Origin of the sequence: Arenibaculum sp. (assembly GCF_035998295.1) — a bacterium.
Taxonomy (GTDB): Bacteria; Pseudomonadota; Alphaproteobacteria; order Azospirillales; family Azospirillaceae; genus DASYHS01.
On record NZ_DASYHS010000070.1, the window covers coordinates 1 to 56,376 of the forward strand.

54 protein-coding genes and 1 tRNA gene (1 of these 55 only partly in view) are annotated in these 56,376 nt (G+C 69.6%); 19 read left to right on the plus strand and 36 right to left on the minus strand.

Translation table 11 applies throughout. From position 1 onward, the window contains the following. The 14 genes from groL to ccsA form a co-directional block, all read right to left on the minus strand. The coding region (gene groL, locus VGO20_RS07650; protein WP_327501722.1) for a chaperonin GroEL at positions 1 to 1,038 on the minus strand (1,038 nt) is incomplete at its 3' end. A 31-nt stretch (positions 1,039 to 1,069) separates the two neighbouring features. Then, the gene (locus VGO20_RS07655; RefSeq protein WP_327501723.1) at positions 1,070 to 1,357 is read right to left on the minus strand and encodes a co-chaperone GroES; all 288 of its coding nucleotides are present in this window, start codon (positions 1,355 to 1,357) and stop codon (positions 1,070 to 1,072) included. Between the two features lie 200 nt (positions 1,358 to 1,557). Then, positions 1,558 to 2,886 (minus strand): GTPase HflX, encoded by a 1,329-nt coding sequence (hflX, locus tag VGO20_RS07660; protein WP_327501724.1) that lies wholly within the window; start codon positions 2,884 to 2,886, stop codon positions 1,558 to 1,560. Between the two features lies 1 nt (position 2,887). Beyond that, on the minus strand, positions 2,888 to 3,136 hold the full coding sequence (gene hfq, locus VGO20_RS07665) for an RNA chaperone Hfq (protein WP_327501725.1): 249 nt from the start codon (positions 3,134 to 3,136) through the stop codon (positions 2,888 to 2,890). Positions 3,137 to 3,213: 77 nt separating this feature from the next. Then, positions 3,214 to 3,909, minus strand: a complete 696-nt coding sequence (locus VGO20_RS07670) for an HAD family hydrolase (protein WP_327501726.1) — start codon at positions 3,907 to 3,909, stop codon at positions 3,214 to 3,216. 47 nt (positions 3,910 to 3,956) lie between these two features. Continuing rightward, positions 3,957 to 4,823 carry a D-amino-acid transaminase gene (locus VGO20_RS07675; protein ID WP_327501727.1) on the minus strand — a complete coding sequence of 289 codons (867 nt, stop codon included), beginning with the start codon at positions 4,821 to 4,823 and terminating at the stop codon, positions 3,957 to 3,959. Between the two features lie 45 nt (positions 4,824 to 4,868). Beyond that, on the minus strand, positions 4,869 to 6,245 hold the full coding sequence (trkA, locus tag VGO20_RS07680; RefSeq protein WP_327501728.1) for a Trk system potassium transporter TrkA: 1,377 nt from the start codon (positions 6,243 to 6,245) through the stop codon (positions 4,869 to 4,871). A gap of 77 nt (positions 6,246 to 6,322) precedes the next feature. After that, the gene (gene ntrX, locus VGO20_RS07685) at positions 6,323 to 7,729 is read right to left on the minus strand and encodes a nitrogen assimilation response regulator NtrX (RefSeq protein ID WP_327501729.1); all 1,407 of its coding nucleotides are present in this window, start codon (positions 7,727 to 7,729) and stop codon (positions 6,323 to 6,325) included. Next, positions 7,719 to 10,022, minus strand: coding sequence for a sensor histidine kinase NtrY-like (locus VGO20_RS07690; protein ID WP_327501730.1), 2,304 nt, complete (start codon positions 10,020 to 10,022; stop codon positions 7,719 to 7,721). The genes ntrX and VGO20_RS07690 overlap by 11 nt, the downstream gene beginning before the upstream one ends. A 45-nt stretch (positions 10,023 to 10,067) precedes the next feature. After that, a complete protein-coding gene (gene ntrC / locus VGO20_RS07695) occupies positions 10,068 to 11,519 on the minus strand; it encodes a nitrogen regulation protein NR(I) (protein ID WP_327501731.1) in 1,452 nt (483 codons plus the stop codon). Further along, positions 11,519 to 12,649 (minus strand): two-component system sensor histidine kinase NtrB, encoded by a 1,131-nt coding sequence (locus tag VGO20_RS07700; RefSeq protein WP_327501732.1) that lies wholly within the window; start codon positions 12,647 to 12,649, stop codon positions 11,519 to 11,521. Before VGO20_RS07700 ends, ntrC begins: the two co-directional genes overlap by 1 nt. Position 12,650: 1 nt before the next feature. Next, complete coding sequence (gene dusB, locus VGO20_RS07705) at positions 12,651 to 13,637, minus strand: tRNA dihydrouridine synthase DusB (RefSeq protein ID WP_327501733.1); 987 nt, start codon at positions 13,635 to 13,637, stop codon at positions 12,651 to 12,653. A 113-nt stretch (positions 13,638 to 13,750) separates the two neighbouring features. Next, positions 13,751 to 14,170, minus strand: a complete 420-nt coding sequence (locus VGO20_RS07710; protein WP_327501734.1) for an OsmC family protein — start codon at positions 14,168 to 14,170, stop codon at positions 13,751 to 13,753. Positions 14,171 to 14,290: 120 nt separating this feature from the next. After that, entirely contained in the window at positions 14,291 to 15,106 is an 816-nt protein-coding gene (ccsA, locus tag VGO20_RS07715) for a cytochrome c biogenesis protein CcsA (RefSeq protein WP_327501735.1), read from the minus strand. Positions 15,107 to 15,240: 134 nt separating this feature from the next. On the opposite strand from ccsA, the gene VGO20_RS07720 reads away from it, so the two are divergent. Both VGO20_RS07720 and VGO20_RS07725 read left to right on the plus strand, forming a co-directional pair. After that, a complete protein-coding gene (locus tag VGO20_RS07720) occupies positions 15,241 to 16,401 on the plus strand; it encodes a bifunctional 2-C-methyl-D-erythritol 4-phosphate cytidylyltransferase/2-C-methyl-D-erythritol 2,4-cyclodiphosphate synthase (protein ID WP_327501736.1) in 1,161 nt (386 codons plus the stop codon). Between the two features lie 40 nt (positions 16,402 to 16,441). Further along, positions 16,442 to 16,927 (plus strand): CinA family protein, encoded by a 486-nt coding sequence (locus VGO20_RS07725; protein ID WP_414639784.1) that lies wholly within the window; start codon positions 16,442 to 16,444, stop codon positions 16,925 to 16,927. Positions 16,928 to 16,948: 21 nt separating this feature from the next. Here the strand turns inward: VGO20_RS07725 and VGO20_RS07730 are convergent, their stop codons facing one another. From VGO20_RS07730 to VGO20_RS07780, 11 genes are all read right to left on the minus strand, one after another. Next, positions 16,949 to 17,422, minus strand: a complete 474-nt coding sequence (locus tag VGO20_RS07730; protein ID WP_327501738.1) for a type II toxin-antitoxin system RatA family toxin — start codon at positions 17,420 to 17,422, stop codon at positions 16,949 to 16,951. A gap of 60 nt (positions 17,423 to 17,482) precedes the next feature. After that, a complete protein-coding gene (lipA, locus tag VGO20_RS07735) occupies positions 17,483 to 18,442 on the minus strand; it encodes a lipoyl synthase (protein WP_327501739.1) in 960 nt (319 codons plus the stop codon). Between the two features lie 138 nt (positions 18,443 to 18,580). Beyond that, positions 18,581 to 19,978, minus strand: a complete 1,398-nt coding sequence (gene lpdA / locus VGO20_RS07740) for a dihydrolipoyl dehydrogenase (RefSeq protein ID WP_327501740.1) — start codon at positions 19,976 to 19,978, stop codon at positions 18,581 to 18,583. A gap of 151 nt (positions 19,979 to 20,129) precedes the next feature. Next, on the minus strand, positions 20,130 to 21,506 hold the full coding sequence (locus VGO20_RS07745; RefSeq protein ID WP_327501741.1) for a pyruvate dehydrogenase complex dihydrolipoamide acetyltransferase: 1,377 nt from the start codon (positions 21,504 to 21,506) through the stop codon (positions 20,130 to 20,132). 49 nt (positions 21,507 to 21,555) lie between these two features. Further along, the gene (locus VGO20_RS07750) at positions 21,556 to 22,956 is read right to left on the minus strand and encodes a pyruvate dehydrogenase complex E1 component subunit beta (RefSeq protein WP_327501742.1); all 1,401 of its coding nucleotides are present in this window, start codon (positions 22,954 to 22,956) and stop codon (positions 21,556 to 21,558) included. Between the two features lie 81 nt (positions 22,957 to 23,037). Further along, entirely contained in the window at positions 23,038 to 24,051 is a 1,014-nt protein-coding gene (pdhA, locus tag VGO20_RS07755; protein WP_327501743.1) for a pyruvate dehydrogenase (acetyl-transferring) E1 component subunit alpha, read from the minus strand. 159 nt (positions 24,052 to 24,210) lie between these two features. Next, entirely contained in the window at positions 24,211 to 24,615 is a 405-nt protein-coding gene (locus VGO20_RS07760) for an FtsB family cell division protein (RefSeq protein WP_327501853.1), read from the minus strand. Between the two features lie 62 nt (positions 24,616 to 24,677). After that, complete coding sequence (gene tmk / locus VGO20_RS07765; protein ID WP_414639782.1) at positions 24,678 to 25,337, minus strand: dTMP kinase; 660 nt, start codon at positions 25,335 to 25,337, stop codon at positions 24,678 to 24,680. A gap of 2 nt (positions 25,338 to 25,339) precedes the next feature. After that, on the minus strand, positions 25,340 to 26,491 hold the full coding sequence (locus VGO20_RS07770; RefSeq protein WP_327501744.1) for a D-alanyl-D-alanine carboxypeptidase family protein: 1,152 nt from the start codon (positions 26,489 to 26,491) through the stop codon (positions 25,340 to 25,342). 86 nt (positions 26,492 to 26,577) lie between these two features. Continuing rightward, complete coding sequence (locus VGO20_RS07775; protein WP_327501745.1) at positions 26,578 to 27,507, minus strand: septal ring lytic transglycosylase RlpA family protein; 930 nt, start codon at positions 27,505 to 27,507, stop codon at positions 26,578 to 26,580. A 73-nt stretch (positions 27,508 to 27,580) separates the two neighbouring features. Beyond that, positions 27,581 to 28,597 (minus strand): lytic murein transglycosylase, encoded by a 1,017-nt coding sequence (locus VGO20_RS07780; RefSeq protein WP_327501746.1) that lies wholly within the window; start codon positions 28,595 to 28,597, stop codon positions 27,581 to 27,583. 589 nt (positions 28,598 to 29,186) lie between these two features. Here VGO20_RS07780 and VGO20_RS07785 point away from each other — a divergent pair. Both VGO20_RS07785 and VGO20_RS07790 read left to right on the plus strand, forming a co-directional pair. Next, positions 29,187 to 29,783 (plus strand): hypothetical protein, encoded by a 597-nt coding sequence (locus VGO20_RS07785; RefSeq protein ID WP_327501747.1) that lies wholly within the window; start codon positions 29,187 to 29,189, stop codon positions 29,781 to 29,783. An 11-nt stretch (positions 29,784 to 29,794) separates the two neighbouring features. Further along, the gene (locus VGO20_RS07790) at positions 29,795 to 30,178 is read left to right on the plus strand and encodes a hypothetical protein (protein WP_327501748.1); all 384 of its coding nucleotides are present in this window, start codon (positions 29,795 to 29,797) and stop codon (positions 30,176 to 30,178) included. Positions 30,179 to 30,196: 18 nt separating this feature from the next. On the opposite strand, the gene VGO20_RS07795 is transcribed toward VGO20_RS07790, so the two are convergent. From VGO20_RS07795 to VGO20_RS07815, 5 genes are all read right to left on the minus strand, one after another. After that, positions 30,197 to 32,854, minus strand: coding sequence for a valine--tRNA ligase (locus VGO20_RS07795; RefSeq protein WP_327501749.1), 2,658 nt, complete (start codon positions 32,852 to 32,854; stop codon positions 30,197 to 30,199). 92 nt (positions 32,855 to 32,946) lie between these two features. Beyond that, positions 32,947 to 33,543, minus strand: coding sequence for a DUF2497 domain-containing protein (locus VGO20_RS07800; RefSeq protein WP_327501750.1), 597 nt, complete (start codon positions 33,541 to 33,543; stop codon positions 32,947 to 32,949). A 153-nt stretch (positions 33,544 to 33,696) separates the two neighbouring features. Further along, positions 33,697 to 35,082: a TolC family outer membrane protein gene (locus VGO20_RS07805; RefSeq protein WP_327501751.1), complete on the minus strand. Its 1,386-nt coding sequence runs from the start codon at positions 35,080 to 35,082 to the stop codon at positions 33,697 to 33,699. After that, a complete protein-coding gene (locus VGO20_RS07810) occupies positions 35,082 to 35,384 on the minus strand; it encodes a rhodanese-like domain-containing protein (protein ID WP_327501752.1) in 303 nt (100 codons plus the stop codon). Before VGO20_RS07810 ends, VGO20_RS07805 begins: the two co-directional genes overlap by 1 nt. Before the next feature lie 86 nt (positions 35,385 to 35,470). Next, on the minus strand, positions 35,471 to 36,127 hold the full coding sequence (locus VGO20_RS07815) for a protein-L-isoaspartate O-methyltransferase family protein (RefSeq protein ID WP_327501753.1): 657 nt from the start codon (positions 36,125 to 36,127) through the stop codon (positions 35,471 to 35,473). 227 nt (positions 36,128 to 36,354) lie between these two features. On the opposite strand from VGO20_RS07815, the gene VGO20_RS07820 reads away from it, so the two are divergent. Together VGO20_RS07820 and VGO20_RS07825 are read left to right on the plus strand one after the other, a co-directional pair. Then, positions 36,355 to 36,428, plus strand: a tRNA-Cys gene (locus VGO20_RS07820). A gap of 161 nt (positions 36,429 to 36,589) precedes the next feature. Beyond that, positions 36,590 to 36,748 carry a hypothetical protein gene (locus VGO20_RS07825; RefSeq protein WP_327501754.1) on the plus strand — a complete coding sequence of 53 codons (159 nt, stop codon included), beginning with the start codon at positions 36,590 to 36,592 and terminating at the stop codon, positions 36,746 to 36,748. A 20-nt stretch (positions 36,749 to 36,768) separates the two neighbouring features. Here VGO20_RS07825 and VGO20_RS07830 read toward each other — a convergent pair whose 3' ends face one another. Then, positions 36,769 to 37,113 carry a hypothetical protein gene (locus VGO20_RS07830; RefSeq protein ID WP_327501755.1) on the minus strand — a complete coding sequence of 115 codons (345 nt, stop codon included), beginning with the start codon at positions 37,111 to 37,113 and terminating at the stop codon, positions 36,769 to 36,771. A gap of 65 nt (positions 37,114 to 37,178) precedes the next feature. Between VGO20_RS07830 and VGO20_RS07835 the strand changes: the two genes are divergently transcribed. The 6 genes from VGO20_RS07835 to VGO20_RS07860 all read left to right on the plus strand — a co-directional run bounded on the left by VGO20_RS07835 (position 37,179) and on the right by VGO20_RS07860 (position 41,663). Then, positions 37,179 to 37,613 carry a helix-turn-helix domain-containing protein gene (locus tag VGO20_RS07835; protein ID WP_327501756.1) on the plus strand — a complete coding sequence of 145 codons (435 nt, stop codon included), beginning with the start codon at positions 37,179 to 37,181 and terminating at the stop codon, positions 37,611 to 37,613. 68 nt (positions 37,614 to 37,681) lie between these two features. Beyond that, positions 37,682 to 38,314 (plus strand): NUDIX domain-containing protein, encoded by a 633-nt coding sequence (locus VGO20_RS07840; protein WP_327501757.1) that lies wholly within the window; start codon positions 37,682 to 37,684, stop codon positions 38,312 to 38,314. An 89-nt stretch (positions 38,315 to 38,403) separates the two neighbouring features. Then, positions 38,404 to 39,408, plus strand: coding sequence for a cysteine synthase A (locus tag VGO20_RS07845; protein WP_327501758.1), 1,005 nt, complete (start codon positions 38,404 to 38,406; stop codon positions 39,406 to 39,408). 19 nt (positions 39,409 to 39,427) lie between these two features. Next, a complete protein-coding gene (locus VGO20_RS07850) occupies positions 39,428 to 40,135 on the plus strand; it encodes an alanyl-tRNA editing protein (RefSeq protein ID WP_327501759.1) in 708 nt (235 codons plus the stop codon). Between the two features lie 17 nt (positions 40,136 to 40,152). After that, positions 40,153 to 41,043 carry a 3-mercaptopyruvate sulfurtransferase gene (gene sseA / locus VGO20_RS07855; protein ID WP_327501760.1) on the plus strand — a complete coding sequence of 297 codons (891 nt, stop codon included), beginning with the start codon at positions 40,153 to 40,155 and terminating at the stop codon, positions 41,041 to 41,043. Then, positions 41,040 to 41,663 (plus strand): GNAT family N-acetyltransferase, encoded by a 624-nt coding sequence (locus VGO20_RS07860; RefSeq protein ID WP_327501761.1) that lies wholly within the window; start codon positions 41,040 to 41,042, stop codon positions 41,661 to 41,663. Before sseA ends, VGO20_RS07860 begins: the two co-directional genes overlap by 4 nt. Positions 41,664 to 41,699: 36 nt before the next feature. Here the strand turns inward: VGO20_RS07860 and VGO20_RS07865 are convergent, their stop codons facing one another. From VGO20_RS07865 to VGO20_RS07880, 4 genes are all read right to left on the minus strand, one after another. Further along, complete coding sequence (locus tag VGO20_RS07865; protein ID WP_327501855.1) at positions 41,700 to 42,419, minus strand: amino acid ABC transporter ATP-binding protein; 720 nt, start codon at positions 42,417 to 42,419, stop codon at positions 41,700 to 41,702. 91 nt (positions 42,420 to 42,510) lie between these two features. Continuing rightward, positions 42,511 to 43,614 carry an amino acid ABC transporter permease gene (locus VGO20_RS07870; protein WP_327501762.1) on the minus strand — a complete coding sequence of 368 codons (1,104 nt, stop codon included), beginning with the start codon at positions 43,612 to 43,614 and terminating at the stop codon, positions 42,511 to 42,513. 1 nt (position 43,615) lies between these two features. Further along, positions 43,616 to 44,812, minus strand: coding sequence for an amino acid ABC transporter permease (locus VGO20_RS07875; RefSeq protein WP_414639783.1), 1,197 nt, complete (start codon positions 44,810 to 44,812; stop codon positions 43,616 to 43,618). A 115-nt stretch (positions 44,813 to 44,927) separates the two neighbouring features. Next, entirely contained in the window at positions 44,928 to 45,947 is a 1,020-nt protein-coding gene (locus tag VGO20_RS07880; protein ID WP_327501763.1) for an amino acid ABC transporter substrate-binding protein, read from the minus strand. A gap of 291 nt (positions 45,948 to 46,238) precedes the next feature. On the opposite strand from VGO20_RS07880, the gene metC reads away from it, so the two are divergent. The 4 genes from metC (at position 46,239) to VGO20_RS07900 (ending at position 49,287) form a co-directional block, all read left to right on the plus strand. Continuing rightward, a complete protein-coding gene (gene metC, locus VGO20_RS07885; protein WP_327501764.1) occupies positions 46,239 to 47,426 on the plus strand; it encodes a cystathionine beta-lyase in 1,188 nt (395 codons plus the stop codon). Beyond that, positions 47,423 to 47,821: a phosphoribosyl-AMP cyclohydrolase gene (gene hisI / locus VGO20_RS07890; RefSeq protein ID WP_327501765.1), complete on the plus strand. Its 399-nt coding sequence runs from the start codon at positions 47,423 to 47,425 to the stop codon at positions 47,819 to 47,821. The genes metC and hisI overlap by 4 nt, the downstream gene beginning before the upstream one ends. An 82-nt stretch (positions 47,822 to 47,903) precedes the next feature. Continuing rightward, complete coding sequence (locus tag VGO20_RS07895) at positions 47,904 to 48,140, plus strand: hypothetical protein (protein WP_327501766.1); 237 nt, start codon at positions 47,904 to 47,906, stop codon at positions 48,138 to 48,140. 613 nt (positions 48,141 to 48,753) lie between these two features. Further along, complete coding sequence (locus tag VGO20_RS07900) at positions 48,754 to 49,287, plus strand: hypothetical protein (RefSeq protein ID WP_327501767.1); 534 nt, start codon at positions 48,754 to 48,756, stop codon at positions 49,285 to 49,287. Positions 49,288 to 49,309: 22 nt separating this feature from the next. Here VGO20_RS07900 and VGO20_RS07905 read toward each other — a convergent pair whose 3' ends face one another. Continuing rightward, positions 49,310 to 50,620, minus strand: coding sequence for a S41 family peptidase (locus VGO20_RS07905; protein WP_327501768.1), 1,311 nt, complete (start codon positions 50,618 to 50,620; stop codon positions 49,310 to 49,312). A gap of 269 nt (positions 50,621 to 50,889) precedes the next feature. On the opposite strand from VGO20_RS07905, the gene VGO20_RS07910 reads away from it, so the two are divergent. The 3 genes in view from VGO20_RS07910 to VGO20_RS07920 are tightly spaced (at most 3 nt apart) and all read left to right on the plus strand, a layout consistent with a single transcriptional unit that may run on beyond the window. After that, complete coding sequence (locus VGO20_RS07910) at positions 50,890 to 52,341, plus strand: Wadjet anti-phage system protein JetA family protein (protein WP_327501769.1); 1,452 nt, start codon at positions 50,890 to 50,892, stop codon at positions 52,339 to 52,341. 3 nt (positions 52,342 to 52,344) lie between these two features. Further along, on the plus strand, positions 52,345 to 53,064 hold the full coding sequence (locus VGO20_RS07915; protein ID WP_327501770.1) for a DUF4194 domain-containing protein: 720 nt from the start codon (positions 52,345 to 52,347) through the stop codon (positions 53,062 to 53,064). A 2-nt stretch (positions 53,065 to 53,066) separates the two neighbouring features. Then, a protein-coding gene (locus VGO20_RS07920) for an SbcC/MukB-like Walker B domain-containing protein (protein ID WP_327501771.1) crosses the window boundary here: on the plus strand, positions 53,067 to 56,376 show its 5' portion. 200 nt of this gene lie beyond the right edge of the window; only the first 3,310 of its 3,510 coding nucleotides appear in the window; it begins with the start codon at positions 53,067 to 53,069; the stop codon falls past the right edge of the window.

Genomic DNA, 56,376 nt, shown 5'->3' on the forward strand with positions numbered 1-56,376 from the left:
GCAGCGGGCCTGGATGTCGTCCTTCGACCCGGCGCCGTCGACGATGGTCGTGTTCTCCTTGTTGATCACGACCTTCTTGGCGGTGCCGAGCATGTCGATCGTGACGTTCTCGAGCTTGATGCCGAGATCTTCGGAGATCACCTGGCCGCCGGTAAGGATCGCCATGTCCTCCAGCATCGCTTTGCGGCGGTCACCGAAGCCCGGCGCCTTGACGGCCGCGACCTTGAGGCCGCCGCGCAGCTTGTTGACCACCAGGGTGGCCAGCGCCTCGCCCTCGACGTCCTCGGCGACGATCAGCAGCGGACGGCCGGACTGGACGACCGTCTCGAGCACCGGCAGCATCGCCTGCAGGCCCGACAGCTTCTTCTCGTGCAGGAGGATGTACGGGCTCTCCAGCTCGCAGATCATCTTGTCGGGGTTGGTCACGAAGTACGGGCTGAGATAGCCGCGGTCGAACTGCATGCCCTCGACGACTTCGAGCTCGGTCTCGAGGCTCTTGGCCTCTTCGACCGTGATCACGCCCTCGTTGCCGACCCGCTCCATCGCCTTGGCGATCATGTCACCGATCTCGCGCTCGCCGTTGGCGGAGATGGTGCCGACCTGGGCCACTTCGGCGCCGGTCTCGACCTTGCGCGAGCGCTTCTTGACGTCCTCAATGACGGCTTCGACCGCCAGGTCGATGCCGCGCTTGAGGTCCATCGGGTTCATGCCGGCGGCGACCGCCTTCACGCCTTCACGGACGATGGCCTGGGCCAGCACGGTCGCGGTGGTGGTGCCGTCGCCGGCGATGTCGTTGGTCTTGCTCGCGACCTCGCGCACCATCTGCGCGCCCATGTTCTCGAACCTGTCGGAAAGTTCGATGTCCTTGGCGACGGTGACGCCGTCCTTGGTGATGCGCGGCGCGCCGAAGCTCTTCTCCAGGACCACGTTGCGACCCTTCGGGCCCAGCGTGACCTTCACCGCGTCGGCGAGGATGTCGACACCGCGCAGCATGCGGTTGCGGGCGTCGGTCGAAAACTTAACGTCTTTGGCAGCCATGGTGCAATTTTCTCCAGGCTCGGTGAATGGGTTATTCGATCACGCCCAAGAGGTCGGATTCGCGCATGATCAGAAGGGTCTGCCCTTCGACCTTCACTTCGGTGCCCGACCACTTGCCGTAGAGCACCTTGTCGCCGGTCTTCACGTCGAGCGGGGTGACCTTGCCGTCTTCCGCACGCGCGCCGGCGCCGGCGGCGATGATCTCGCCCTGCATCGGCTTTTCCTTCGCGGTGTCGGGGATGATGATGCCGCCGGCAGTCTTCGTCTCCTGCTCCAGCGGCTTCACGAGCACGCGATCGTGCAACGGCCGAAACTTCATGGTCTTTCTCCGAGCTCTCGCCGTGCCGGCGATGGCCGGCCGGACGGTGTCTGTTAGCAGTCGAGGCTGATGAGTGCCAACGGGGTATAGCCGCGCGTCGGCGGGTCGGTCAAGTGCCGCGACCGGGAATCTGGTGGGAAGGGGACGAACTCCAAGGGGAAACCGCGCGCCCTGGCGCGGTTTCTCCCATCGGAGCTACCTCAGTCGGGGTGGTATTCGTACCGGCGCTCGAAGCGGGCGAGGTCCGCCTGGTCGAGGGCGACGTGGATATGGGCGACCGCGTCTTCGTCGCGGCGCTCCAGCACCTCGCCGCGGTCGTAGAGCCAGGCGATGGCGGCGCCGTCCGTCAGCGGCACCGTCAGGTCGACGACGGCCCGCCCGTCGGTCATGAAGCGGTCGAGCCGGGTGAACAGCCGGTCGACACCCTCCCCGGTCACGGCGGACAGGGGAACGACGGCGTCCGAGCGGCCCGTCTGGTTCAGAAGGGTCTCCCGGGCCCCGGCGTCGAGGAGGTCGATCTTGTTCAGCACCTCGACCACGCGGGGATCGGCCCCGACGTCGATCCCCAGGTCGCCCAGCACCGCCTCGACGTCCGCCTTCTGGGCCTCGGTGTCGGGATGCGCGACGTCCCGCACGTGCAGGATCACGTCGGCCGCCTCCACCTCCTCCAGCGTGGCGCGGAAAGCCGCCACCAGATGGGTCGGCAGGTCGGAGATGAAGCCGACCGTGTCGGACAGGATCACCCGGCGCCCGGTCGGAAGCCCGATCGCGCGCATCGTCGGATCGAGGGTCGCGAACAGGAGGTCCTTCGCGAAGACCTCCGCGCCGGCCATGCGGTTGAACAGCGTCGACTTGCCGGCATTGGTGTAGCCGACCAGCGCCACCACCGGATAGGGCACGCGCTCCCGCGCCCTGCGGTGCAGGCCGCGGGTACGGCGGACGTCCTCCAGCTCCTTCTTCAGCTTGACGATCCGCTCCAGGATCAGCCGCCGGTCGAGCTCGAGCTGGCTTTCGCCGGGACCGCCCAGGAAGCCGAAGCCGCCGCGCTGACGCTCCAGATGGGTCCAGGAGCGGACCAGGCGCGAGCGCTGGTAGCTGAGCGCCGCCAGCTCGACCTGGAGCTGGCCTTCCCGCGTCCGGGCGCGCGCGCCGAAAATCTCCAGGATCAGGCCGGTGCGGTCGATCACCTTCGTCTTCAGGCCCCTCTCGAGGTTGCGCTGCTGGATCGGCGACAACGCATGGTCGACGACGACGAGCACGACCTCGCGCCCGTCCTCGCCGAACGCCTCGATCGTGCGCGCGAGCTGCTCGACCGCGCCGCTGCCGAGGAGCGTCGCCGGGGTCGGGCGCGTGACCTTCACCACCTGCGCATGGACGACGTCGAGGTCAATCGCCTCCGCGAGGCCGACCGCTTCCGCAAGGCGGGCCTCGGGGCTGCGATGGGCGTCCTGCCCCTCGCGCAGCAGCGGATGGATCACCACGGCACGGCCGGTGCCCACGGCTGACCGGCCATTGCCGTTACCCGTCATGTCAGTCGCCTTCACCTTCCTTCGGGGGTTCGAACAACTGGATGGGATGCGCCGGCATCACCGTCGATATGGCATGCTTGTAGACGAGCTGGCTGTGAGCATCTCGGCGAAGCAGTACCGAAAAATTGTCGAACCAAGTGATGATCCCCTGCAGCTTCACGCCGTTCACCAGGAAGACCGTCACGGGCGTCTTGTTCTTCCGGACGTGGTTTAGGAAAACGTCCTGAACATTCTGGCTTTTTTCTGACATTGGCAATTGCCCCGTTGGTTAGTGTTCTTGGGGCTCCAAACCGGGAGCCCGATTCCCGCCGCCGCCTCGCCCGGGAATTACTCTGTACCCGGGCCTGCGACGGCAGTCGGTGCCGAAGACTCCTGCAATATGGTATCGCCGAGCCTACGGACCAAGTTCGACAAGATAAAGCAGTTTTCGTATCGGTGCGCGGGAGGAAAATGCTCGAATACGTCGAGAGATTTACCGACAAGCACGGGAATGCAGCCGGCTGCATGGGCGCACCGCATGTCGACGTCCGCGTCGCCGACGAACCACACATCGGGCCCCGGCCCGATGCCGAGCGGCGCCAGCGCCATCTCGACGGGCTCGACCGACGGCTTGTCGGCGGCGGCGTCGGTCGCGCCGACCAAGCGGCCGAAATACCGGTCCCACCCAAGCGCCGCCGCTTCCGCGCGCAGGAAGCGCCCGGTCTTGTTGCTGACGACGCCGAGATAGATGCCCCTGGCAGAAAGGAGGTCCAGCAGGTCCCCGGCACCCGGCAGGGGCGCCAGCATATCGAGGTGGCGCGCCTCGAACTCGGCGTAGTAAACGTCCCGCGCCTCCTGCCAGCGCGCGCCGAACAGCTCCGGGAAGCTGTCGCGCAGCGACAGCCGGACGCTGCTCCGCGTCTCCTCCAGCGAGCGCGGCGGCAGCCCGGCCCAGGCCAGGGTGGCGTTGTAGGCGCCGTGGATGCAGGCCCAGCTGTCGACGAGGGTGTTGTCCCAGTCGAACAGGATGGCGCGCGGCAGCACCCGCGGGTCGACGGCGGACCGCGGGCATGCCTCTGTATCGAGCGTAATCACCGGACCGAAGGCCCCTGCTGCGCGTACTGGATGTAGGCCTGGCGGAGCTTGCGGCCGACCGGGCCGGGGCGGCCGTCGCCGACCGGCGTCCCGTCGATCCGCGTGACCGGCATCACGAAGGTGCTGGCGCTCGACACGAAGGCTTCCCGCGCCCGCTTCGCCTCGTCCACGGTGAAGCTGCGTTCCTCGAACGCTATGCCGTTCTCGGCCGCGAGCCGGATCAGCGACTGGCGCGTGATGCCGCTGAGGATGCGGTTGCTCGGCGCCCGGGTGACCAGCATGCCGTCGCCGGTGATGATCCAGGCGTTGGAGGAGCAGCCCTCGGTCACCGTGCCGTCGGGGTCGACCTGCCACGCCTCGAACGCACCGGCTTCGACCGCCCGCTGCTTGCCCAGCACCTGCGGCAGGAGTGCGACCGACTTGATGTCGCGCCGCGCCCAGCGGATGTCGGGGATCGTGATGACGCCCACCCCTTCGTCGAGCTGCTTCGGCGCCCCGAAACGGCTCACGCGCCGCGTCGTCAGCACGAGCGTGCCGGCAGGCGCCTTCGGGAAGGCGAAATCGCGCGGCGCCGCCCCGCGGGTGACCTGGAGATAGATCGTCCCGTTGCGCAGGCGGTTGCGCCGTATCAGCTCGCGCATGATCAGCCGCAGGACGGGCGGCTTCACCGGCCAGGCGATCGCGAGTTCCCTCAGCGAGCGGTCCAGCCGCGCGAGATGGCCCTGCTCGTCGGCGAGATGGCCGTCGATGATCGTTACGACCTCGTAGACGCCGTCGGCGAACTGGAAGCCGCGGTCCTCGACATGGACCGTGGCCTCCTCATGCGGGAGATAACGGCCGTTGACGTAGGCGTAGCGGGGCATGGGCCGGAAATCCGTACTTCGGTGCGGAGGAGGTAAGCCGTAAAATCAAAAGAATTCAAGCCTTACCGCGAACATTTTCTCGACCTTCTTCACTTGTCCCACCGCGGCGAGGATGATGACCCGGTCATGCGGTTTGATCACCGTCGAGGGGCGGGGAATGATGACCTCGGCCTCGCGCACGATGGCGCCCACGATCACGCCCGCCGGCAGCCTGATCTCGCGCAGCGGCGTGTTGATCAGGGTCGAGGTCTCGAGCGCCTCGGCCTCGATGATCTCGGCGAATCCTTCGCGCAGGCTGTGGACCGAGCGGATGCGGCCGCGCCGGACGTGCTGGAGAATCGAGGAGACGGTGATCGAGCGCGGGCTCACCACCGCGTCGATGCCCAGCGTCGTGACCAGCGGCGAGTAGGTCGTCTTGTTGATCAGCGTGATGGCGCGCTGGCAGCCGTAGCGCTTGGCCAGCAGCGAGGCGAGGATGTTGCCTTCGTCGTCGTTGGTGACGGCGACCACGGTCTCGGTCGCCCGGACGTTCGCCTCCTCCAGGATCTCGGGGTCCAGGCCGTCGCCGTGCAGCACCATGGTGCGGCTCAGGCGCTGGGCGATGTGCTGGGCGCGCGCGCGGTCGACCTCGATGATGCGGGCGCTCACCTGGGGATGCTTGGCCTCGATCTCCTCGGCGAGGAACATGCCGATGTTGCCGCCGCCGAGGATGATGATGCGCCGGGCCTCCGTCTCCTCGTGGCCGAACGCGCTCATGGCGCGCGACAGGTGCTCGGTGTCGCAGACGAAGTAGACCTCGTCGCCGGGCAGCATCTGGTCGTCGCCGGACGGGATGATCGGCTTGTCGTTGCGCACGATGGCGACGACCTCGATGTTGAGGTCGGGGAACAGGCCGGTGAGCTGGCGCAGCGGCGTGTGGAGGATCGGGGTCGACGGGCCGCAGATGACGCCGATGACCCTGACCCTGCCGTCGGCGAGCGGGATCATGTCGAAGGCGCCCGGGACCTGGAGCCGGCGGGAGATGGCGCGCGCGACCTCGATCTCGGGCGAGATGATGACGTCGATCGGCAGGTGCTCGCGCGAGAACAGGTCGGCCCAGATCGGCTGGAGGTAGCTCTGGTGCCGGACGCGCGCGATCTTCGTCGGGACGTTGAACAGGGAATGGGCGACCTGGCAGGCGACCATGTTGACCTCGTCGGCGAGCGTCACCGCGATGATCATGTCGGCGTCCCCTGCCCCCGCCTGCTCCAGCACGTTGGGGTGCGAGGCGTGGCCGACCAGCGCGCGCACGTCGAGCGTGTCGCTCATCTTCTGGATCAGCTCGGACGACTGGTCGATGACCGTGACGTCGTTGTTCTCGGACGCGAGATAGCGGGCGATGTTCGAGCCGACCTGCCCGGCGCCGCAGACGATGACCTTCATGATGCCTCGAGGTGTCCCTGGCGACCGGACGAGCATAGCGCGCCCGGGTGCGGCTGTCGCTGGCGGGGCATCGCCCCCTACTCCGCGACGATCTTGTTGCCGGCCCGGTCCGTGCCGTGGACGCCGAGGCTCTTCAGCTTGCGGTGAAGCGCCGAGCGCTCCATCCCGACGAAGGCCGCCGTGCGGCTGATGTTGCCGCCGAAGCGGGTGACCTGGGCCAGCAGGTATTCGCGCTCGAACACCTCGCGCGCCTCGCGCAGCGGCAGGCCCATGATCTCGCCGCCCTTGTCCCATTTCAGGACGGTGGGCGTGATCGCGCCGATCTCGGGCGGCAGCATGTCGGCGCGGATCGGGTCCTTCGGGTCGCCGCCGCACATGATCAGGAGCCAGTCCACGACGTTGCGGAGCTGGCGGACGTTGCCCGGCCAGTCGTACGCCTGCAGGGCCGCCAGCGCGTCCTCCCCGAACTCGCGCCCGGGAATGCCGGCCGATTCCGAGGAGCGGATCATGAAGTGGCGGGCGAGCAGCGGGATGTCCTCGCGCCGCTCGGTCAGCGACGGCACCCGGATCGGCACCACGGCCAGCCGGTAGAACAGGTCCTGGCGGAAGCGGCCGGCCTCGATCTCGGAGGGGATGTCCCGGTTGGAGCTGGCGATCACGCGGACGTCGACCTCGACCCGGGCCGAGCCGCCGACGCGCTCGAAGCTCTGCTCCTGGAGCACGCGGACGATCTTGCCCTGGGTTTCCATCGGCATGTCCGCCACCTCGTCGAGCAGCAGCGTCCCGCCATGGGCCTGCTCGAAGGTACCGATCTTGCGCGGCTGGCCGTCGGTGCCGTGCTCGGTGCCGAACAGCTCGACCTCCATGCGGTCCGGGCGCATCGTCGCGCAGTTGAGCGCCACGAACGGCCCGTTGGCGCGCCGCGAGCGGCCGTGGATCATCCGCGCCACCACCTCCTTGCCGGCGCCGGCCGGGCCGGTGATCAGCACGCGCGAGCCCGTGGGGGCGACCTTGTCGAGGGAATGGCGAAGCTGGGTGACCGACGGCGAACGCCCGATCAGCTCCGGCGCGCCTCCGACGCGCAGGCGCAGCTCCTCGTTCTCGCGGCGCAGCCGCGCCGCCTCGATCGCGCGTTCGACCACCAGCAGCAGACGGTCGGCCTTGAACGGCTTCTCGATGAAGTCGTAGGCCCCCTGCTTGATCGCGGCGACCGCGGTCTCGATGTTGCCGTGGCCGCTGATCATGACCACGGGCAGGTTCGGGTGGTCGCGCTTGAACTCGCGCAGGATCTCCAGCCCGTCGAGCCGGCTGCCCTGGAGCCAGATGTCGAGGATCACGAGGCTCGGCCGTCGGGCCCCGATGGCCGCCAGCGCCTGGTCGGCATCTGCCGCCTCGCGGGTCTTCATCCCCTCGTCCTCGAGGATGCCCGCGATCAGCATGCGGATATCGGCTTCGTCGTCGACGATCAGAATGTCATGCGCCATGGCGGATATGTCTTTGCTGCGCTGCCTCGGCCGGTTCCGGCTCGCGTTCCGGCCCTGTTTCCTCTTCGGCGGCCCCCGCCGCCGCGATCCGCGGTATCACAAGCGTGACCCTGGCGCCACCGCCCTCGCGGTCAGCCAATACCAGTTCTCCGCCGTGATCCTCCATGATCTTCTTCACGATCGCCAGACCGAGGCCGGTCCCCTTCGCCCGGGTCGTGACGTAGGGCTCGGTCAGGCGTTCGCGCTCGTCGAGCGGCAGGCCCTTGCCGTTGTCCTCGATCGTGATCGCGATCGCCGCCGCGTCGGCCACGGCCGCGATGCCGATCCGGCCGCGCGGAAGCTCGCCCTCCCCGCCCGCGTCCCGCCCCTCGATCGCGTCGGAGGCGTTCTGGAGCAGGTTGGTGAGCGCCTGGGAGATCTGCCGCCCGTCGACCGGCACCGTGAGCGGACCGTCCGGAAGCTCGGTCTCGTAGCGGATCTCGGGATGCGCGCTTGACTGCAAGAACACCGCCTGGCGTATGAGGTCGTTGAGGTTCTGCGGCTTCATCACCGGGCTCGGCATGCGGGCGAAGGCGGAGAACTCGTCGACCATGCGCCCGATGTCGCCGACCTGGCGGACGATGGTATCGGTACACATCTGGAAGATCTCGGGGTCGGTCGTGATCTCCTTGAGATATTTGCGCCGCAGCCGCTCGGCGGAGAGCTGGATCGGGGTCAGCGGGTTCTTGATCTCGTGGGCGATGCGGCGCGCGACGTCGGCCCAGGCCGCCTTGCGCTGGGCCGACAGCAGCTCGGTCACGTCGTCGAAGGTGGCGACGTAGCCCCTCACCTCGTTGCCCGCGGTCTCGGCGGCGATGCGCACCAGCAGTGTCCGCACGGGCACGCCCGCGCGCCGGAGCTGCACTTGCCCTTCCATCAGCCGGCTGGGCCGCCGCTTCAGAGCCCCCATCAGCTCGCCCATCTCCGGCGCCACGTCGACGAGGCGGCGCCCCATCAGCGATTCGGGATCATCGACCCCCAGCAGCCCGGCGGCGGAGTTGTTGGGCAGGTTGATCCGCCCCTCCGCGTCGAGGCCGATCACGCCCGCGGACACGCCGGCGAGCACCGCCTCGGTGAAGCGCCGGCGCAAATCGAGCTGCCCGTTGGCCTCCATCAGCTCGCGCCGCTGGCTCTCGAGTTGGCTGGTCATGCGGTTGAAGGCGCGCGACAGCGATCCGATCTCGTCCTCCGGCAGCGCTTCGGGCACGCGCGCGGACATGTCGCCGGCGCGCACGCGCTCGGCCGCGGCGATCAGGGCGCTGATCGGGGCGACCAGCGTCGTCGCGAGGTGCAGGCCGAGCCAGACCGCGGCCATCAGCAGCAGCAGCGCCACGACCACGAAGATCAGCGTGAAGGTGATCTGGAGCGAGGAGCGCTTGCCCTCCAGCTCGGCATAGGAACTCGCGGCCTGCTGCGCGTTCTCCATGTGCGAGAGCACGCGCGGGTCGACGAGACGGCCGACGAACAGGAAGGTGTCGACGAAGCGGTCCAGCCGGACCAGCGCCCGCACCCTGTCGTCGCTGTCGCCGACCATCAGCACGACCTCGCCGTCGCGCGCGCGGTCGAGCGCGCTCTCCGGGATCGGCTCGAACTCCAGCGTGAACGAGAGGCCCGAGCGGGCGACCAGCCGCCCGCTGCCCTCGAAGACAATCGCCTCCGTCAGCGCGCGCAGCGCGGCCTGGGTCGCGACGACCTGGGCGAAGCGCTGGGGGTCGCCGTACAGCCGGCCGGCCTCGCGGTTCAGGTCGTTGGCCATGGCCAGCGCGTCCGCGCGGATCACCTGCTGGTGTTCGTGCAGGTACGCCTGGGCGACTTCCAGGCTCTCGTTGATGGCGGTGCGCACCCGCTCGCTGAACCAGGACTGGATGCCGACGTAGAAGACGATCGCCGCGAAGGCCGCCATCACGATCGCCGGCATCGCCGCCAGCAGGCTGAACATGCCGACGAGCCGGACATGCAGGCGCGAGCCCGCGAGCCCGCGCCTGCGCTCCAGCCACAGCGCGACGATCCGCCGGGCGACGATCGAGCCCAGCAGCAGCAGCAGGGCGAGGTCGAGCGTCAGCAGCAGGCTGACCGTGTTCGGGTCGTTGCCGAAGGGCGGGGTCGCCGTCAGCGCGCCGTACGTCGCGAACCCCGCGCCGATGGCGGCGATCGTCAGCGTGACGGCAAGCTTGTTGGCGAGGCCGACCCGGGCTGCCCAGGCAAGAAGTTGCCGCCACAGGCTCGGCGGCGTATCCGCGGGTTTGGTGGTCATGCTTCTCGTAAGTCCGAACCCGCACCGGCGGAGCCGGAGGGCGGCCTACTTTAACCCGCGGATAACCTGGATATCCAGATCGCGTATCTTCTTGCGCAAGGTGTTCCGGTTCAGGCCCAGCATCTGGGCCGCCTTGATCTGGTTCCCGCGGGTCGCCGCCAGGCTCAGCGCGATCAGCGGCCGCTCGATCTCGCGCAGGACCCGGTCGTAGAGGCCGGCGGCCGGGATGCCGTCCTCGTGGGCGGCGAAATAGTCCCGGAGATGCCGCTCGACCGCGGCGCTCAGCCCTTCGTTCTGCTGCTCCTCAGCCGGGGCCGCCAAGGCCGGGGCGTCGGCCAGCTCCGCCTCGACGACGTCGAGGCCGATGACCTCCTGGCTGTACAGGGCGGCCAGCCGGCGCACCATGTTCTCCAGCTCGCGGACGTTGCCGGGCCAGCGGTGGCGCCGCATCCGGTCCATCGCGGGACCGTCCAAGGTCTTGCTGGGCAGGCCCTCGCTCGCGGCCTGCTGGAGGAAATGCCGGGCGAGCGCCGGGATGTCCTCGGTCCGCTCGCGCAGGGGCGGCAGCCGGATCGGCACGACGTTGAGGCGGTAGAACAGATCCTCGCGGAAGAGGCCCTGGCGGATCAGGGTGCGCAGGTCGCGGTGGGTCGCGGCGATGATGCGGACGTCGGTCCTGATCGCCGAGCGCCCGCCGACGGTCGTGTACTCGCCCTCCTGGAGGACGCGCAGCAGCCGCGTCTGTGCTTCGAGCGGCATGTCCCCGATCTCGTCCAGGAACAGCGTGCCGCCCTCGGCCTGCTCGAACCGGCCGGTGGAGCGGGCGGTCGCCCCGGTGAAGGCGCCCTTCTCGTGGCCGAAGAGCTCCGATTCGATCAGCTCGCGCGGGATCGCCGCCATGTTGACCGGGACGAAGGGCCCCCCGCGGCGCTTGCCGTAGTCGTGCAGCGCCCGGGCCACCAGCTCCTTGCCCGTGCCGGATTCGCCCGTGATCGTCACCGTCAGGTCCGTCCCCATCAGGCGCGCGAGGATGCGGTAGATCTCCTGCATCGCCGGCGAACGGCCGATCAGGGGAAGCTGGTCCTCGGGATCCGGAACCTCGTCCGGGCGCGGCTGGCCGGATGCCGGCTTCGGCCCGTTGAGGGCCCGCTCGACGACGCTCACCAGCTCCTTCAGGTCGAAGGGCTTCGGCAGGTACTCGAACGCGCCGCGCTCGTTCGCCTTGACGGCGGTCATCAGCGTGTTCTGGGCGCTCATCACGATGACGCGCAGTTCCGGCCGGAGCTTGCGGATGCGCGGGACGAGGTCGAGCCCGTTCTCGTCCGGCATCACGACGTCCGTGATCACGAGATCGCCCTGCCCGTCCTGGACCCAGCGCCACAGGGTGGCCGCGTTGCCGGTCGTCCGCACCTCGTGGCCGAGGCGGATCAGGGCCTGGTTGAGCACCGTTCGGATGGCGCGGTCGTCATCGGCGACGAGGATCGTCGAGGCCGGCATCAGGGATGCTCCGGGAAATTGGCGGGATCGAGGTGCATGGGCAGCGAAACCTTGAAGACCGTCCGGCGGGGCACGGAGTCGAATTCGATGATTCCACCGTGATCGCCCACGATCTTCGCCACCAATGCAAGACCCAGGCCGGTCCCGTTGCGCTTGGTCGTGATGAAGGGATCGAAGAGATGCGGCCGCAGGTCGTCGGGTATGCCGCTCCCGTTGTCCTGGATGCTGACCAGCAGCGGCAGATGCACCCGGCTGTCGGTCCCGGGCACGGCCAGGCGCACGCCGTGCTGGTAGGCGGTCGAGAGGACGATCTCGCCGCCGCGCTCGGGGACGGCTTCTGCCGCATTTTTAATCAGGTTGAGGAAAATCTGGACGAGCTGGTCGCGGTTGCCGAGCACCGGCGGCAGCGACGGATCGTAGCGCTCGACGAAGCGGACATGCCGCGCGAACCCGTTCTGGGCAATCCGGCGCACATGTTCGAGCACGGCGTGGATGTTGACGGCCCGGCGTTCGATCGGGCGCCCGTCGGAGAAGACCTCCATGCGGTCGACCAGCGCGACGATGCGGTCGGTCTCGTCGATGATCAGGCGCGTCAGCTCGCGGTCCCCCTCCTCCAGGAGGTCGTCCAAGAGCTGGGCGGCGCCGCGGATGCCGGACAGCGGGTTCTTGACCTCGTGCGCCAGCATCGCCGCCATCGCGGTTACCGAGCGCGCGGCCCCCCTGTGGGTGAGCTGGCTGTCGAGCTTGCGCGCGATCGAGCGTTCGTGGAGCGCCAGGACGACGAAATCCGACGGCTCGCCCATCGGCGCGGCGGTGACCGTGACGAGGTGCTGGCCGATGCGCGGCGTCTCCAGCGTGACGCCGTATTCCGAAACGCTGTTGCCGCCGACGCGCGCCTGGGACACCAGCGAGAACACCGGGCTGTCCCCGGGCAGCCATTCGTCGAGCGGCGTGCCGACCAGGGTCGCGACGCTGGCGTCGAAGAACTCCTGCGCCTCCAGGTTGGCGAAGCCGATCTCGTTGCGCGGCCCGACCACCAGCACCGCGTCGGGAAGCGCGTTCAGGATGCCTCCCGGATCGAGGTACGCGGCCGGGGTCCTGCGTGCGATCCTCGTCGCGGGCCGTGCCATGTCAGGCGGCCATCCGTTCGATCGCAGGGGCGAAGAACGCCGTCAGCATGTCGCGGACCCGGGCCGGCTCCTCCACGCGGTTGACGCGTTCGCGGAACTCCGCCGCCCCCGGCTGGCCGGTGCAGTACCAGGACAGGTGCTTGCGCGCGATGCGGACGCCGCCATGGGTCCCGTAGTGCTCGATCATGGCGTCATAATGCTCCAGCACGGTCGCGAGCCGGACATCCGGCGGAGGGTCGGCCAGCCGTTCGCCCGTGCGCAGGAAATGCATCACCTGGCCGACGAACCACGGCCGGCCATAGGCGCCCCGGCCGATCATCACGCCGTCGGCGCCCGACTGGCCGAGGCAGCGCACGACGTCGTCGAAGCTGCGGATGTCGCCATTGGCGACGACGGGGATGTCCACGGCCTCCTTGACCCGGCGGATGAAGGCCCAGTCGGCGATGCCGTTGTAGAACTGGCTGCGCGTGCGGCCGTGCACCGTCACCATGCGCACGCCGCATTCCTGCGCGATGCGGGCGAGCCGCGGAGCGTTCAGGCTCGCCTCGTCCCAGCCCATCCGCATCTTGACCGTGACCGGGACCGAGACGGCCTTCACGGTCGCCTCCATGATCCGGGCGGCGTGCAGCTCGTCCCGCATCAGCGCGGAGCCGGCCTGCCCGTTGACGACCTTCTTCACGGGGCAGCCGAAATTGATGTCGATGATCGCGGCGCCGCGATCCTCGTTCAGGCGCGCCGCCTCGGCCATGATCCCGGGCTCGCACCCCGCGAGCTGGACCGACATCGGCGCCTCCTCGAGGCAGCTCGTCGACATCTTCAGCGTCTGGCTGTTGGCCCGGACCATCGCCTCGCTGGCGATCATCTCCGAGACGACGAGGCCGGCGCCGTGGCGCTTGACCAGACGGCGGAACGGCATGTCCGTGACGCCGGACATGGGGGCGAGGATCACCGGCGCGTCGATCCGCACCGGCCCGATGTCGATGCCCATTATTTGAGCACTCTCACGAACTGCTGGCATTTTGAGCAGTCCTAGCATGTGAGAGGCATTTTGTGCAAGTGCGAAGGACTTAGCCCGCGCGCCCGCCGTCGTTCCCGTCAGCCCTATGTCGGCCCGTTACGGGCCGCCTGGATCGTGACGGGAACCCCCCGGTTCAGCGAGTTGCTGACCATGCAGCTCCGCTTGGCGCGCTCGACGACGTCTCCCGCGTCGGTGCCGTCCAGGGTCTCGCAGGAGACCTCCATGGTCGCCGCCGTCGCCAGCAAGGGATCGCCTTCGAGGGTGACGGTCACCGTCACGGCTATCCTGCCGAGTGCCACGCCCATCGTTTCGGCGACGTACCGGAGGTCGTTGCAGAAACACCCCCCTATCGCCAGGGCGAGCAGCTGGCCTCCGTTGAAGCCGAGCCCCATGCCTCCCGCCCTGCCCTCGGGCCGGTCCACGACCACGGTGTGGCCGCCCGCCCATCCCATGGCGGCCTGGGTGCCTTCCACGTTGCGCAACTCCACGGTCACGGAGGTCATGGACGTGCCTCTCCCCGGTATCCTGCCCGCGCCGATCATAACCGCGGCCCGGGCGCGGGCGCCACTGCGCGTCGGGAGCTGGACGTCGGGAGCTGGGCGTCGTGGCTGCTTCGGGGGATGTCAGCCCATCAGCACGCCGGTGACGAACTTCACCCCGGGGTAGCCGAGGGTCAGCAGCAGGTAGGCCAGCAGCGCGATCCGGGCGGCGCGGCGCCCGCGGACGCCGCTCACCGCATGCGCGGCGACGAGGCCGGCGATGGCGGCGAAGGCGGCGAAGGAGAACAGGACCTTGTGGTCGATCGCGATCACCCGGCCGGTGCCGAGATACTGGACGGCGATGCCGGTCACGAGACCGACGCCGAGGACGACCGCGGACGCCGACAGGAGCCACATCTGCAGCCGCTCGGCATCGGCGAGCGAGGGCAGCGCGCGGCTCAGCGAGTTCGGCCGCTTCGTCCGCAGCGCCCGGTCCTGGAGGAATGCCGCCAGCGCCGCCACCGCGCCGAGCGTCAGCAGCGCGTAGGTCACGACCGACACGGCGATATGGAGGTCGACCCAGATCCAGGGCGCCGACGGCCGCAGGACGGTCCCCCCGCTCCCGGCGGTCAGCAGTGCCAGCACGCCGAGCGCCGCGAGATAGGGCAGCAGCAGCGGGCTGAGCCGCCACGCCGACGCCGTCGCCGCGCACAGGGCGAGGAACAGGACCATGCAGGACGCTATGCTGACCCAGAGCGTCGCCGACACTCCCGTGCGCCAGATGCCGCCGAGCTGCACCAGCGACCAGACGACCGGCCCGGCGGCCGCGAGGAAGAGCAGGCCCCAGAACAGCCCGCCCGGCCGCACCGGCCGGTCCGCGCCGATGCGGCCATAGGCCGCGACCGAGGCCGGTACCAGTGCCAGTACGGCCATCAGGCCGAATACGAAGTGCTGCGGCATTTCCCTTCCGCCTCCCGGGCCGGCCGCTCAGGCGGCTTGGCGTGGTTGCCGCGACAGGCTAGGCTCCCGCCGATCCGCGTCAAGCACCTATTGACGCCCGGGCACCTATTCACGATCCGGCGGAACGGAACACGATGTCGACATGCGCGGCTCTGATCGTCGCAGCCGGCCGCGGCGAGCGGTTCGGAGGCGAACGCCCGAAACAGTACCAGGATCTGCTCGGCCAGCCCGTGCTGCGCCACACCCTGGATGCCTTCCTGCGGCATCCCGCGATCGATCTCGTGCAGGTCGTGAACCAGTCCGTCCATCGCGACTGGTACGCGGCTGCGGTCGCGGGGCTCGACCTGCCCGACCCGGTCGAGGGCGGGGCCGACCGGCAGGAGTCCGTCCGCAGGGGGCTGGAGCACCTTGCGGCGCGCTCGCCGGCGCCGGACTTCGTCCTGATCCACGACGCGGCGCGCCCCCTGGTCGACGAGGCGACCATCGCGGCCGTCCGCGCGGCGCTCGACGAGGGGCCGGCCGCCATCGCCGCCGTGCCGGTCACTGACACCCTGAAGCGCGCCGAGGGCGCGTCCTGCGTCGCGACCGTGGACCGTTCGGGGCTGTGGCGGGCGCTGACGCCCCAGGGGTTCCGCTTCCCGGACATCCTGGATGCCCATCGCCGGCTCGCCGGCCAGACCCTCACCGACGACGCGGCCGTCGCCGAGCGTGCCGGCCTGCCCGTCCGCATCGTTCCGGGCAACCCGGACAACATCAAGGTGACGACGCCGGACGACCTCAGCCGCGCCGCCCTGCTGCGCGCGTCCGCCCTGCCCGACATCCGGACCGGCCAGGGCTTTGACGTCCATCGGTTCGCACCCGGGGACCACGTGGTCCTGTGCGGCGTGCGCATCACGCACGAGCAGCGCCTGGAGGGGCACTCGGACGCCGATGTCGGGCTCCACGCCCTCACCGACGCGATCCTGGGCGCGATCGGCGCCGGCGACATCGGCAGCCACTTCCCGCCCTCCGATCCGCAATGGCGCGGCGCCGACAGCGCGCTGTTCCTGAGGCACGCGGTCGGGCTCGTCGAGGCGCGCGGCGGCGTGGTCTCCAACGTCGACGTCACGATCGTCTGCGAGCGGCCGAAGGTCGGCCCGCATCGCGACGCGATGACCGCGCGGCTCGCGGACCTGCTCGGCATCCCGGCCGACAGGGTCGGCGTCAAGGCGACGACCACCGAGCGGCTCGGCTTCACCGGCCGGGGCGAGGGCATCGCGGCCCTTGCGCTCTGCACGGTGCGCCTGCCGTCGTGACCACCGATCGCGCGTACCAGACAGGAAGCCCGTGATGCCGCTGTTCCCGCCCGACGTCCTGAAGAGCGCCGAGGAGGCGCTCTCGGCCTGCCGCGCCGCCGGGCTGACCGTGGCGACGGCGGAGTCCTGCACCGGCGGCCTGATCGCCGGGTGCCTGACCGAGCTCGCGGGCGCGTCCGACGTGCTCGACCGCGGGTTCGTGACCTATTCGAACCAGGCCAAGGAGGAACTGCTGGGCGTGCCGCTCAGCCTGATCGATGCCGTCGGCGCGGTCAGCGCCGAGGTCGCCGAGGCGATGGTCAAGGGAGCCCTGCTGCGCTCGCGCGCGGATCTCGCGGTGTCGGTGACGGGGATCGCCGGCCCCGGCGGCGGCTCGATCCACAAGCCGATCGGCCTCGTCCATTTCGGGCTGGGGCGGAGCGGCGGACAGGCCCGCACCGAACGCCGCGTCTTCCCCGGCGACAGGACGGCCGTCCGCCTGGCCGCCGTGGCGCACGCTCTCGGCATGCTCGCCTCGGTGGCCTAGGTCGCCGCTCAGACGTCGGGATCAGACGTTGGGGTTCGGGCTCGGGCTGGGCGCCCCGCGGGTGTCCTCGCCGTAGAGCTGGCGCGCCCGCGTCTCGAACGCCGTGACCATGCGCCGGACCGCCTCGTTGAACAGGACGCCGATCACCTTTTGGAGCATCTTCGAGCGGAACTCGAAATCGACGTAGAAGTCGATCAGGCAGCCGCCATCCTCGGTCGGCAGAAAGATCCAGTGGTTGTTCAGGTAGTGGAACGGCCCCTCGGCGTAGCTGACGTCGATGCGCCCGTCGCCGAGCGTGACGCGCGACGTGAAGCGCTCCCGGATCATCTTGAAGCCGATCACGAGGTCGGCATGGACGACGTTGCCCTCGCGGCGGCGGATGCGCGCGGCGATGCACCAGGGCAGGAACTCCGGGTACTTCTCGATATCGGCGACGAGGGCGTAGAGCTGCTCGGGCTTGTAGGGGAGTATCCGTTTCTCGGCGTGCGTGGGCATGGGGCTGGTTCCAAGGACCTCGGCGGCGCGACCGACCGTTCCCGCCGCCGCGCCCGTTCTTCAGCGGCCCGCCGCGGCGGCGAGCCGGGTCTCGCGGGCCTCCCTGAGCCGTCTGAAATCGTCGCCGGCATGATGCGACGACCGCGTCAACGGCGAGGAGGACACCATCAGGAACCCCTTGCCGCGGGCGATCGTTGCGTAGCTCGCGAATTCGTCCGGGGTAACGAAGCGGTCGACGGCCGCGTGCTTGGGCGTCGGCTGGAGGTACTGGCCGATCGTCATGAAGTCCACATCCGCGGCGCGCAGGTCGTCCATCACCTGCCCCACCTCCTCGCGCGTCTCGCCGAGGCCGACCATGATGCCGGATTTGGTGAAGATCGACGGGTCGACCTCCTTGACCCGGGACAGCAGGCTGAGGGAGGTGAAGTAGCGCGCCCCCGGCCGGATCGACGGGTACAGCCGCGGCACGGTCTCAAGGTTGTGGTTGAACACGTCCGGCTTGGCCTCCGCCACGGCCTCGACAGCGCCCTTCTTGCGCATGAAGTCCGGGGTCAGGATCTCGATCGTGGTCGTGGGCGTACGCTCGCGGATCGCGCGGATCGTGCGCACGAAGTGGTCGGCGCCGCCGTCGTCGAGGTCGTCGCGGTCGACCGAGGTGATGACGACGTGCTCGAGCCCGAGATGCGCGACGGCCTCCGCCACGTTGTCGGGCTCGTGCGGGTCGAGGCGGTCGGGCCGGCCGGTCGCGACGTTGCAGAAGGCGCAGGCGCGCGTGCAGATCGAGCCGAGGATCATGAACGTCGCGTGCTTCTTCTTCCAGCACTCCCCGATATTGGGGCAGGCCGCCTCCTCGCACACGGTGTTGAGCTTCAGCCCCCGCATCAGGCGCCGCGTCTCCGCGTATTCCGCGCTGACCGGCGCCTTGACCCGGATCCAGTCCGGCTTGCGCTGGATCGGGTTGTCGGGGCGATGCGCCTTCTCGGGGTGGCGGACGCGTGTCGTCGGGGGGACTGCGGTCATGATGGAAGGCTCCACTGGCATCCGTCACAAGTGTCGTCGGTGACGGGACGCGTCAAGCGAAACGTGCGGCCGGGCGCATGGCCGGAACATATGGCAGACCTGCGCGGCGGCCGGTCGGGACGACCGCCGCGCACGGGACTAGTAGTGGATCGTCCGCCCGTAGGCGTCGAGCACCGACTCGTGCATCATCTCCGAGAGGGTCGGATGCGGGAAGATCGTGTGCATCAGCTCCGCCTCCGTCGTCTCCATCGTCTTGGCGATCGTATAGCCCTGGATCAGCTCCGTCACTTCGGCGCCGACCATGTGCGCGCCCAGCAGTTCGCCGGACTTGGCGTCGAACACCGTCTTGACCAGCCCTTCGGGCTCGCCGAGCGCGATCGCCTTGCCGTTGCCGATGAAGGGGAACCGCCCGACCCGCACCTCGTGGCCGGCCTCGCGCGCCTTCTTCTCAGAAAGCCCGACCGAGGCGATCTGGGGATGGCTGTAGGTGCAGCCGGGGATGTTGCGGACGTCCATCGGGTGCACGTCCAGGCCGGCGATCTTCTCGATGCAGAGCACGCCCTCGTGGCTCGCCTTGTGGGCCAGCCAGGGCGCGCCGACGACGTCGCCGATCGCGTAGACGCCGGGCTCGCCCGTGCGCAGCCATTCGTCGACGACGATGTGGTTGCGCTCGGTCTTCACCTTCGTGTTCTCGAGGCCGATGTTCTCGACGTTGCCGGTGATGCCGACCGCGAGGATGACGCGGTCGACGGTCAGGTCCTCGGCCTTGCCGCCGGCCTCGATCGTCACCGTCACGTTGTCCGGCCCCTTGGCGAGCTTGCCCACCTTGGCGCCGGTGACGATGCGCAGGCCGCGCTTCTCGAACTGCTTGCGCGCGAAGGCGGAGATCTCCTCGTCCTCCGCGGGAAGGATGCGCTCCAGCACCTCGACGACGGTCACCTTGGAGCCCAGCGCCGCGTAGAAGCTCGCGAACTCGATGCCGATCGCGCCCGAGCCGATGACGAGCAGGCTCTTCGGCATCACGTCGGGCACCATCGCCTTGCGGTAGGTCCAGACCAGCTTCTGGTCGGCTTCGAGCCCGGGCAGCTCGCGCGCCCGCGCCCCGGTCGCGAGGATGATGTGCTTCGCGCCGTACTCGCCGACGGGCTTGCCGTCCTTCTCGACCGCGAGCCGGCCCTTGCCGAGCAGGCGGGCATGGCCGTCGATCACCGTCACCTTGTTCTTCTTCAGCAGGCCGGTGACGCCGCGGTTGAGCTGGCCGGCGACCTTGCGCGACCGGTCCACGACCTTCGACAGGTCGAAGGCCCATTCCTTGGCCGAGAAGCCGTAGTCGCCGAGATGCTGGAGGATGTGCGCCACCTCGGCCGAGCGCAGCAGCGCCTTGGTCGGGATGCAGCCCCAGTTCAGGCAGATGCCGCCGAGATGCTCGCGCTCGACGACGGCGGCCTTCATGCCGAGCTGTGCCGCGCGGATCGCGGCGACGTAGCCGCCCGGGCCGCCGCCGACGATGATGACGTCGAATTGGGTTTCAGCCACTGTGCGTTCCTCTTCCGTCCGGGTACCGTCGCCGCCCGCCCTGTATCGGGTCCCGGATCGGGTCGCGGCGGGATGCGGGCACCCTGCCGTGATCCGACCCGAGCCGATGGGTTGGGGGCGGCTTTCCGTTCACGCTGAACCGAACACCGCTCTAGAGCAGCATGCTGAGCGGGTCCTCGATCAGCTTCCTGAACGCGGCGAGGAACTCGGCGCCGACCGCGCCGTCGACGACGCGGTGGTCGACCGACAGCGTGCAGCTCATCACCGTCGCGACCGCGAGCGCGCCGTCGCGGACCACCGGGCGCTGCTCGCCCACGCCGACCGCGAGGATGCAGGCCTGGGGTGGATTGATGATCGCGCCGAAGTCGCGGACCCCGTACATGCCCAGGTTGGAGACCGAGAAGGTGCCGCCCTGGTACTCCTCCGGCTTCAGCTTGCCGTCGCGCGCGCGCTTGGCCAGGTCCCGCATCTCGTTGGAGATCTGCGCCAGCCCCTTGGCATGGGCCTGCTTGATGATCGGCGTGATCAGGCCGGACGGGGTCGCGACCGCCACCGACACGTCGGCATCCTCGAACATCAGGACCGCGTCCTCGGTCCAGGCGGCGTTCGCCTCGGGCACCTTCTTGAGCGCCAGGGCGCTCGCGCGGATCACGAAGTCGTTGACCGACAGCTTGTAGGCGTCCGAGCGGCCGTTCAACTCCGTGCGGACCTTGAGCAGCTCGTCCACGACGCAGTCGACGGTCAGGTAGAAGTGGGGGACCGTCTGCTTCGCCTCGCTCAGCCGGCGCGCGATCGTCTTGCGCATGCCGCTGTTCGGCACTTCCTTGAAGCGCATGCCGAGCTTCGTCGCGAAGTCCCGCGCATCGACGCCCACCGGCTTCTGGGCAGCCGGGGCCGCCGCCGCGGGGGCTGCGGCCGCTTTCGGCGCCTCGGCGGGCCGCTTCGGGCCGCCGGCCAGCGCGACCTCGACGTCGGCCTTGACGATGCGGCCATTCGGGCCGCTGCCGCCGATCGCGGAGAGGTCGAGCCCCGCCTGTTCGGCCATGCGGCGGGCGAGCGGGCTGGCGAAGACCCGGTCGCCGCCCTGCCCGCCCGCGGGAGCCGGTTTGGCGGCCGGCGCCGGCGGCGCCGGCCGGTCGGGCGCCACCGCCTCGTCGCGCGGCTGCCCGCGCTGCGCGTCGGCCGCAGTGGCGACGGGGCCGTCCTTGCCGGCGGCGCTGCCGTTACCGGCGCCAGCCTTGCCGGCGCCGCCCTTGCCGACGTCGGTAAGCGCGCCCTCGTCCTCGCCCTCCTCCAGCAGCACGGCGATGGGGGCGTTGACCGCGACGCCCTCGGTTCCCTCGGGAACCAGGATGCGCGCGATCCTGCCCTCGTCGACGGCCTCGACCTCCATGGTCGCCTTGTCGGTCTCGATCTCGGCGATCACGTCGCCGGCCTTGACCTCGTCCCCTTCCTTCTTGTGCCACTTCGCGAGGTTGCCCTCGGTCATGGTCGGCGACAGCGCCGGCATCAGGATCTGGATCGGCATGTTTTCCCCCCGATGCGCGCCCGTCGGGCGCGCTACACAGCGTTGCGCGTCAGTTCCGGTAGCAGACCTTCTTCGCCGCCCGGACGATGTCGTCGGGCTGCGGCAGGGCCAGCTTCTCGAGATTGGCGGCATAGGGCAGCGGCACGTCGGCCCCGTGCACGCGGACCACCGGCGCATCGAGATGGTCGAAGGCGTGCTCCATCATCAGCGCCGCCATCTCCGACCCGATGCCGGCGAACGGCCAGCCCTCCTCCACCGAAACGAGCCGGTTCGTGCGCTTGACGCTGTCGACGATGGTCGCGACGTCGAGCGGCCGGATCGTGCGCAGGTCGATCACCTCCGCGCTGATGCCTTCCTCGGCGAGGCGCTCCGCCGCCGCCAGCGCGTTGGCGACCTGGAGCGAGAAGGCGGTGATCGTCACGTCGGTGCCGCGCCGCAGGATCTTCGCCCGCCCGATCTCGATCACGAAGTCGGGGTCGGTCGGCACGTCGAAGCTGTGGCCGTACAGGATCTCGTTCTCGAGGAAGACGACCGGGTTGGGGTCGCGGATCGCCGCCTTCAGCAGCCCCTTGGCGTCGGCGGCCGAATAGGGCGAGACCACCTTCAGGCCGGGAACATGGGCGTACCAGCTCGAATATTCCTGGGAGTGCTGCGCCGCGACCCGGGCGGCGGCGCCGTTCGGCCCGCGGAACACGATCGGGCACCCCATCTGCCCGCCCGACATGTAGAGGGTCTTGGCGGCGGAGTTGATGATGTGGTCGATCGCCTGCATGGAGAAGTTGAAGGTCATGAACTCGATGACCGGCCGCAGCCCGTGGAAGGCGGCGCCGACACCGAGGCCGGCGAAGCCGTGCTCGGTGATCGGGGTGTCGATGACCCGCCTGGCCCCGAACTCCTGCAGCAGGCCCTGAGTGACCTTGTAGGCGCCCTGGTACTCGGCGACCTCCTCGCCCATCACGAACACGCGATCGTCCCGGCGCATCTCCTCGGCCATCGCGTCGCGCAGCGCCTCGCGCACGGTCTGCCGGGTCGTGTTGCGGAACCAGCGGTCCTCGTCGTCGGCCGGGGCCGCGCGGGGAGCCTCGTCGCGCGACGGCGTGACCGGCAGGGTCGGCCGGGCCTCCTGCTCGCCCTTCGGCCTCTGGGCCGCGACGGATTTCGGCGCGTCCTCCTCGACCGCGGCCGTCTCCAGGGCGCCCGCGTCCTCGCCGTCCTCCAGCAGGATCGCGATCTTGGCGTTCACCTGGACGCCTTCGGTGCCCTCCGGGACGAGGATGCGCGCGATCTTGCCCTCGTCGACGGCCTCGACCTCCATGGTCGCCTTGTCGGTCTCGATCTCGGCGATCACGTCGCCGGCCTTGACCTCGTCACCTTCCTTCTTGAGCCATTTCGCCAGCTTGCCTTCCGTCATGGTCGGCGACAGTGCCGGCATCAGAATCTCAGTCGGCATTCCTCTTTCCTCCGGCGCCCGCGGCGCCCATGCGCGGAACGGCACCGCGCGGGTGCCGCCGGCGATGTCCTGGACGTTGCCTCAAGACTCGACGAGAACGTCGGTCCACAATTCCGCGGGATCGGGTTCCGGGCTCTGCTGGGCGAACTCGGCCGCTTCGGTGACGACCGCCTTGATCTCGCGGTCGATGACCTTCAGCGCGTCCTCGTCGACGCCCTGCTCCTCGAGAAGCCGCTTGCGCATGTTGTCGATGGGGTCCATCTCCGAGCGCATCTTGTTGACCTCCTCCTTCGTCCGGTACTTCGCCGGATCGGACATGGAGTGGCCGCGGTAGCGGTAGGTCTTCATCTCGAGGATCACGGGGCCGTCGCCGCCGCGCGCATGCGCGACGGCCTTGCCGGCCGCCTCGCGCACGTTCAGCACGTCCATGCCGTCGACCTGGTGGCCGGGAATGCCGTAGGCGCTGCCGCGCATGTGCAGCTCGCCGGCGCTGGAGCGCTGCTGCGAGGTGCCCATCGCGTACTTGTTGTTCTCGACCACGTACACGACGGGGAGCTTCCACAGCGCCGCCATGTTGAAGCTCTCGTAGACCTGGCCCTGGTTCACAGCGCCGTCGCCGAGGTAGCAGATGTCGACCTTGCCGTCGTCTGCGTATTTGTGGGCGAAGGCGAGGCCGGTGCCGATCGGCACCTGGGCGCCGACGATTCCGTGCCCGCCGAAGAACTTCTTCTCCCGCGAGAACATGTGCATCGAGCCGCCCTTGCCCCTGGAGTAGCCCCCGCGCCGGCCGGTCAGTTCGGCCATGACGCCCTTCGGGTCCATCCCGCAGGCCAGCATGTGGCCGTGGTCGCGATAGCTGGTGATCACGGTGTCGCCGTCCTCGAGGACGGACTGGATGCCGACGACCACCGCTTCCTGCCCGATATAGAGGTGGCAGAAGCCACCGATCAGGCCCATGCCGTACATCTGTCCCGCCTTCTCCTCGAAGCGGCGGATCAGCAGCATGTCGCGATAGTATCGGAGGAGATCTTCAGTGGATGCTTTGGGGGATTCGGGCGCTTGCTGCTTGCTGCTGCGGCGTCGGGTCGTTGCCAAGAGCTCCTCCCGCGATTGGAGCGGCCTCTTCGGGCCGCCGGTCGTTTCGTCGGGATAGAACTAGCGGCGTGGAGCCGAGGTTGCAAGCGACTGTGGTGCAACGGCTTGTTTCAACTCGCGAATCCGGAATTAACCGAATTGAAGTTAATAGCCGCCGAATCAGGGTCTTACGGGTGAGGTTTCAGGCGATGTCGTGGGAAGCGCAACACTGCCGCGCGGCTGGAGAATAACGACTTCGTCCGGGCGGGTGTAATTCAGCAGCCGCCGCGCCCGCTCGTCCAGCATGTCGGGATCGAGGCTGCCCGGGCGGAGCAGCGAGGCCCGGTGGTCCAGCGTCGTCCGCTCGCCGCGGACTTGGTCCAGCACGAGCTCGGCCTGCTGGATCTCGCTCTGGAGGCGGGACTGGGCGATGAAGCCCCGGTCGCCATAGATCGCGTGGTAGACGAAATAGGTGAGGACGCCCATGCCGACCACCTGCCACGCGGCGTGGCGGGCGATCCGATTCAGGTTGTCCGCGAAGCTGTCCATGGTGCTCATGGCACCGATGGAATCACGGCCCGCCATGCCGGTCAACGCGAACGTCGCCGTCGGTGCCGGTTCCCGGGAAATGTTGCAAAAAGGACTGGTCAGCGGGGGGGAACGAAGCGCTTGTCGGCCGCGGCGCCGAGACGCGCCTCGACCACGGCGCGGATGCGCGCCTCGACCTCGTCGGCCGGCGCGTCGGCGTCCACGACGGCGCAGCGTCCGGGCTCGCGCGCGGCCAGGTCCAGGAAGCCGGCGCGCAGGCGCTCGTGGAAATCCGTTCCCATGCGCTCGTAGCGGTCCTCGCCGGCGCCGCGGCCGCGCGCACGCGCCATGCCGGTCGCGACCGGCAGGTCGAGGACGACCGTCAGGTCGGGACGGAAATCGCCGATGGCGAGTTCGTGCATGCGGACGACCAGGTCGCGGCCCAGCCCGTGGCCATAGCCCTGGTAGGCGACCGAGCTGTCCGCGAACCGGTCGGACAGCACCCAGCGCCCGGCATCGAGGGCCGGGCGCACCTTGCGGAGCAGGTGGTCGCGGCGGGCGGCCAGATGGAGCAGCAGCTCGGTCATCGGGTCCCAGCGGCCGGGTTCGCCCGAAACCAGCAACCCGCGGATTTCCTCCGCGCCCGGCGATCCCCCGGGCTCGCGCGTCGCGACGACGTCGATGCCGCGCGCCGCCAGGACCGCGGCCAGCCGGCGGAGCTGCGTGCTCTTGCCGGCCCCCTCGCCGCCTTCCAGCGTGATGAAGCGGCCGCGCTCCACGATCAGTCCGACGTCCCGGCGAGCAGGTGCATGGCCGCCGCGCCGATGCGCCCGAACGGGCCGAGCCGTTCGACGTCCGCCGCGGCGAGCAGCGGGATCTCCCGCGTGCCGATGCCGGGGCCCTCGATCACGAGGACGCCCACCTGCGTGCCGCTCGCGACGGGTGCCGCCACCGGTTCGTCGAGCCGGGCGGTCACCTTCAGGCCGTCGCGCTCCTTGCGGTTCATGGTGACCATCAGGTCCTCGCCGACCGTGACCGGCACCGCCGCCGCCTTGCCCATCCAGACCGAGGCCATCTCGACCTGCTCGCCCTTGCGGAACAGTGGATAGGAGTCGAACTCGCGGAAGCCCCATTCGATGATCCGCGCCGACTCGTCCGCCCTCGCCTGCATGTCCGGCAGTCCGTTGACGACCAGCACCAGCCGCCTGCCGTTGCGCTCCGCGGAAGCCGTGAGGCCGTAGCCGGCCGCCTCGGTGTGGCCGGTCTTCAGCCCGTCCACGCCCATGTTCCTGTAGAGCAGCGGGTTGCGGTTGCCCTGCTTGATGTCGTGATAGGTGAACTCGGTCTCGGAGTAGTAGTGATAGAATTCCGGGAAATCGCGAATGATATGCTGGGCGAGAAGGGCAAGGTCATGCGCGGTCGAGTAGTGGTCGTCGTCCGGCCAGCCGGTCGCGTTCATGAAGTTGCTGTCGTTCATGCCGAGTTCCTGGGCCCGCTTCGTCATGCGGGTCGCGAATTCCTCCTCGGTCCCGGCGAGCCCTTCCGCAAGGACGATGGAGGCGTCGTTGCCGGACTGGATGATGACGCCGCGGATCAGGTCCTCCACCCGGATCTGGTTCCCGAGCTCCGTGAACATCTTCGATCCCTGCATGCGCCAGGCGCGCTCGCTGACCGGAAGCGTGTCGTCCAGCGACAGGCGGCCCTCCTTGATCGCGTCGAACACCATGTACATCGTCATGATCTTGCTCATGGACGAGGTCGGCATGCGCTCGTCGGCGTTCTTCTCGAGCAGGACGGTGCCGGAGGTGATGTCGACGAGGACCGCCTGCTTGGCGATGGTGTCGAGCGTCGCCGCCCTCGACGGCCCCACCGCGCCGGCCGCCGCCACCACGGCTGCCACCATCACGACCCAAACGCACCGGACGAGTTTCATACCGCCACCTCTACCATTCACTCTCGAATCGCGCGCATGCCGCCCGGATAGTCTGCCGGTTCGGCCAGAATATGGCACGGACGCCGTCAGTCCACGACGACCTGCGCCCCGTTCACCCCGGCCGCGACGACGCTGCCGAGCATGCTGTCGGCCTGCTCCACCCCCGATAGCGGCCCCAGCCTGACGCGGAAGATCTGCGTGTCGCCGACCATGACCGGATCGATGCGGGCCGGGCCGATGGAGGTAAGCCGCGCCCGGAGCCGGTTCGCGTTCTCGAACACGGAGAACGCCCCCGCCTGGACATAGACGTCGCGCCGCGTGGCGTCGACCGGCAGCTGCGCCACGACGGCCGCGGGCAGGAAGCGGCCGTCCGGCTCCGTCCGTCCGGCGACGAGGTCCGTCAGTGCCGGGGCACCCCGGCCCGACGCCTGCGGGGATGCCGGGGCGCCGTCCCTCTCGACCGCCATGCGCGGGGCGGCCATCGCCGCCGGCGACCCGTCGCTCGCCACTCCCTGCCGGGTGGCGGTCGACGGCACCATCTGGAGCGCCGCCGCTGCCGCCCGGCTTTCCTGCGCCAGCAGCGTGACGCGGACCTTCGCCGCGCCGAGCGCGGGCACGGCCAGAAGCTCCGCCGCGCGCGCCGACACCTCGATGATCCGGCCCGGCGTGGCGGTGCCCCGGTCGTTGACGCGAACGATGACGGTGCGCCCGTTGTCCAGGTTCGTCACGCGCACGAGGCTCGGAAGCGGCAGCGTCTTGTGGGCGGCGGTCAGTTCGCCCGGATCGAAGGCTTCGCCGTTGGCCGTGTGGGACGGGTGCCTGTCCGGCGGATAGGTCGTCGCGATGCCGGTCGCGTCGTAGCCGTAGTCCTCGGCGGGGTAGTACCAGACCCCCTGCGCCTCGTAGGGCTGCCCGACCAGGTACACGGGCTTGCGGTCCGGGATCTGCTTGACCGCGTGCGCGACGAGGCGCGCCTCGGCGCAGGAGCCCAGGACCAGGAGGGCCGCGACCGCCATGACCGCTCTCCGGCCGCGCCGTTTCGCCATCGCGCTTGCACGCCTTTCATTCGGTGACGACACGGGGGCCCTCCTATCGGCCGATGCGGTCGGCCAGCAGCCCGACCGCGGTGGCGAAGTAGAGGGAGCGGTTCCAGCGCAGGACCGCATCGTAGTTGGCATAGACCAGGAACGCCCGCCCGCCGGCGCCGTCGGGCAGGATCAGGGACGCGGCGAGGTCGGCCTGCGGCAGGTCGGACCCGTCGGGCCTGCGGACGCCGAGGCGCTGCCATTCGCCGAGCGCGCGCTCCGTCCCGGCCGCCGCGGCCCCGGCTCCGGCCCTGGCCAGGGAGACGTCGAACCCGGAGGGCAGGCGCACCTCCCTGCCCCAGGTCCAGCGGCCGTCCCAGCCGCTCGCCTTCAGATAGTTCGCGGCCGATGCCGCGACGTCCGGCAGCGTCCCCCAGATGTCGCGCCGCCCGTCCCCGTCATAGTCCACGGCATGGCGCAGGAAGCTCGACGGCATGAACTGGCACTGCCCCATGGCGCCCGCCCAGGAGCCGCGCATGTCGCGGCGCGCGACATGCCCCTGGTCGAGGATTTCCAGCGCATCCAGCAGTTCGGTGCGGAAATAGGCGCTTCTGCGTCCGTCATGCGCCAGGGTCGCCAGTGCGGCGATCACGTCGAACCCGCCGGTGTTGCGGCCGAAATCCGTCTCGATGCCCCAGAGCGCCACGACGAAGCGGCCGGGCACGCCATACTCCTGCCCGACGCGGGCGAAGAGGTCGCGGTGCCGGCGGAACAGGTCGCGCCCCCGCGCGACCCGCGAGTCGGTCACGACGCGGGCCAGGTACTGCTCGAAGCGCATCGTGCGCTCCGGCTGCTTCCGGTCGAGTTCGACCACCCTGGGCACCGGGGCCAGTCCCGTCAGCGCCGCGTCGAGCGTCGCGGCCGACACGCCCCGTGCCGCCGCCTCGGCGCGGAGCCCCGCGAGCCAGTCCGGAAAGCCGTCGTCCGCCAGCGCGGTGGCGCCGAAGGACGCGGCCAGGAGTGCCGCCGCCAGCGCGCGGCGCAGGAACGGTCCGGCCGGGCCCCGGCCCCGCCTCCTCACTCCTCCGCCGCTCCCAGCGCCCGTCATCGCGTTCCCCACGCCGCATCGAGGAGTGGTTGTGCCACACCGCCGGAGGCGGAGCAACCCGACCGGATTAACCATTCAGCCTTTGTCACGGCCCCCGGACCGCCCCCTTGCCTTTCGCCGACCGCATCCGTTCGCAACGATGCCCGAGGGGACGCCCGAAGGGAAGGAGGTCTCGACGGTCCGAAGTACCTGGAACATGCCGGTCCCTCAAACGGAGGAGGTCCGCCACTCACTCCATCCCGGCGCGTTAACTACGGCAGGAAGGTCGACCGCCTGAGACACCGTGGAACCCTATATGACTTGCAGACAGCCTCCGAACCGGTTTCCCCGGGTCACCGTTCTCCTTGCCGGGCTGACGGCCGCGATCCTCGCCGCCCAGCCTCCGGGCATCTCCAGCCCCCTGTCGATCGCCCAGGCGCATGCCGACGACGAAGGCGGCGGCGACCGGGGAGGTGGCCGGGGCGGCGGCCACGGCCAGGGAGGTGAAGGGAGGGGTGGCGACAGAGGGGGTGGCAGAGGGGGCGGCCTGGGTGGCGGCCTGGGCGGTGACATCGGAGGCGGCTTGGGCGGTGGCCTCGGGGGAGGCCTGGGCGGTGGCCTTGGCGGCGACATCGGAGGCGGACTCGGGGGCGGTGGCGGCTCGCCCGGCGGCGGCGGCGGGAACGGCGGCGGCGGGAACGGCGGCGGCGGGAACGGTGGCGGCGGGAACGGTGGCGGCGGGAACGGCGGCGGCGGGAACGGCGGTGACGGCGGTGTCGGGTCGGGCGCCGGTAACTCCGGTCAGGGCGGATCCTCCGGAAGCGGGGGCGGCGCATCGCCCGGCGGCGATGCCGGTACGGATGCCGGTACGGATGCCGGTACCGGCGCCAACGGCGGCGGCAACGGTGGCGAAGGACCGGCTGGCGGCAGCATCGGCGTTAGCGACGATCCCGAGACACAGGCCGCGCTCGAACGGATGGGAAACCGGGACGCGCGCGAGAGGGTGGAGCCGGTCGACCGGCCGGTCCCTTGGGCGGCGCTCGCACCCGGGCATTCGGATGCGCGCAGCGCCTGGGCGTCGATAGACGGCCCGGCCGAAGGGCGCCCGCGTGCCCCGGCGCAGCTCGACCTCGTCTCCGAGGACGAGGAGGTCGACGCCATCATGTCGGGCTGGGAATGAAGGGCATGGGGATGAAGAAGACCGCCGCAAGGCGCCGCGCCGCGCTGGGGAGCGCCCTCCTGCTCTGCCTGGCGGCGACCGGTTGCGCGCTCGTTCAGCCGGAGCCCGAGGGGCTCTACGACCTCGTGGGCGGGCGCGAGCAGGTGCTGGCCGCCGCCACCCGGCAACAGGCCCTGGAATACCTGCCCCGGCGCGCCAGCATGGAATGGCGCGCCTCCGACGGCCGGTCGGCCGGCCGGATCACGCCGACCCGTACCTTCAGGGCGCCCGACGGCCGCTACTGCCGGGAGTTCGACGAGCGCGTCGTGGCCGGCGCCTTCACCGACACGTTCCGGGACGTCCGCTGCCGCACCGCGGATGGTCGCTGGCTGCTGCCGCTCGGCCCGGCCTCCTGAGAGACCGGGCCGACCCGGTCATCCCAGGCGCGCGAGCGCTTCGGCCAGCTTGGCGCGCGCCGCCTCGGCTTCGGCTCGGCGTTCGCGTTGCTCCTCGACGACCTCCTCCGGAGCGCGGGACACGAAGTTCGGGTTGCCGAGCTTCTGGTCCAGCTTCGCGATCTCCGAGGCCAGCTTCTCGATGTCGCGGGCAAGCCGCTGGCGCTCCTGGTCGAGGTCGATGATCCCCGCGAGCGGCAGGATCAGCCCCGCCTCGTCCAGGACGGTCTGGACCGAGCCTTCCGGCGGCGCCCCGTCCGCAACCTCGGCCGACGCGAGCCGCGCCATGCGCAGGATGACGTCGCGATGCGTCTCGATCCTGCGCCTCGTCTCCGGGCCGGCATCCCGCAGCAGGAGCGGTATCTGCGCCGAAGCCGGCACGTTCATCTCCGCGCGGACCGTGCGCACCGTCGAGATCAGCCGGACCACCCAGTCCAGCTCGGCGGCCGCGGACGGATCGACGAGGTCCGCGCCGAGGTCGGGCCAGCGCTCCGACATCAGGAGCCCCCGCTTGCCGCCTTGCGGGCCGGAGCCGAGCTGCTGCCACAGCTCTTCGGTGATGAAGGGCATCAGCGGATGCAGGAGGTGGAGCACGCGGTCCAGCACCCAGGCAGTGGTCGCCCGCGTCTCCGCCTTCGCGGCCTCGTCGTCGCCGTTCAGGATCGGCTTGGTGAACTCGAGGTACCAGTCGCAGAAGGTGTCCCAGGTGAACTGGTACAGGACGCCGGCCGCATCGTTGAAACGGAACGCGTCCAGGGCCTCGGCCGAGCGGCGCGCCGCGTCCGCAAGGGCGCCGACGATCCAGCGGTTGGTGGTGTGCTTCACCGCCGCCGGATCGTACCCGGCCGCGAGGGCGCAGCCGTTCATCTCGCAGTAGCGCGCGGCGTTCCAGAGCTTGGTGGCGAAGTTGCGGTAGCCTTCAACCCTGCCGACCGCCAGCTTGATGTCCCTGCCCTGTGCCGCCATCGCCGCGAGGGTGAACCGCAGGGCGTCGCAGCCGTACTCGTCGATCAGCTCGAGCGGATCGATGACGTTGCCCTTGGACTTGGACATCTTCTGCCCGCGCTCGTCGCGGACGAGGGCGTGGATGTAGATCTCCCGGAACGGCACGTCCCCCATGAAATGGAGACCCATCATCATCATCCGGGCGACCCAGAAGAAGATGATGTCGAAGCCGGTGACCAGCACGTCCGTGGGGTAGTAGCGCTCCAGCTCCGGCGTCCGCTGCGGCCAGCCGAGGGTCGAGAACGGCCACAGGGCGGAAGAGAACCAGGTGTCGAGGACGTCGGGGTCGCGTTCCAGCGGGACGCGCTCGCCGTAGTGGCGCTCCGCCGCCGCCTCGGCCTCGGCCTGCGTCTTCTCGACGAAGACGGCGCCGTCCGGGCCGTACCAGGCCGGAATCTGATGCCCCCACCAGATCTGGCGGCTGATGCACCAGGGCTGGATGTTGCGCATCCATTCGAAATACGTGTTCTCCCACTGCCGCGGCACGAAGCGGGTGCGCCCCTGCTCCACCGCCTCGATCGCCGGCCGGGCCAGCGTCTCGGCATCGACGTACCACTGGTCCGTCAGCCACGGCTCGATCACCATGCCGGACCGGTCGCCATGGGGAAGCATGTGCGTGTGGGGTTCGACCTTCTCGAGCAGGCCGAGCGCCTCGATGTCGGAGACGATCCGCTTGCGGGCCTCGTAGCGGTCCAGCCCGCGATACGCCTCGGGCACGTCGCCGGCGATCCGCGCATCGCGGTCGAGGACGTTGATCATGTCCAGCCCGTGGCGCTTGCCGACCTCGAAGTCGTTGAAGTCGTGGGCGGGCGTGATCTTGACCGCGCCCGACCCCGTCTCGGGGTCCGCGTACTCGTCGGCGACGATCGGGATCAGCCGGCCGACCAGCGGCAGGCGGACGAACTTGCCGACCAGGTCGCGGTAGCGCTCGTCCTCGGGATGGACCGCGACGGCGGTGTCGCCCAGCATCGTTTCCGGCCGGGTCGTCGCGACGGTGATGAAGCGCTCGGGATCGTCCGCCAGCGGATAGCGGAAATGCCAGAGGTTGCCCTTCACCTCCCGCGATTCCACCTCGAGGTCGGAGATCGCCGTGTGCAGCTTGGGGTCCCAGTTGACGAGGCGCTTGTCCTTGTAGATCAGCCCCTGCCGGTGCAGGGTCACGAACACCTCGACGACCGCCTCGGACAGGCCCTCGTCCATCGTGAAGCGCTCGCGCGGCCAGTCCGGCGACGCCCCGAGCCGGCGGAGCTGGCGCGTGATCGTGCCGCCCGACTCGCCCTTCCACGCCCAGACCGCGTCGATGAACGCGTCCCGGCCGAGGTCGTGCCGGGTCTTGCCCTCCTTGGCGAGGTTCCGCTCGACGACCATCTGCGTCGCGATGCCGGCATGGTCGGTGCCGGGCTGCCAGAGGGCGTCCCTGCCCTTCATGCGCTGGTAGCGGGTCAGCACGTCCTGGAGCGTGAAGGTCAGCGCATGCCCCATGTGCAGGCTGCCGGTCACGTTCGGCGGCGGCATCATGATCGTGTAGGGCGCGGCGTTCGCCCCTACGTCCGCCGAGAACGCCCCCGACGCTTCCCACTGCTGGTAATGCTTCGCTTCGACGTCGCCGGGCCGGTAGGTCTTGTCCAGCATCGCTGAACCCTTCGCTGCTTTCGGTAGGTGCTTGCGCAAAAAGGAACGGCCGCCGCGCCTTTCGGTTCGGCGGCCGTCCGTAACGGAACGGGTCAGCCGCCCTGGGCGCGGCGTACCATCTTCTCGATCTCGCGTTGGACCATGCGCTCGACGATCGGCGGCAGGTTCTCGTCGAGCCAGTCGCGCATCATGGGGCGCAGCATGTCCTTGACGATGTCCTCGAGCGTCGGACCACCGGAATGGAGCGGGAGCGAGCGGCCGCCGAGACTGCTGTGGAGCTGGGCGAAGGCGGCGCTCGCGGCGGCCGCCGCGGGCGGCGAGACCAGGTCCTCGTCCGGGAAATCCGCGCGGCGCTCCGGCTCCGGCTCGGGCCGTCTCTCGGGGGGCTGGGCGAAGAAATCGTCCAGGTTGTCCATGTCGATCTGAGGTTCCGGCTCCGGCGCGGGCGGCGCGGGCTCGTCCCAGTCGTCGTCGAGGTCGACGACGGACCCGTCGTCCTTGACCATCTGGGTCAGTTCGAGAACGTCCTCGTCCATCCGCATGGGTTCGGCGACCCGGATGTCCTCGGGGACGGCCGACGGCGGCATGGGCATGGGCTCGGGCGCGCGGTCCGGAACCGGTTCGGACTTGGCCTCGACCTCGTTGTCCTCGGAAATGATGCGCCGGATGGAGGCAAGGATCTCCTCCATCGACGGTTCTTGCTGGGACCTTGTGTCACTCATCGAAGCGCATTCCCGCGGGCCCTGAGGTAATCCATGAGCCTAGAGCAGAAGTGGTAAAAAGGCCACAAGCTTGATCGGCGGCCATATGACTCCCGGATGCGGCTTCCCGTCCGGGCCCCCTCACTCCGGCAGATCCGTGCCGTACCACTTGTCCCGGACCGCACGGTAGTAGTCCTCGTGGTCGTAATATTCCACGGGGAGGCCGAGCTGGCGCGCCGTAAGCTGCCCGATCGCCGCGAGGATCTGGAAGGTCGCGACGATCTCGTCGCGTTGCGCACGCACGAGGCTGACGCGCGCGTCGAGCAGCTCCTGCTCCGCGTCGAGGATGTCGAGCGCCGTGCGGGCGCCGACGGCCGCTTCCTGGCGCACGCCCTCCAGGGCGATATCGGCCGCCTCGACCTGCGTCTGCCGGGAGCGGATGCCGGCCTGCCCGGTCGTCAGCGCCTCCCAGGCGCGAATCGCGTTCTCGATGGACTGGCGGCGCGATTCCTCGATCTCGATCCGCCGCCGGCCGGCCTCGTGCTTAGCCTCGCGCACGCGCGACGAAACCGCGCCCGACTGGTACAGCGGGATCGTCACCTGCGCCGTGATGCTGGCCACGTCGCTCCGGTCGATGCCGGTCTGCGGTTCCCAGTTGCGGCCCACCGCGCCGCGCAGGCCGACCTCCGGCAACATCTCGCCGCGAACCTGATCGACCGCGTCGAGGGCGGCGCGCTCGGAGAACTGCGCCGCGACCACCGAGGGGTTGTTGCTCTGCGCGAGCGTGATCGTCTCCTCGAGCGAGGCCGGCAGTTCGAACCGCAGCACCGGGGAGTCAAGCTCGCCGGGGGGCGTGCCGACCACGCGGGCGAACACGGCCCGGCTCGCCTGCAGCAGGCCCTCAGCCTGGATGCGGTCGGAGACCGCGCGGGCGAGGCGCGCATCCGCCTGGCTCACGTCGGTACGGGTTATCTCGCCGACGGAGAAGCGGTCGCGGAACGCTTCCAGCTGGCGCTCGAGGACCTGCACGTTGCTGATGTTCAGCTCGACGACGGCCTGGTCGCGCACGACGTCGAGATAGGCCGTCGCCGCGTCGAGCAGGATGCTCTGCTCGGTGGACAGAAGCGCCGCGCGCTGGGCCTGGACGAGGTTCTCGGCCCGATTCGTCGCCGCCACCGTGCGCCCGCCGCGATACAGCGGCTGCGTGACGGCGATGCCGACGCTGGCCGGCCGGGTCGTGCGGTCGACAGTCCCGGTGGCGGCGCGGGCGTTCTGGTCCTGCCAGCCGATGCTGGCATTGGCCTCCGCGCTCGGCCGGTAGCCGGAAAGCGCCTGCGGGACGAGCTCGTCCGTCGCCCGGAGCTGCGCGCGCTGCGCCTCGATCGTCGGGTTGCCGAGATAGGCTTGGGCCAGCGCCTCCTCGAGGGACTGCGCGGAGGCCGCCGAGGCGAAGGACAGGGCACCGAGGCCGGCGCCGACCATGACGGCCAGCCGGCGGGCGGTGGCGGAAATCGCCTTCTTGTTCATCAATACACCTGCATGCTCGGATCGACTTCCCGGGCCCAGGCGTCGATGCCGCCCCGGACGTTCGTCGCATTGTCGAAGCCGTTCTGCCGAAGCCACGCCGTGGCGTGGGCGCTGCGCCCACCGTGATGGCAGAGCACCGCGAGCGGCCGGTCGCGCGGAAGCTCGTCGACACGGTCGGGGACGGTCTGGAGCGGCACGTCGATGCTGCCCTCGATGTGGCAGATCTCCCGCTCCCAGGGTTCGCGGACGTCGAGGATCGCGAGCGGCGCGCCCTGCTCCTTCAGCTTCCGCAGATCGGCCACGCCGATCTCCGTTGGAATCGTGCCGGCCATTTCCTCTCCTCCAACCGCTTCGATCACGAAGATAGGTCCGGGCCGGCGGGCCCGGATCAGAACTCGAACGCCGGCTTCGGCTGGAAGCCCGGCAACATGGGTGTCCCGGCCTCGAAGATGATCCGGCTGGAGACCACGCCGCTCACCTTGCGGAAGATGCGGGCCTCGCCCAGGCGGCCCTTGGGAGCCACGACCGTGACGAGCCGTCCGCCTTCGGCAAGCTGGTCGAGGATCGTGGCCGGGATTTCGGCGACCGCCCCGTCGATCAGGATCACGTCGTAGGGCGCCTGGTCCGCGTAGCCGCCGGTCAGCGGCGCCTCCACGACGACGGCGTTGTCGGCCCCGAGCTCGCTCAGCACTTCCGTCGCGCGGGCGGCGAGCTCCGGGTCCTCCTCGACCGCGACGACGGTCGCCGCCAGCCGCGAGAGGATGGCCGCCGCGTAGCCCGTGCCGCAGCCGATGTCGAGGGCGATGTCGGTTCTGCGGACGCCCGCCTCCTGGAGCAGGCGCGCCAGCACCATCGGCTCCATCAGATAGCGCCCGGGCGCTACCTGGATGTCCTCGTCCACATAGGCGATGCCCCTTGCCGCCTTCGGCACGAACTGCTCGCGCGGCACGGCCTTCAGGGCGCCGACGAGCGCATCGTCCGTGACCTTGTTGACGCGGATCTGCCCCTCCACCATGTGGAAGCGGGCGGCGGAATAATCGGGCATGGCTTGTACGCGTACGGTGTGGTTGTGCCTGGGCGCCGCGATCGCCGATCGGCAGAAGCGGGCAACGCGTATATATCCGGGCTGGACCGCGAACACAACGGCGGGACCGACATTTACCCGCACTTTCGTGGCCGGCGGCGCCGTGCGGCCCGTCGGCCGGCTTGACCCCCGATGGCCGGAAAGCTATAAGGTGCGCTCCCGCGGGGGGCCGAGCGCTCCCTTCGGATGGCGCGGTGGCAGAGTGGTGATGCAACGGACTGCAAATCCGTGAACCCGGGTTCGATTCCCGGCCGTGCCTCCAGCAGCGCCGTGAAGGCGCCGGGACCGGGAGCGGGGCTCCCGCCGCAGCTCTCCTCCTGCCCCTCCCTTTCTCCTTAATTTCCACTGAAAGCGGCTCTCTCCCTCCGCCACAATGACGTGTCGGCGCGTTTGCACGCGCAACCGGATGCGGGGGATACGATGATGAAGAGCGCGCCGCACGTACCCGTACCCGTCGTCGGCGCGGTCGCCGCGGCGGTCGTCGCGGCGTTCGCCATCCTGCTGGTGGAGGTCGCCGCCGACGGCCCGGCCCTGCCGGACAAGACGAGGCCGCTCATCCTGATGCCGCACCCGAAGGGCTGAGCTTCCGCCGCCGGGCGGCGTCAGTCGACGGTGTCGTTCGGCTTACCCTTCGCCATGTCCTGCATGTTCTGCATCGAGAACGCTTTGATCTCGGCGTCGACCTCGTCCCGGCGTCTGGCATCGGCGCTGCCCGCAGGCGCGTCGCGCAGCCTGTGATACTCCTGCATGGCGCGTTCGAGTTCCGCCTCGTCGCGTATGGGCATGGTGATTCCCCGGCATCGTTTTCGTGTCCTTGAAACGATGCCGCCGGCCCGATGTTGCGGCGGCTCGCCGCGCGCCCGGCCTTCCGGCCACGCGTCCAGGCCGGGGAGGCATCGGCGCATGCGCGACTTTTGGTGGTAAATCCGGTTGCGTGCGGATACCATCCCATCCGCGGACTACCCACCCGCCTCGACGGCCCGGCCGGAGCGACGTCCACAGGTATCGACGAATGCGACAACACAAGAACGTAGCCAACGAGATCGACGTACACGTCGGTCAGCGTCTCCGATTGCGGCGCATGCTCAAGGGGATAAGCCAGGAGCGGCTTGGCGAGAAGCTCGGCCTGACCTTCCAGCAGATCCAGAAATACGAGCGCGGCATCAACCGCATCGGGGCGAGCCGGCTCTATGAAATCGCCCAGATCCTGGACGTTCCCATCGGCTACTTCTTCGAAGAAATGCCCGAACAGGTTGCGGCGCTGGCGGATGCGCATCACGACGGGCGCGCAAGTTGGGCGTACCGGAGGCCCTTCGATTCAGACGTGCTGATCTCACGCGAAACCACGTCGCTGCTGCGCGCGTTCCAACGGATAAGGGAACCGGAAGTCCGCCGCCGCACGCTGGAGTTGTTGCGCGTCCTGGCGGATCGACCGCAGGCGGACTGAACCCGCCTCGCCAACGGCCCCGTGATCGGCTAAACCGTGATTCCGCGATGCGCGCCACGGGGAAAGCCATGCCGGACCGGAACGTCGACATCCTGCAGAAGAAGACGCTGTTCCAGGGCTACTTCCGCATCGACTCCTACCGGGTGCGGCACCGGAAGTTCGACGGCGGCTGGAGCGAGGCGATCGAGCGCGAGGTGTTCGAGCGCGGGCATGCCGCAGCCGTCCTGCCTTACGACCCGGACCGCGACGCCGTGGTCCTGATCGAGCAGTTCCGCGTCGGGGCGCTGGCGGCGGGCCGCCACCCGTGGATGCTGGAGGTGGTCGCCGGCATGGTCGAAGAAGGAGAGACGCCCGAAGCCGTGGCCCGGCGCGAGGCGGTCGAGGAGGCGGGCTGCCGGATCGGCGAGCTGGTCGGGATCGCCGATTTCCTGGCCAGCGCCGGCGCCAGTTCCGAGACGATCAGGCTCTATTGCGGGCGCATCGATTCCACCGGGGCGGGCGGCGTGTTCGGGCTGGCCGAGGAGAACGAGGACATCCGGGTCCGCGCGATGCCCGCAGACGAGGCGATCGCCCTGCTGGACGGCGGAACGCTGGTGAATGCACCGGTGATCATCGCGCTTCACTGGCTCGCGCGCCGCCGCGAGGAACTCCGGCGGCTCTGGGCCGGACTGCCTTCGCCCCAATCGCCCCAATCGCCTTGATCGCCTGCGGATCGCGGGGCTAGTCTCCGCACGCCCGACCCTTTGTCCGATCCCCTGGCGGGCCCCATCCTCTGGTGGAGTAAGCGACCGTGGACGTCCGTGACGGGTTCATCGACAGCATCGGAAACACGCCGCTGATCCGGCTCAAGGGTCCGTCGGAGATGACGGGCTGCGAGATACTGGGCAAGGCGGAGTTCCTGAACCCCGGCGGTTCGGTGAAGGACCGCGCCGCGATCGCGATCGTGCGCGATGCCGAGCAGCGCGGCGCGCTGCGCCCGGGCGGAGTGATCGTCGAAGGCACCGCCGGCAATACGGGCATCGGCCTCGTGCTCGTGGGCAACGCGCTGGGCTACCGGACCGTGATCGTGATGCCGGAGACGCAGAGCCGCGAGAAGAAGGACATGCTCAGGCTCTGCGGCGCCGATCTCCGGCTCGTGCCCGCCGCGCCCTACAGCAATCCCGGAAACTACGTCCACGTCTCCGAACGCCTCGCCGCGGAGCTGAACGGGCAGGAACCCAACGGCGCGGTCTGGGCCAACCAGTTCGACAATACCGCCAACCGCCTCGGGCATTACCGGACGACCGGCCCGGAGATCTGGGCGCAGACCGGCGGCAGGATCGACGCCTTCACCTGTGCGGTCGGCACCGGCGGCACCCTTGCCGGCGTCGGCATGGCGCTGAAGGAGAAGAACCCCGGCATCCGCATCGTCCTCGCCGACCCGATGGGCTCCGCCCTCTACAACCACTATGCCCATGGGGAGCTGAAGTCGGAGGGCAGCTCGATCACGGAGGGGATCGGCCAGGGCCGCATCACCCGCAACCTCGAGGGGGCGCCGATCGACGGCCAGGTCCGCATCACCGACGAGGAGGCGCTGCCCCTGCTCTTCCGCCTCCTGAAGGAGGAGGGATTGTGCCTGGGCGGCTCCAGCGGCATCAACGTGATGGCGGCGATCCGGGTCGCGCGCGAGCTCGGGCCCGGGCACACGGTGGTCACGGTCCTGTGCGACTACGGCACCCGCTACCACTCCAAGCTCTTCAACCCCGAGTTCCTGCGCGCCAAAGCGCTTCCCGTCCCCGCCTGGCTGGACGAATAGGAGAGGACCCGCACCGCCCATGACCCTGGTATTCCGCGAAGACCCCTATGCGAGGAGCTGCGCCGCGTCCGTCACCGCGGTCGACGAGCGCGGCATCCGTCTCGACGCGACGGTGTTCTATCCCACCGGCGGCGGCCAGCCCGGCGATACCGGCGTGCTGCGCTGGCCGGGCGGCGAGACGCGCATCCGCGACACGGTCAAGGGGGACGGGCCGGACGAGGTGATCCACGTCCCCGAGCAGGGCGACCCGCTGCCCGCGACGGGCACGCGCGTCGAGGCGGAGATCGACTGGGAGCGGCGGCACGCGCTGATGCGCATGCACACCTGCCTCCACCTCCTGTGCGCCGCGGTTCCGGGCCAGGTGACCGGCGGCCAGGTCGGGGCGGACCGCAGCCGGCTCGACTTCAACGTGCCGTCCGGCAGCCTGGACGGCGACGCGATCGAAGCCGCCCTCAACGCGCTGGTCGCCGCCGACCATCCCGTGCGCTCGCGCTGGATCACGGACGCGGAACTGGACACGCGTCCGGAACTGGTGCGCACGATGTCGGTCAAGCCGCCTACCGGCGCCGGCCGCGTCCGCCTGCTCGAGATCGGGGACGTCGACCTCCAGCCCTGCGGCGGCACCCATGTCCGCTCGACCGGCGAGATCGGCGCGGTCAAGGTCGCCAAGATCGAGAACAAGGGCAAGCAGAACCGGCGCGTCGTCGTCGTCCTGGAAAGCCGATGACCAAGGGAGGCACGGATATGGCTTCATCGACCTCGTCCCAGTCCCAGTCCCAGTCCCCGGCCGCAATCGTCGGCACGCAGTGGCTGGCCGAGCATCTCAACGATCCCGCGGTGCGGGTCGTCGACGGGACCTACTGTCTGCCGATGCTGAAGCGCGACGCGCGCGCTGAATACGATGCGCGCCACATACCCGGCGCCGTGTTCTTCGACATCGACGCGGTCTCCGACCGGTCCAGCGCCCTGCCCCACATGCTGCCCGACGCGCAGGCCTTCGCCGCCGCGGCGTCCGCCGTCGGCCTCGGGGACGGCGTCCGCGTCGTCGTCTACGACAGCCATGGCCTGATGAGCGCGGCGCGCGTCTGGTGGATGTTCCGGGTCTTCGGCCACGACGACGTCGCGGTCCTCGACGGCGGGTTGCCGAAATGGCTGGCCGAGGGCCGCCCCGTCGACGGCGTGCCGGTCGTGCCGCAGCCGCGCCCGTTCACCGCACGCCCGAACCCGGCACTGGTCCGCGACGCCGCGGCACTCCAGGCCAACCTGTCCTCGGGCCGCGACCAGGTGCTCGACGCACGCGCCGCCGGGCGCTTCACCGGCGACGAGGAGGAGGTGTGGCCGGGCCGCCGGCGCGGGCACATCCCCGGTGCGTCGAACCTGCCGTTCACCGAGCTGCTCGACCCGGAAACGAAGGTGCTGCTGCCCCCCGACCGGCTCGCGGCGCGGTTCGCGCAGGCCGGCATCGCCCCCGGACGCCCGCTCGTCGCCTCGTGCGGCAGCGGCATCACGGCCTGCGTCCTCGCGCTGGGCATGCACCTGCTCGGCCGGCCCGAGGTGGCGGTCTATGACGGTTCATGGGCCGAATGGGGCCAGCGGGACGATCTGCCGGTGGAGACCGGGCCCGCACGCCGATGAAGGAGAAGGAGAAGCCGAAGCTCAAGCTCGTGCGGGACGCCCCTCCCGGCAAGCTGCGCGTCGTCGTGACCTATCTGGAGCTGACCGGCGGCACGGTCGGAGCGCAGGTCGCCCGCCGGACCCCGGCCGAGAAGATCGCGCTCCTGCGCGCGGAACGCCCTCCCCTGTCCTACTATCGCTATCTCTACGCGGCGGTCGGGGAACCGTGGCTCTGGTACGAGCGCCGCCGGCTGTCCGATCCCGAGCTGGCCGCCGTGATCCACGATCCGGCGGTCGAGATCTACGTCCTGTACAAGTCCGGCGTCCCCGCCGGCTTCGCGGAGATCGACCGCCGGTCGGGGCGTACGGTCGAACTGCAGTATCTCGGCCTCGTGCCGGACTTCATCGGAAGCGGGCTCGGGTCGCGGCTGCTCGGCTGGGCGCTCGACGCGGCGTTTGCCGGCGGTGCCCAGCGGATCACCGTCAACACCTGCTCCTTCGACCACCCGAAGGCGCTGGCGACCTATCAGCGCGCCGGCTTCGTGCCCGTCGGGCAGGAGGTCAAGATCATCGACGATCCCCGCAAGACGGGACTGCTGCCGCCCGGTGCTGCGCCGCACGTGCCGATCGTGGAGGAATGACCCGTCCCTCCCCGGGAGGGAGAGACGGGTTGCCGTTCAGTGGCTCAGGATCTGGCTGAGGAACAGCTTCGTGCGCTCCGAGCGGGGGTTCGAGAAGAACTCCTCCGGCTCGTTCTGCTCGACGACCTCGCCCTGGTCCATGAAGATGACGCGGTCGGCGACGCTCTTCGCGAAGCCCATCTCGTGCGTCACCACGAGCATGGTCATGCCGGTCTCGGCCAGCGACACCATGGTGTCGAGGACTTCCTTGACCATCTCCGGATCGAGCGCCGAGGTCGGCTCGTCGAAGAGCATCACCTTCGGGTTCATGCACAGCGCCCGTGCGATGGCGACGCGCTGCTGCTGGCCGCCCGAGAGCTGGCCCGGATACTTCTTCGCCTGCTCGGGGATACGGACGCGTTCGAGATAATGCATCGCGGTCGCCTCGGCCTCGGCCTTCGGGACCTTCTTGACCCAGATCGGGGCGAGCGTGCAGTTCTCGAGCACCGTCAGGTGCGGGAACAGGTTGAAGTGCTGGAACACCATGCCGACTTCGCGCCGGACGACCTCGATGTTCTTGAGGTTTCCGGTCAGCTCGGTGCCGTCGACGATGATCTTGCCCTTCTGGTGTTCCTCCAGCCGGTTGATGCAGCGGATCAGCGTCGACTTGCCCGAACCGGACGGACCGCAGACCACGATGCGCTCGCCGCGGTGGACCGTCAGGTTGATGTCGCGCAGCACGTGGAACTCGCCGAACCACTTGTGCACGCCGATCATCTCGATGGCGACCTCGTCGCCGAGCTGGCGCGGGCCGGGGGTCGTGCCGTCGCCGGATGTCTGGATGGCGGTCATTGATTCTCTCCTCCGCTCAATGCCGACGCGACCGGTTGAGACTGGTTTCGAGCCATTGGCTGTAGCGGGACATGAAGAAACAGAAAGCGAAGTAGATCAGGCCGATGAAGATGTAGGCCTCGCGGTAGAAGCCGCGCCACGCCGGATCGGTCAGCGCCGCCTTCGCCGTGCTCATCAGGTCGAACAGGCCGATGATGATCACCAGCGACGTGTCCTTGAAGAAGCTGATGAAGGTGTTGACCATCGGCGGGATCACGATCGACAGCGCCTGCGGCAGGATGATCTTGCTCGTCTTCTGCCAGTAGCTGAGGCCCAGGCCGTCGGCCGCCTCGTACTGCCCCTTCGGGATCGCCTGCAGGCCGCCGCGCACGACCTCCGCCTGGTAGGCGGCGGCGAACAGGATGAAGCCGATCTGTGCGCGCAGGAGCTTGTCGATGGTGACCCCCGTCGGCAGGAAGAGGGGGAACATCACCGACGCCATGAACAGGATGCTGATCAGCGGCACGCCCCGGATCAGCTCGATGAAGCCGACGCACATGGCCCGGATGAAGGGCAGGTCCGACCTGCGGCCGAGGGCGAGCAGCACCGCGAAGGGGAACGCCACCGCGAGTCCGACCACCGACAGGACGAGCGTCAGCGGCAGGCCGCCCCACAGGGTGTTGGGCACGAAGCTGAGGCCGAGGAAGCCGCCGTAGAGGATGCCGAACACCAGGCCCATCCCGACGACCCACACCAGGCCGAGCCACGGAGACCAGAAGTTGCGGTTGCTGCTCACGAACAGCAGCCCGATGATCAGCAGGATCGCTATCGTCGGGCGCCAGTGCTGGTCGGAGGGAAACGTCCCGAAGACGATGAAGCGCCACTTCTCGTCGATGAACGACCAGCAGGCTCCGCCGGCCGCCCGGCAGGCTTCCTGCGACCCCTCGCCCCACTGCGCGGAGAGCACCAGCCAGTCCGCCATGGGAGGCACGATCTGGAGCAGCACCCAGAGAATGACGATGGTGAGCAGCGCGTTGTACCAGGTGCTGAACAGGTTCGCGCGCAGCCAGCCGAGCGGCCCGGCCGACAGGACGGGCGGACGCTCGACGGATCGTGAGCCGACCCCGGTGTCTTGAGCCATGTCAGCGCTCCACCAAGGCTATGTGCTTGTTGTACCAGTTCATGAACAGCGAGATCGCGAGGCTGATCGTCAGGTACACCGCCATGATCAGGGCGACGCCCTCGATCGCCTGGCCCGTCTGGTTCATCGTCGTGTTGGCGATCGAGACGACGTCCGGGTAGCCGATCGCGACGGCCAGCGAACTGTTCTTCGTCAGGTTCAGATACTGGCTCGTCATCGGCGGCACGATCACCCGCAGGGACTGCGGCAGGACCACGAGGCGGAGCACCTGGCTGCGCTGCAGCCCGAGCGCCAGCCCGGCCTCCGACTGGCCGTAGTTCACGGCGAGGATGCCGCTGCGGACGATCTCGGCGATGAACGACGCGGTGTAGACCACCAGGCCGATCAGGATCGCGGCGAATTCCGGCGAGAGCGAGATGCCGCCGACGAAGTTGAAGCCCCGGAGCTCCGGCACCTCCATCACCGTCGGCGCGCCGGCCAGCATCCAGGCCAGCACCGGCAGCCCGAGGATCAGCAGCAGGTTGAAGCGCAGGGTCGGGAACTGCCAACCCGTCGCCGCCTGCCTGCGGTCCGCCCACACCTTCACCGCGACCGCGAGAGCGATGCCGACGAAGAAGGCGCCGATCGCCCACAGCCAGGCGGGGTCGGCGACGGGGGCCGGAAGCAGGAAGCCCCGGTTGCTGAGGAAGACGCCCTCGACCGGCGACAGCGCCTGGCGCGGATGCGGCAGGCTCTCGGTGACGACGCCGTACCAGAGGAAAAGCTGGAGGAGCAGCGGGATGTTGCGGACCGTCTCGACGTAGACGGTGGCGAGACGCGCGACCAGCCAGTTGCTCGAAAGCCTGGATATGCCGACGATCGTGCCCAGGATCGTCGCGAGCACGATGCCGAGCAGCGACGCCTTGAGGGTATTGAGGAGACCGACCACGAAGGCGCGGCCGTAGTTGCTGGCCGGAGAGTAGTCGATCAGGCTTTCGCTGATCGCGAAGGAAGCCTCTCTGTCCATGAACCCGAACCCGGTCGCGATGTTCTGACGCGCCAGGTTGTTCAGGGTATTCGAAACCAGGTACCAGCCGATCGCGACGATGGCGCCGACGACCAGGATCTGGTACGCCAGCGCGCGGAACTTCGGATCGTTGAGCAAAGAGGCGCGCGGCCCCTGCGCCTCGGTCCCGGCCTTTCTGGTGTCAATGGCCAACGCTCACTCCTTCACGCGGAGTCACGGGACGGGCGACCGAACGAAGACTCGACCGAACCCCCGCCCGCCGACGATGGCGGGCGGGGGCCGGTCGAACCCGTACAGCAGACGCCGATCAGCGGATCGGGGCGGCGTACTGAAGGCCGCCGTTGGTCCAAAGCGCGTTCTGGCCACGCTCCAGCTTCAGCGGGGTTTCCATGCCGACGTTGTTGGCGAACACTTCGCCGTAGTTGCCGACCTGCTTGATGACGTTGTAGGCCCACTTGTTGTCCAGGCCGAGCTGCGCGCCCATGTCGCCCGACACGCCGAGCAGGCGCTGGATCGTCGGGTCGGTGCTCTTCAGCATCTCATCGACGTTCTCGGACGTGACGCCCTTCTCCTCGGCCTCGACCATCGCGTGGTGGACCCACTTGATGATGTCGTACCACTGGTCGTCGCCGTGCCGCACCGCGGGAGCCAGCGGCTCCTTCGAGACGACGTCGGGCAGGATGATGTGATCGTCCGGATTGGGGGCCAGGGTGGCGCGCACGCCGGCGAGGCCCGAGATGTCCGTCGTCAGCACGTCGCAGCGGCCCGAGAAATACGCCGCGTTGACTTCGTCGAACGCCTCGATCACGACGGGCTGGAAGTTCATGCCGCGGGCACGGAAGTAGTCCGCGAGGTTCAGCTCGGTCGTGGTGCCGGGCTGGACGCACACGGTGGCGCCGTCGAGCTCGCTGCCCTTCGTCACGCCGAGCGCCGTCGGGACCATGAAGCCCTGGCCGTCGTAGTAGTTCGGCGGGGCGAAGTTGAGGCCCAGCGCCGTGTCGCGCTGGAGGCTGTGGGTCGTGTTGCGCGCCAGGACGTCGACTTCGCCGGACTGGAGCGCGGTGAAGCGCTGCTGGGCCGACAGCGGCGTGTAGCTGACCTTGTTCGCGTCGCCGAACAGGGCGGCCGCATAGGCCTGGCAATAATCCACGTCCAGGCCGGTCCAGTTGCCCTGGCTGTCGGGGTTGGAGAAGCCGGGCAGGCCCGTGTTGACGCCGCACTGCAAGGAGCCGCGGCTCTTGATCGCGTCCAACGTCGGTCCGGCATGGGCAACGGAAGTCATTCCGAGCGTCAGTGCGGCACCCGCAACGAGCAATTTCGCGTTCATATCACCTTCCCTGTTTCCTGATGTCCGTATTTGCTTCGGACTTTCCGCCCAGTCTCGGACGGTTTCCGATGCCGGACGCTGCGTAGGTCAACCAAACTGTTGCGCGTGTCGTAGCCGGCACGCAAGCGCATCATGCCGTCCGGCGCAGGTATCCGCGACCATTTTTTTGTCCAATAACGATCAAATGCCCGCCATCGCCTGCCCGCCGCCGCCCGCCAAGCCCGATTCCGGTGTTGGTCCGCGGTGCGGCGAGTGCCAGAATACACGCCCCCACGACCGATGCGGCCTCCTATGAAACGAGACGACCTGGAAGATCTCACCGTCCTTTGCCACGCCGGCCTCGACCCCGCGTCCAATCACGGCGTAGTCAATCCGCCCGTCTATCATGCCTCGACGATTCTGTTCCCGACCGTCGCCGAACTGGAGGCGGGCGGCCAGGCGGACCTGTTCGAGCACACGCGGTACGGGCGAATCGGAACGCCGACCTCGCGCGCCTTCGAGAAGGCGGTCGCCGCCCTCGAGGGCGGCAGCCACGCGGTGTCCATGCCCTCGGGACTGAACGCGATCGCGACGACGCTTCTCGCCTTCCTGCGCCAGGGCGACCACATCCTCGTGACCGACAGCGTCTACGGGCCGACGCGCGCCGCGTGCACCGACCTCCTCGCCCGCTTCGGCGTCGAGACGCAGTTCTACGACCCGACGATCGGCGGTGCGATCCGGGACCTGATGCGGCCCGAGACGAAGCTCGTCTTCGTGGAGTCGCCGGGCTCCCTCACCTTCGAAGTCCAGGACGTCCCCGCGATCGCCGAGGTCGCGAGGAAAGCCGGGGCGAAGGTGGTCATGGACAATACCTGGGCGACGCCGCTCTACTTCAAGCCGTTCCGGCACGGCGTCGACGTCTCGATCCATTCCGCGACCAAGTACATCGTCGGCCATTCCGACGCCATGCTCGGGATCGTGGTCTGCGGGGACCGGGAGGACGCCGATCTGGTGAAGAAGGCGGCCGTCGTGACCGGCACGGCCGCGGGGCCCGACGACGTCTATCTCGGACAGCGCGGGCTGCGCAGCATGGGCGTCCGGCTGCAGCGGCACTGGGAGAACGGCGTGACGCTCGCGCAGTGGCTGCAGGGCCGCCCCGAGGTCGCGCGCGTGCTGCATCCCGCCCTGCACGACGATCCCGGCCATGCGCTGTGGAAGCGCGACTTCCTCGGGGCGAGCGGTCTGTTCGCGGTCGAGCTGAAGCCCTGCACCAAAGCCGCGGTCGCGGCGATGCTGGACGGCCTGGAGCTGTTCGGCATGGGGTACAGCTGGGGCGGCTTCGAGAGCCTGGCGCTTCCGGCCGATCCCAGGCGCATCCGGACCGCGAGCCGCTGGACCGCCGACGGCCCGCTGATCCGGTTCCACGCCGGGCTGGAGGATGCCCGGGACCTGATCCGCGACCTGGAGGCGGGCTTCCGGCGGCTCGCCGACGCGGCATGACGGCGCACCCGATCCTCGACCTCGTCCGCTTCGACGCCGACGGCCTGGTCCCCGCCATCGCCCAGCAGCACGATACCGGCGAGGTGCTGATGATGGCCTGGATGAACCGGGAGGCGGTCGAGGAGACGCTCGCGACCGGCCGCGTCTGCTACTGGTCCCGCTCCCGCCGCGCGCTCTGGCGCAAGGGGGAGAGCTCCGGCCAGGTGCAGAAGCTGAAGGAGCTGCGGGTGGACTGCGACGGCGACACGCTGCTGGTCCTGGTCGACCAGCACGGCGTCGCCTGCCACACCGGGCGGCGCAGCTGCTTCTTCCGCGCCGCCCGCGGCGGCGCGGTGGTCACCCTGCTGGACGTCGAGACGCCGCCCGAAACGCTCTACGGCGGTCCCCGGCACTAAGCCGGGAACCATCCCGGGCCTTGGGCGCGACTCGTCGGCCCAAGGCTTGTTGAGCCTTGCCGGGGCAGCATCGGAGGCCGGCATGCAGAGGACCGACGATCACTGGGCCATGGTGAACCTGCTGACGAGCCGCTACGGCGAGGGTGCCCGTACGGAAGCCTCCCAGCGTGCGCGGGCGGCGCGCGCGGCCGGCGACGACGAGGCCGCCGAGATCTGGACCGGCGTCCTGCACGCTCTCGACCGGCCGGCCGGCCGACACGCCCGACGCCTGATCCCGCATCCGGGACTATGGACCCGGGACGCCGGCGGGCGTCCATGACTGTCGGCAGACCGTCTGCCCTGCCCCCCTCCCAACCGGAATAATCCCCAGAATCTGGGGATAAGTTTGTGCACAAGCATGGGGCTTGCGTGGACCCGTCAGCGGGCTCACATACCTGCCCATTTTTTAGGCAGAACCTTCCGAAGCCCGCCCGCACCCGCGGAAACCCAAGCACAACGGCGAGCTAATCAGAAATCGTGCATTCTTTCGGATGCTCGAATCCGACACCGTCCCAAGACCACGGACACGTCCCTCATGCACCTGTGAAAAAAGTTCCAGAATAGATGTTCACCCAAATGTCACTTTACTGAGTAGTAGGACTTTCAGATTTCGAGAATGCCACTTTCAGAGTGACCTATTCGAACGTCATATGACTATTCTCATAAATATCTTCCGACCAATGAAAATTACTTACCACCAGTGTCTTCCGGGCTGGACTCATTGGTGCACACTAAGCCCGCCCCGCTTGAAAAGGGTTGGTTGGTGCGCCAACCTGCGGTGAGTCACGCAATGGCAGAGCGGCCCAATTACTCTTATGGCGTCCGTGGCCCGCACCTCGATCCGGCGTCAAGCGGCACGCCCCCTCCGTCCGAAGGGGCTTCGCGTCCGGACCATGGCGGAGTGCTGGGCCAAGGACCGCCGCCTGCCCTTGCCCGACGGTCCCGGACTGGACGCGTTGATCCTGGAGGTGGCGAGGGAGAAGGAGGCGGCGGAGCGCGCCCTGCGACCCTGCGGCGACGATGCCGTCCTGGCGTTTCTCGGCACCTTCGCCCGCCGCCATGCGCTGGCGATGCCGGAGCCGCCGGCCCTGCGCCTGGACCTGGAAGTGATGGGCCACTGGCCGCTCGACCTTTTCGAGCGGGCCGCGCGCGGCATCTGGGAGGACTTCACGGAGCGGCGGCTGCCGACGGCGGGCGAGCTGAAACGCTACGTCGCGCGCGAGCTGCGCGAGCGCATGGCCGAACGCAACCGCCTCCACGACTTCGAGCTGTCGCTGCGTACCCGCAGGAAATGGCAGGCCGGGTCCGCCGGGCTGGCGGCCGAGCCACGGCCGGAGCCGCGCACGGAGCCCGACCGCATGCTTTCCCGCCGGGCCCCCCGCCGGTTCCGTCCGGAGAACCCGGCCCAGCTTGCGCTGTTCGCCTGAACGGTAGTTCAGTTACGGCGGCTCAGCGCATGCCGGAGGAGCCGGCCGGGCCGCTCGCGATGCGCCCGGCCCCGGACCTGAGCAGCTCCACCGCCCGGTCGAGCTGCACGTCCTCGTCCTCCCCCGACGCCTGGCCGGGCGCGCCGCGGGAGGAGCGCTCGTCCGCGGAGACCGCCGCCGGCCGTTCGTCGCCGGTGTCGTTGCTCAGCGCGCCCGCGAGATTGGCCTCGCGCAGCCCGTCCGGGCGGCCGTCCCCCGCCTCGACGACGACGTCCGGCGAGATGCCGACGAGCTGGATCGAGCGGCCGGACGGCGTGTAGTAGCGCGCCGTGGTCAGGCGCAGGGCGCCGCGGCCGTTCAGGGGAATGATCTTCTGCACCGATCCCTTGCCGAACGACCGGGTGCCCAGGATCGTGGCGCGCCCGTGGTCCTGCAGCGCGCCCGCGACGATCTCCGACGCCGAGGCGGAACCCCCGTTGATCAGGACGACCAGCGGCGCGCCCTCGATCAGGTCCCCGGGGCCGGCGGCGTAGCGCTCGACATGGGCGGGATCGCGCCCCTTGATGGAGACGATCTCGCCGGCGTCGAGGAACATGTCGGTCACGGCCACCGCCTGTCCCAGCAGCCCGCCGGGATCGTCCCGCAGGTCGAGGACGTAGCCCGCGGGGTTGCGCCCGGCCTGCCGGCGCAGGTCGGCGACGGCGTGGACCAGGGCGGCGGCGGCGCGTTCGTTGAACACCGACAGCCGGATGTAGCCGACGTCCTCGACGAGGCGCCACTCGACCGGGTCGACCTCGATGATCTCGCGCGTCAGGTTCACGTTGAGCGGATCCGGCTCGCTCTCGCGCGCGATGCCCAGGGTGACGCTCGTTCCCACGGGTCCGCGCAGCCGGGAGACGGTGTCGGTCAGCGCCATGCCGGCCGTCGAGACGCCGTCGATGGTGACGATGCGGTCGCCCGCGCGCAGGCCGGCCCTGGCCGCCGGCGTGTCGTCGATCGGGGCCACGACCTTCAGGAGCTGGTCCTCCTGCGCGACCTCTATGCCGATGCCCCCGAATTCGCCGGTCGCCTCGGTCTCGAAGGCGCGGAAGTCCTCTTCGGACATGTAGCTGGAATGCGGGTCGAGCGACTGGAGCATTCCCTTCAGCGCGCCTTCGACCAGGGCGTTGTCGGCGACCGGCTCGACATACTGCCCCTTGACCGTCCTGACGACGGTCGCCATCACGTCGTCGCGCATGGCGCCGTCCGGCGGCTCGGACGCGCAGGAGGTCAGCAGCACGGCGCCGCCGGCCAGTACGATCAGTGCGCGGGAAAGCAATCTGGACGGGTTCACGGCGGCCTCGACAGCGGATCTAGACCCAGTTTCGGGTCACATTGGGGCACGTCAATGGCGACGACGCCGCCATACCCGCGGCGCATCGACCATTTGACCCGCTTCGCGGCCGGCTTGACAGCCCTCAGAGGGGGTATGCGCCCCGCTCCCCTGCCCGTCCTCCTCCGCATTCCCGTTCCATTGGAGCGCGCGGGATCATATCGTGTTCGCCGGCCGGCCAGGATGGGGTAACTCCCATGTCGGCGGACCACGGGCAACTCGGGTAGGACATGGCGCTGTTCGGACAACTGGACGAGGACGCTTTCCTCGTCTTCAGCCGCAAGAACCGGCGGCTCTACGCGGAAGCCATACTGCGCGTCTACCGGGAGTTCTTCGGGGGCAGCCGGATCCTGGTCCCGACGCGCGACGACGTGGTCGAGAGCCTGCGGGCGCTGCTGCGCCAGCGGCCGGACCTCTGGACCGAGCCCGAGGACCTGCCCGGGGACCACATCGACGATCAGCGGACTTACGGATCGCTGAAGATACCCGACGACGAGGTCGGGCGCATGGCCGTGCACGTCTATGCGCGCCTGCTGCGCGCGTCCTGGATCGAGGAGGAACCGCACGGCTTCAACGCCGTGGTCGAGATGCCGCCCGCGGTGCTGGCGCTCGCCGACCAGTTCGACGCGATCGAGCGGGGCCTGCCGCAGATGTTCGGCGGCGTCATCATCGACATCCGGACGTCGCTCCAGGCGCTTCTGGCGGATGCCGGCGCGAACGCGCTGGGCCTCGCGGAGGCGGCCGCCAACGCGATCCGGTTCACCCGCCGTCTGCGCGCGATCCTGTCCTCGCTGCGCGGGGTCCGGCGCGAGATCGTGGGCGGCGGGGACATCAGGCGGCGGATCGACGCCTTCTTCGACGAGTTCATCGAGCGCATCCTGGTCAAGGACTACAAGGCCGTCTTCACCTACGCCAACCATCCCCTGCGCTTTCGCGGCGAGGTGGTCCTGATGGCGGGCGAGATCGCCCGCGATCCGGCGAGGGTGCGCGACATCGCCGAGGCCTATGTCGCGAACGGCGTCTGCGCCGATGCCGCGACGGCCGAGCGCGACGTCCACGAACAGCTGCGCACGATCGAGGAGGTGTTCGAGAACCTGTCCGGCTTCGTCGCCCGGATCGAGTCGTTCCGCATGCAGCTCGAGCGGCGCCTGCGCAACACCGTGCGCTACATGGAGAGTTCCGACGACAGTCTTGTCGACCGCACGGCCGCGCTGATCCGCCGGATCGAGGCCGCCCGGCACCGTTTCGAAGCACTCGGCCGCGAGGAGCCGCACTGGCCGAGCGCCCTCGCCGCCCGGCCGCGCATCCTGTCCGGCGACGGCCTCGCGCAGCCCAAGGCGGCGCGCCAGCCGGTCGCGCGGCGTGCCGTGCGCCGGCGCGAGGACGACGCGGTCGAGGCCTTCCGCGACCGCCTGTCGGAGTGGTACGAGGCGCGGCTGGAGCCGGACGACCGGGCGGTCGCCGACTTCCTCGACCGCAGCGTGCCGCCCGCAGGTACGCAAGGCCGGCACATGGAGATCGCCGACCTGGACGGATTCGCGGCATTCGAGCGCGTGCTCGACATCGCCGGCGACGGCGGCGGCACGCTCGACGGCCGCTACGAGATCGCGCCCGCCGAAGGCCGGCACGCCAGCGACTGGATCGATGCGCCGAACTTCGTGGTCCGGCCCAAGGGGAAATAGACGATGGCGACGATTCACAAGGGCCTGACCGAACTGGAAGCCCAGGTCGAGGCGAGCCGCGGCGCGGACGCCGCCGCCGCCGCGGTGCGCGACGTCCGCCGGGCGGCGAGCGCGCTGCTGAACCGGCAGTTCATCTACGGCGGCGACCGCGGCGCGGCGCATCTGTATGAGGCCACGATCAAGCGCCGGGCGATGATCGAGGAGGCACTGGACCTCTTCGGCTACGAGCTGGTCCACGAGGGCCGGGACGGCTGGGTCGGCATCGTCCCCGACCCCGACGTCCCCTCGGCGGCCGCCATGCTGCGGACGGACGAGACGATCGTCGTGCTGCTGCTCGGCCTGGTCTGGCAGGAAGGCATGAACCAGGGCGCTTCGGAGGACCGCGCCGTGATCCGGACGAACTCGCGCGAGCTGTTCGACCGCCACGCCGCGATCCTGGGCCGCGAGCGGATCGGCCGCACCCGCTTCGCGGAGGTTCTGAACGAGTTGCGCCGGCGGTCGGTCGTGGCACTCGGCGAGGAGGACCCGGAGACCCGCGATGTCGAGATCGAGATCCGCTCGAACATCCGCCCGCTCGCGGGCGAGGCGCCGGTCGAGATCCTGGAACGCTTCGCCGACCGCACGGAGGCCGAGCTCGACGCCCTCGAGCGCGAAGCCCGGCACGCCGCCGAGGAAGACCCCGACGCCGAACCCGCGGAAGATGCCGACATCGAGGATCGCTGAGCATGTACGAGCTGCGGAACGTCGCGCTGATCCACTGGTTCCTGGCCGAGCGGCAGGACATCCGGGTCGAAGGCACCATCGGCATGTACGGCGAGAACCGCGCCGGCAAGTCGACCGTCCTCGACGCGATCCAGACCGTGATGCTGTCCAACGACAAGACCGCCCTGCAACTCAACAAGGCGGCGAACCAGGAGAAGAAGCGCCGGAACAAGCGCTCGGTCCACAGCTACTGCCTCGGCCGCACGGGCGGGGCCGGCGAAGCGCCGCTGCGCGAGTCCTGCCACACCCATCTCGCCCTCGCATTGCGCGACGACGTCGGCGGGCACTGGATCTCCACCGGCCTCCTGCTCGAGGCGCGGGCATCGGAAAGCCGGGAGGAGACGCTGGGACGCTGGATCGCGACCGGCATCGAGGTCACGACCGACGACCTCGTGATCGGCAGCGGCGGCGAGGACGTGGCCCGCACCTGGCGCGAGCTCCAGGACTGGATCGAGCGGCGCTGCGCCGCCGAGGGCGGGGCGTTCAAGGTGTACCTCAACCCCCGCGACCACATCGCCGACCTGCTCCACCTGACGTCCCAGCGCGGGCGCCACGGCGGCGTCGACCAGTACCGCAAGGCCTTCGCCAACGCCGTCAGCTTCGAAACCATAGAGGACGAGACCCAGTTCGTGCGCTCCTACGTGCTGGAGAAGGACGACATCAGCATCGCGGCGCTGAGGGAATCGATCCGGACCTATCGCGAGGTGGCGCAGACCATCGAGGGCCTGGAGGCGCAGCGCGACGCCCTGGCCGGCATCCTGGACGCGGCGCGCCGATACGGTGGGCTGGCGGCCGAGCGGGACGCGCTGGCCTGGGTCGCGGCGCGCGCGCAAGCGCTCAACGCGACCCGGGAGTACCGCAAGCTCGCCCGCGAGCTGGCGAAGGCCGAGGGCGAGAAGCGGAACCGGGAGAAGCTTCTGGAGAACTACGCCCGCGAGGTCCGCGAGCACACCGATCGGCGCGAGGTCATCCGCGGCCTCGTTCGGGAGAGCGACCGCAGCAAGGCGCTGCTGCAGATCGAACTCGACCTGCAGAAGGCGCGCGCGCGCCACGCCGAGACGCTGGCCCCCTACCGGGACTGGCACGCCGCGGTCCGGCGCGCGACCTCGGCCCTGGAGCTGCGCCAGGACGCCGGCCACGGGACGAGGACGCTGCCGGCACCGCCGCTGGAGCGGCTGCGGGCCGAGCACGCCACGCTGGTCGACCGGCTGGAGACGATCCGGACCCTCGGCGGCGCCGACGGCCTGCCGGAATGGCCGCGCGACCCGGAAGCGATGCAGGCCGCCCTCGACGGCCTGCCGCCGCTGGCACCTGCCATGCGGATGCTGGAGCAGCTCTCCGACGCGGCCGTCCAGCGCGTGGGCGAGCTGCAGCGCGAGCGCGAGGATCTCGCCGGCCAGCTCGCGGCGATCGAGGCGCACGGCGCCGTGATCTCGGACGCGACGCGCCGCCTGCTCGCGGAGCTGGAGGCCCGGGGAATGCGCCCGAAGCTGCTGTGCTCCAGCGTGCGCGTGCGCGACGAGGAATGGCGCGACGCGGCCGAAGTCATCCTGGCGCGCGACCGGGAGGCGATCGTGCTGCCCCCGGCCGAGGCCCGCGAGGCGATCACCGTCCTGCGCGAGCTGCGCCGGAGCCAGCGGGGCCAGTTCTGGGGCTGCCGCATCGCCAACACCGCCCGGATCGAGCGCCAGCAGGTGCCGAAAGGGTCGCTGGCCGAGGTGCTGGAAGCGACCGACCCGCTGGTGCGGGCGTTCGTGGCCGCGCGCATCGGCAACGTCCGGCGCGTCGAGACGGAGACGGAGCTGCTGGCCGGCGGGCGGGCGGTGATGCCGGACGGCACCTATTGCGACGGCCTGGTCTCCGAGCTGCGGCGCGTCGACACCTACAAGATCGGCAAGGACGCGGCCGGCCGCGCCACCGGCCCGATCAAGGCGCGGCTGGTGGAGATCGAGGAGGAGATGGCCGAGGCCGCGGAGGCGAAGGCCCGGCACCGGGCGGCCGCCGAACGCCTGACACCGCTGTCGGCCGCGCTCGAGGGCGGGAAGCGCCTCGTGGAGGTCATCGGCGAGCACCAGGCCGCCGACGAGCGGGTCGAGCGGCTGGAACGCCAGCTCGGCAGCGTGAAGGACAGCATCGACCCCAGGTTCCGGGAGGAGCTGGACTGGATCGAGCGGACCCTGGGCCAGCTCGACGGGGAGATCGCCGCGACCGGCAAGGAGCGCGACGGCGCGATGGAGAAGGCCTCCCGGCTGCGCGGCAAGGTCGAGGGCGGGCACGAGGCGACCGGATCGCGGATGCGCCGCGACCACATGCTGCGCCAGTTCGCGAAAGTCTCGCCGAGCATGCCCAAGCGCGATGCACTGGAGACCTGGCGCGACCGCCTGCGGGCGGGCAACGGCGTCCTGCCCATGGTCGCGCTGCGCGCCGGCGAGCGGGTCGACGCCCTGCGCGACGAGATCCCGTCGGCGCGCTCCGACGTGTTCGAGCGCTGCTTCGAGTTCCGGCGCGCCTCCGGCCGCAATCTCGGCTTCGACCGCGAGGCCGACGTGGAGGGCACGGTGGTCCCCTGGGCGGAAACCCTCAAGCGGGACATCGAGGAGAGCAAGCTGATCGGCTACAAGCAGGTGGCGATCGAAGCGGCGGAGGAGTCGCGCTCCCTGCTGAAGGGCAACTTCATCAACACGCTGCGCGACCGGTTCGGCCGGGTGCGCGGCGCGATCGAGACGCTGAACGCGACCCTCTCGCCCTACGACTTCCACAAGGAGAAGTACCGTTTCGAGGTCCAGCAGGACCCGGAATACGCGCCGCTGATCCGGCTGGTCGACGATGCCGCGCAGGACGACACGATCCTGCTGCCGCTGTTCGGCGGCACGCGGGCCGGCGCCTCGCCCTACCGGGAAAGCCTGGAGCTGATCGACCGCATCCTGATGGAGGAGGACGCGGAGTTCGCGCGCTTCGAGGACTACCGCAACTATTTCCGCTTCACGCTGCTGATGAAGGACGTCCAGACCGGGAAGGAGACGACTTTCGCCCACCGGCTCGGCGTCGGCTCGGGCGCGGAGAAGCAGGTCCCGTTCTACGTGTCGATCGGGGCCGCGCTCTCGGCCGCCTATCACGGCTCGAAGTTCGACGCCGAGGCCGAGGGCGGAACGGGCCTGTGCCTTTTCGACGAGGCGTTCATGAAGATGGACCACAAGAACCAGCGCGAGGTGCTCCGGTTCTACCGGCGCATCGGCCTGCAACCGGTCGTCGCCGGCCCGAAGGCCAGCAAGG

Coding starts and splice junctions, on each gene's coding strand:
- VGO20_RS07655 (WP_327501723.1), bottom strand. CDS start 1,357: ATGAAGTTTCGGCCGTTGCACGATCGCGTGCTCGTGAAGCCGCTGGAG.
- hflX (WP_327501724.1), bottom strand. CDS start 2,886: ATGACGGGTAACGGCAATGGCCGGTCAGCCGTGGGCACCGGCCGTGCC.
- hfq (WP_327501725.1), bottom strand. CDS start 3,136: ATGTCAGAAAAAAGCCAGAATGTTCAGGACGTTTTCCTAAACCACGTC.
- VGO20_RS07675 (WP_327501727.1), bottom strand. CDS start 4,823: ATGCCCCGCTACGCCTACGTCAACGGCCGTTATCTCCCGCATGAGGAG.
- trkA (WP_327501728.1), bottom strand. CDS start 6,245: ATGAAGGTCATCGTCTGCGGCGCCGGGCAGGTCGGCTCGAACATCGCC.
- ntrX (WP_327501729.1), bottom strand. CDS start 7,729: ATGGCGCATGACATTCTGATCGTCGACGACGAAGCCGATATCCGCATG.
- VGO20_RS07690 (WP_327501730.1), bottom strand. CDS start 10,022: ATGACCACCAAACCCGCGGATACGCCGCCGAGCCTGTGGCGGCAACTT.
- ntrC (WP_327501731.1), bottom strand. CDS start 11,519: ATGCCGGCCTCGACGATCCTCGTCGCCGATGACGACCGCGCCATCCGA.
- VGO20_RS07700 (WP_327501732.1), bottom strand. CDS start 12,649: ATGGCACGGCCCGCGACGAGGATCGCACGCAGGACCCCGGCCGCGTAC.
- dusB (WP_327501733.1), bottom strand. CDS start 13,637: ATGGGCATCGACATCGGGCCGGTGCGGATCGACGCGCCGGTGATCCTC.
- VGO20_RS07710 (WP_327501734.1), bottom strand. CDS start 14,170: ATGACCTCCGTGACCGTGGAGTTGCGCAACGTGGAAGGCACCCAGGCC.
- ccsA (WP_327501735.1), bottom strand. CDS start 15,106: ATGCCGCAGCACTTCGTATTCGGCCTGATGGCCGTACTGGCACTGGTA.
- VGO20_RS07720 (WP_327501736.1), top strand. CDS start 15,241: ATGTCGACATGCGCGGCTCTGATCGTCGCAGCCGGCCGCGGCGAGCGG.
- VGO20_RS07730 (WP_327501738.1), bottom strand. CDS start 17,422: ATGCCCACGCACGCCGAGAAACGGATACTCCCCTACAAGCCCGAGCAG.
- lipA (WP_327501739.1), bottom strand. CDS start 18,442: ATGACCGCAGTCCCCCCGACGACACGCGTCCGCCACCCCGAGAAGGCG.
- VGO20_RS07745 (WP_327501741.1), bottom strand. CDS start 21,506: ATGCCGATCCAGATCCTGATGCCGGCGCTGTCGCCGACCATGACCGAG.
- VGO20_RS07750 (WP_327501742.1), bottom strand. CDS start 22,956: ATGCCGACTGAGATTCTGATGCCGGCACTGTCGCCGACCATGACGGAA.
- VGO20_RS07760 (WP_327501853.1), bottom strand. CDS start 24,615: ATGGCGGGCCGTGATTCCATCGGTGCCATGAGCACCATGGACAGCTTC.
- VGO20_RS07770 (WP_327501744.1), bottom strand. CDS start 26,491: ATGAAACTCGTCCGGTGCGTTTGGGTCGTGATGGTGGCAGCCGTGGTG.
- VGO20_RS07775 (WP_327501745.1), bottom strand. CDS start 27,507: ATGGCGGTCGCGGCCCTCCTGGTCCTGGGCTCCTGCGCCGAGGCGCGC.
- VGO20_RS07790 (WP_327501748.1), top strand. CDS start 29,795: ATGAAGAAGACCGCCGCAAGGCGCCGCGCCGCGCTGGGGAGCGCCCTC.
- VGO20_RS07795 (WP_327501749.1), bottom strand. CDS start 32,854: ATGCTGGACAAGACCTACCGGCCCGGCGACGTCGAAGCGAAGCATTAC.
- VGO20_RS07800 (WP_327501750.1), bottom strand. CDS start 33,543: ATGGAGGAGATCCTTGCCTCCATCCGGCGCATCATTTCCGAGGACAAC.
- VGO20_RS07805 (WP_327501751.1), bottom strand. CDS start 35,082: ATGAACAAGAAGGCGATTTCCGCCACCGCCCGCCGGCTGGCCGTCATG.
- VGO20_RS07815 (WP_327501753.1), bottom strand. CDS start 36,127: ATGCCCGATTATTCCGCCGCCCGCTTCCACATGGTGGAGGGGCAGATC.
- VGO20_RS07825 (WP_327501754.1), top strand. CDS start 36,590: ATGAAGAGCGCGCCGCACGTACCCGTACCCGTCGTCGGCGCGGTCGCC.
- VGO20_RS07830 (WP_327501755.1), bottom strand. CDS start 37,113: ATGGTATCCGCACGCAACCGGATTTACCACCAAAAGTCGCGCATGCGC.
- VGO20_RS07835 (WP_327501756.1), top strand. CDS start 37,179: ATGCGACAACACAAGAACGTAGCCAACGAGATCGACGTACACGTCGGT.
- VGO20_RS07840 (WP_327501757.1), top strand. CDS start 37,682: ATGCCGGACCGGAACGTCGACATCCTGCAGAAGAAGACGCTGTTCCAG.
- VGO20_RS07850 (WP_327501759.1), top strand. CDS start 39,428: ATGACCCTGGTATTCCGCGAAGACCCCTATGCGAGGAGCTGCGCCGCG.
- sseA (WP_327501760.1), top strand. CDS start 40,153: ATGGCTTCATCGACCTCGTCCCAGTCCCAGTCCCAGTCCCCGGCCGCA.
- VGO20_RS07860 (WP_327501761.1), top strand. CDS start 41,040: ATGAAGGAGAAGGAGAAGCCGAAGCTCAAGCTCGTGCGGGACGCCCCT.
- VGO20_RS07865 (WP_327501855.1), bottom strand. CDS start 42,419: ATGATCGGCGTGCACAAGTGGTTCGGCGAGTTCCACGTGCTGCGCGAC.
- VGO20_RS07870 (WP_327501762.1), bottom strand. CDS start 43,614: ATGGCTCAAGACACCGGGGTCGGCTCACGATCCGTCGAGCGTCCGCCC.
- VGO20_RS07880 (WP_327501763.1), bottom strand. CDS start 45,947: ATGAACGCGAAATTGCTCGTTGCGGGTGCCGCACTGACGCTCGGAATG.
- metC (WP_327501764.1), top strand. CDS start 46,239: ATGAAACGAGACGACCTGGAAGATCTCACCGTCCTTTGCCACGCCGGC.
- hisI (WP_327501765.1), top strand. CDS start 47,423: ATGACGGCGCACCCGATCCTCGACCTCGTCCGCTTCGACGCCGACGGC.
- VGO20_RS07895 (WP_327501766.1), top strand. CDS start 47,904: ATGCAGAGGACCGACGATCACTGGGCCATGGTGAACCTGCTGACGAGC.
- VGO20_RS07900 (WP_327501767.1), top strand. CDS start 48,754: ATGGCGGAGTGCTGGGCCAAGGACCGCCGCCTGCCCTTGCCCGACGGT.
- VGO20_RS07910 (WP_327501769.1), top strand. CDS start 50,890: ATGGCGCTGTTCGGACAACTGGACGAGGACGCTTTCCTCGTCTTCAGC.
- VGO20_RS07915 (WP_327501770.1), top strand. CDS start 52,345: ATGGCGACGATTCACAAGGGCCTGACCGAACTGGAAGCCCAGGTCGAG.